This window comes from Streptomyces sp. NPDC018019, assembly GCF_044327805.1.
Taxonomy (GTDB): Bacteria; Actinomycetota; Actinomycetes; order Streptomycetales; family Streptomycetaceae; genus Streptomyces.
Genome location: NZ_JBIRGD010000041.1, coordinates 1 through 57671, shown reverse-complemented (window position 1 = coordinate 57671; position 57671 = coordinate 1). Strand labels below are relative to the sequence as shown.

The window sequence follows — 57671 nt, the reverse complement described above, 5'->3', positions numbered from 1 at the left end:
GAGCAGGCCCGCGTCGGGGTCGTAGCGGCGGACGTCGGGCGTCCGGCCGGGGGCCGCCTGGACGACCCGTACGCCGTGCCGGTCGGCGAGACGGGCGGTGAGCGGGTCGGCGGCGCGGCCGGGGCGCAGACCCAGTTCGGCGGCGGTGTGTTCGGCGGCGGCGTCCAGCGGGGCGACGTGGTTGTGGTGGGCGTGGAAGAAGTCGCGTACCTCGTCGTGGGGTTCGGCGGGCGGCAGGGCCGCGCCGCCGCCGGGGCCGGCGAGGGCGGCGGCCTGTTCGGTGGCGTAGCGGTAGCGGCGGTGCAGGGCGACCAGGGCGCGGGCCGTCTCGGGGTGGTCGCGGGCCACCTCGGCGATCTCCTCGGCGGGCGGCGGCGGGCCGCACGCCTCGTCGCCGAGGGCGGCGCGCAGCTCGGTGGTGAGGCGTTCCTCGTCGGCCTCGGAGAAGTACTCGGCGTCGACGCCGAGCACCTCGGCGATGCGCAGCAGGACGGGGGCGGTCAGCGGACGCTGACTCTGTTCGATCTGGTTCAGATAGCTGGTGGAGATGCCCAGGGCGCGGGCGAGCTGCACCTGGTTGAGGCCGTGTTCGCGGCGGAGCCGGCGCAGTTTGGCGTGTGCGTAGATCTTGCGGACCGGTGGTCGCGCCATCCCGTTGCTCCCTTCCCCGCGAGCGCCCGTGCCGGGCCCCTCCCTTGCGAAAGTAGCATCCGCAGATTTCGCACCTTTCGCCGATCGGCGGCCCGGCACGGGAGGAATTCCGCACGCCGGAGCGGTCGCGGCCGGGCGGATGGCGGGGCAGGCTCGACAGCACAGGACACCGCACCACGCACCATCCGAGGAGCCCCGTGATCGACCATCAGGTACGTGTCCACCCCAGCGCCGCCCGGCTGCCGCGCGAGGAACAGCTCGCCTGGAAGCTGGCCGCGGTGGCCACCGGTACGCAGGACGCCCCGGACCTCGACCCGGACGCGGCGGCGATGGCCGCCAACCGGGTCGTCGACAACGCGGCGGTGGCCGTGGCCGCGCTGCGCCGCCGCCCGGTCGCCGTCGCCCGCGCCCAGGCCAGGCCGCACCCGGGCGCGCCCGGCGCCTCGGTCTTCGGGGCCGGCGGGATGCGGGTCTCCCCCGAGTGGGCGGCCTGGGCCAACGGCACCGCCGTACGGGAACTGGACTTCCACGACACGTTCCTGGCCGCCGACTACGCCCACCCGGGCGACGGCATCCCTCCGCTGCTGGCCGTCGCCCAGCACACCGGGCGCGGCGGCGCCGACCTGCTGCGCGGCATCATCGCCGCGTACGAGGTGCACGTGGCGCTGGTGAAGGGCATCTGTCTGCACCGGCACCGCATCGACCACGTCGCGCACCTCAGTGCCGCGCAGGCGTGCGGCCTCGGCGCGCTGCTGCGGCTGCCGACGGAGACCGTTTACCAGGCCGTGCAGCAGGCGGTGCACACCACGACCGCGACGCGGCAGTCCCGCAAGGGCGAGATCTCCAGCTGGAAGGCGTTCGCGCCGGCCTTCGCCGGGAAGGCCGCGATCGAGGCGGTGGACCGAGCGATGCGCGGCGAGGGCTCGCCGTCCCCGGTCTACGAGGGCGAGGACGGCTTCCTGGCGTGGCTGCTGGCCGGCCCGGAGGCCACGTACACGGTCAGCCTGCCGGAGCCCGGTGAGCCCCGGCGCGCCAACCTCGACACGTACACCAAGGAGCACTCCGCCGAGTACCAGGCGCAGGCCGTCATCGACCTGGCGCGGCGGCTGCGGCGGCGGACCGGACCGCTGGAGAAGGTGCGCTCGGTCGTGCTGCACACCAGCCACCACACGCACCACGTCATCGGTTCCGGCTCCGGCGATCCGCAGAAGTACGACCCGCACGCGAGCCGCGAGACGCTGGACCACTCGGTGCCGTACATCTTCGCGGTGGCCCTGGAGGACGGCGGCTGGCACCACGAGCGCTCGTACGCGCCGGAGCGCGCGCGGCGGCCGGAGACGGTGGAGCTGTGGCGGAAGATCAGCACCGTCGAGGACCCGGAGTGGACGCGCCGCTACCACGACCCGGACCCGGCGCGGCGGGCCTTCGGCGGCCGGGCCGTGGTGACCCTGGCGGACGGCACGGTGATCGAGGACGAGCTGGCGGTGGCCGACGCGCACCCCGCCGGGGCGCGGCCCTTCGGCCGGGACGGCTACACGGGCAAGTTCCGGACGCTGGCCGAGGGCGTCGTGCCGGGTGCGGCGCAGGACCGGTTCCTGGAGGCGGCCGGCCGGCTGCCGGAGCTGGACGGGCCCGGTCTGGACGCGCTGTTCCCCGCCGTCGACGCCGACGCCCTCGCCGCGTACGACGCCACGCTGCCGAAAGGGCTGTTCTGATGCTGCACACCCGTACCACCGCCGCCCAGCGCCGCCGTGCCCTGCGCGAGAAGCTCGCCTCCGGGCGGCTGCTGCGCGTCCCCGGCGCCATCAGCCCGCTGACGGCGAAGCTCATCGAGGACACCGGCTTCGACGCCTGCTACCTGTCCGGCGCGGTGCTCGCCGCCGACCTGGGCCTGCCCGACATCGGACTGACCATGTCCACCGAACTCGCCGCCCGGGCGCAGCAGTTCACGCGCGTCACCGGCCTGCCCGTCCTCATCGACGCGGACACCGGCTTCGGCGAGCCGATGAACGCCGCGCGGACCGTGCAGCTGATGGAGGACGCCGGGCTCGCCGGACTGCACCTGGAGGACCAGGTCAACCCGAAGCGGTGCGGCCACCTGGACGGCAAGGCGGTGGTGCCGCGTGAGGAGATGGTGCGGCGGCTGCGGGCCGCCGCCGACGCGCGCCGCGACCCGGACTTCCTGCTCATGGCCCGTACGGACGCCCGGGCCGTGGAGGGCCTGGAGGCTGCGGTCGACCGGGCGCGGGCGTACGTGGACGCGGGCGCCGACGCGGTCTTCCCCGAAGCGCTGCGCGACGAGGCGGAGTTCGCCGCCTTCCGGGCCGCCGTGGACGTCCCCCTGCTGGCCAACATGACCGAGTTCGGAAAGAGCCCACTACTGGACACCGCCACTCTCGAACGGCTCGGCTACAACCTTGCCCTCTACCCCGTCACCCTGCTGCGTCTGGCGATGGGCGCCGTCGAGGACGGCCTGCGCACCCTCGCCGCCGAGGGCACGCAGCGGCCGCTGCTGCCGCGTATGCAGACCCGCTCCCGCCTGTACGAACTCCTCGGCTACGAGGAGTACGCGGCCTTCGACTCGGCCGTCTTCGACTTCACGCTCCCGCCCGGCGACTGATCCGCACCGGAGGCCACCATGACCACCACCCCGCCGGAGATCCACCGCGGCCTGGCCGGTGTCGTCGTCGACACCACCGCCGTGTCCACGGTGATATCCGAGACCAACTCCCTGACCTACCGCGGCTACCCGGTGCAGGAGCTGGCCGCCCGCCGCTCGTTCGAGGAGGTCGCGTATCTGCTGTGGTACGGCGAGCTGCCCGGCGCCGGGGCGCTCGGCGAGTTCCGGGCCCGCGAACGGGCCCTGCGCCCGCTGGACCGCACCACCGCCGACCTGCTCGCCCGGCTGCCGGAGAGCTGCCACCCGATGGACGTGCTGCGCACCGCCGTCAGCTTCTTCGGCGCCGAGGACCCGGCCGAGGACGACGGCAGCACGGCGGCCAACCGCGCCAAGTCCCTGGCACTGCTGGCGAAGCTGCCGGTGGTGGTCGCCGCCGAACACCGCCGGCGGCGCGGCCTGGCCCCGATCCAGCCCGACCCCGGCCTCGGCTTCGCGGAGAACTTCTTCCACATGTGCTTCGGCCGCGTCCCGGAGCCCGAAGTGGTGCGCTGCTTCGAGACCTCCCTCATCCTGTACGCGGAACACAGCTTCAACGCCTCGACGTTCACCGCCCGCGTCGTCACCTCCACCCTCTCCGACCTCTACAGCGCGGTGACCGCCGCCATCGGCGCGCTCAAGGGTCCGCTGCACGGCGGCGCGAACGAGGCCGTGATGCACATGCTGGAGGAGATCGGCACCCCGGACCGCGCCGACGCGTGGCTGGCGGACGCCCTGGCGGCGAAGCGCCGGATCATGGGCTTCGGGCACCGCGTCTACCGGCACGGCGACTCCCGCGTCCCGGTGCTGCAAGAGGCCACCGACCGCCTGGTGTCCCGTACGGACGATCCGGCGGCGGCCCGGCTGGCCGCACTGCACACCGCGCTGCGCGAGGCGGTGCTGCGCCGCAAGGGCATCCACCCGAACCTGGACTATCCGGCGGGCCTGGCCTATCACCTGATGGGCTTCGACACCCCGGCGTTCACCCCCATCTTCGTCATGAGCCGCATCACCGGCTGGACCGCCCACATCACCGAACAGCTCGCGCACAACGCGCTGATCCGGCCGCTGGGCGCGTACAACGGGCCGGGGCAGCGGGCGGTGCCGGAGGCCGTCTGACGTCAGTCCCCGCCGGTCCCCGGCCGCGGGGCGCGCCACGCCAGGAGCGCCCCGGCGGCGCCGTACCCCAGGAGGAGGACGCCGTCCCTCGCGTCCTGACGCCGCTCCATGGACTGCACCTGCCGCTGCTGTTCGTAGGTGCGGGTCGCCACCGCGACCGAACCGTCCAGCACCGAGCAGGCGGTGTCGCCGGGGCGCATCGGGCCCGGGTGCTCTTCCCCGTCGCGCACGTTCTCGCCGGGGCACACGACGTCGCCCGGTGCCGCCAGGGCACTCCCGAGGTTCCCCGCTCCCCATGCCAGTGGCACGGCGAACAGGGCCACGAGGACAGCTCGGTACTTCATGAAACCCTCCCGTCAGGTACGGGTCGCTCGACGGCACCTCACCGCTCCCGGTACAGCTCCTTGGCGATGATCGACCGCTGGACCTCCGACGCGCCCTCGTAGATGCGGGGCGCGCGGACCTCACGGTAGAGGTGTTCCAGGAGGTGGCCGCGGCGCAGGGCGCGGGCGCCGTGGATCTGGACGGCGGCGTCCACGGCCTTCTGGGCGGTCTCGGTCGCCAGGAGTTTGGCCATCGCGGAGCGTTTGGCGATGTCGGGGGCGCCGCTGTCGTACGCGGTCGCCGCGGCGTAGACCAGGAGGCGGGCGGCCTCGATACGGGTGGCCGTCTCGGCGAGCCGGTGGGACACCGCCTGGAGGTCCCTGAGCGGGCCGCCGAACGCGGTGCGGCCGGCGGCGTGGGCGAGGGCGGCGTCCAGCGCGGCCTGGGCCATGCCGACGGCGAACGCGCCGACGCTCGGCCGGAAGAGGTTCAGCGTGCGCATCGCGACGCCGAAGCCGCGGTCCACCTCGCCCACCACGTCCTCGCGGGTCACCGGTACGCCGTCGAAGACCAGGGTGCCGATGGGGTGCGGGCTGAGCATGTCCAGGGGCTCGCCGGTCAGGCCGGGCCGGTCGGCGGGGACCAGGAAGGCGGTGATGCCGCGGGCCCCGGCGCCCCCGCCGGTGCGGGCGAAGACGGTGGCGAAGTCGGCCTCCGGCGCGTTGGAGATCCAGCACTTCTCGCCGGACAGCCGCCAGCGGCCGGCGTCCGGCGGGCCGTCCGGCTCGGCGGCCAGGGCGAGCGCCCCGGCGTCCGAGCCCGCGTCCGGCTCGCTGAGCGCGAAGGCCGCCACCGCGCGCCCCGCGACCACCTCCGGGAGCCAGCGCGCCCGCTGCCGCTCCGTACCGGACTGGACGACCGGGTACGTGCCCAGGCCCTGGAGGGCGAGCGCGGTCTCGGCCTCCGTCGATTCCCGGGCCAGCGACTCCCGCAGCAGGCACAGGTCGAGGGCGCGCACCGGCCCTTCGGCGGGGAACAGGCGCCGCAGCAGGCCGAGTTCGCCGAGGGCCGCGACCAGCGGGCGGTTCACCCGGCCGGGTGCGCCGCGGTCCGCCAGCGGGCGCAGCCGTTCGGCGGTGAGGGTGCGCAGGTCGGCACACCACGCCTGCTCCTGCGGTCCCAGCGCGAAAGCGGTCACGGGCGGCTCCCTCGTCTCGGGCCCGGGGCGGCCGGGCGGTTCGCTCGGGTCCGTGCGGCCGGCCGCCTCGCCGAACCGGCCGCGTCTTCGGACCGTATCGCGCTCTGTTGACTGCCGTCACGAACACGTTACGCTGACGGCGGACCGGCACGGCAGCCCCCGGACGGTTTCCCCGCACGTCCCGGCCGCCCCACCGGCGGCCTTCCCCGGCTCTCCGGCCGCTTCCCGCGCGGGTCCGCAGCGGTTCCGATCGTCCCCACCGTCGTCCGCAAGGGGGCACACCGGCATGGAACTGACGCCGTCGGCACACACCGACACCTTCGCCCGCGACCACCTTCCGCCGGCCGGCCAGTGGCCGCACCTCACGGACCTCGGCTATCCCGACCGGCTCAACTGCGGCGCCGAACTCCTCGACGCCACCGCCCAGCGGCTGGGCGACCGCCGGCCGGCCTTCCGGGACGCGGCCGGCACCGTCTGGACCTACGGGGAACTGCGCGAACGGGTGAACCGCATCGCACACGTCCTCACCGGCGACCTGGGGGTGCGCCCCGGCCACCGGGTCCTGCTGCGCGGCCCCACCACTCCCCTGCTCGCCGCCTGCTGGCTGGCGGTCATGAAGGCGGGCGCGGTTGCCGTGACCGTGCCGGCCGCGCAGCGCCCGCACGAACTGGCCACCATCTGCGGCCTGGCCCGGGTGGGGCACGCGCTGTGCGACGCGAGCGTGGTGGCCGGCCTGGCCGCCGCGGACGTACCGGGGCTGCGGATCACCCCGTACGGCGGCGACGGGCCCGGCGACCTGCTGCGGCTCGCCGCGCACCGGCCGTCCGCGTACGAGGCGGTGGAGACCGCGGCCGACGACGTGGCGCTGATCGCCTTCACCTCGGGCACCACCGGGCGGCCCAAGGGCTGTATGCACTTCCACCGGGACGTGCTCGCCATCGCCGACACCTTCTCCGCGCAGGTGCTGCGCCCCACGCCGGACGACGTGTTCGCCGGGAGCCCGCCGCTCGGCTTCACCTTCGGGCTCGGCGGGCTGGTCGTCTTCCCGCTGCGGGCCGGCGCCTCGGCGTACCTGGCCGACTGGGGCGGGCCCGGGCAGCTGCTGCGCGACATCGCGCGGCACCGCGTCTCCGTGCTGTTCACCGCGCCGACCGCCTACCGGGTGATGCTGCCGAAGCTGGGCGGGCACGACCTCTCCTCGCTGCGCCGCTGCGTGTCGGCGGGCGAGCACCTGCCCGCCGCGACCTGGCGGGCCTGGGAGCAGGCGACCGGGCTGCGGATCATCAACGGCATCGGCGCGACGGAGCTGCTGCACATCTTCATCTCGGCCGCCGACGACGCGATCCGGCCGGGCACGACCGGCGTGCCGGTGCCCGGCTTCGAGGCGCGGGTGGTCGACGCGGCCGGCCGGCCGGTGCCGGACGGCACGCCGGGGCTGCTCGCGGTGCGCGGCCCGACGGGCTGCCGCTACCTGGCGGACGAGCGGCAGCGCGAGTACGTGCGGGACGGCTGGAACCTGACCGGCGACACCTACGTACGGGACGCGGACGGCTACTTCAGCTACGTGGCCCGCGCGGACGACATGATCATCTCGGCCGGGTACAACATCGCCGGGCCCGAGGTCGAGGACGCGCTGCTGCGCCATCCCGACGTCGCCGAGGCGGCGGTGGTCGGCCGGCCCGACCCGGAGCGCGGCCAGGTCGTGGTGGCGCACCTGGTGCTGCGGACGGGCGTGCCGCGCGACGCGGAAACCGTGGCGGCGCTGCGGGAGTTCACCAAGTCGGTGATAGCGCCGTACAAGTGCCCGCGCGAGATCGTCTTCCACGACGCGCTGCCCCGGACGCCGACGGGCAAGCTCCAGCGCTTCCGGCTGCGCGGCGACGGCACGGAAAGCGCGCGGTGACCGCCGGTCCCGGTCCGCGGTACCGCCGTGCCGCGCCCCGGCGGCTGCGGCTACGATCGCGCCCGGAGCGGCCACGGCCCGGCAGCCGTCCGTGCGCGCCCCCGCGCCCCGGGGCCGCGGACCGGAGCACGACAAGGCGGGAAACGACCACGTGAGCGACCAGTACGCGCAGCGCACGCCGCGGTCCCTGATCGTCACCTTCTACGGTGCGTACGGGCGCGGCCCCCTGGGCGGCCCCGGCGGTCCGCCGGGACCGGTGCCGGTCGCCGCGCTGATCCGGCTGCTCGGGGCGGTCGGCGTCGATCCGCCGTCGGTGCGTTCGGCGGTCTCCCGGCTCAAGCGCCGCGGTCTGCTCGTCGCCGCCCGTACGGAGTCGGGGGCCGCCGCGTACGGGCTCTCGGAGGCGGCGCACCAGCTCCTGGACGACGGCGACCGGCGGATCTACGGCCGGCCGTCCCCCGGCCCATCGGACGGCTGGGTCCTGGCCGTCTTCTCGGTGCCCGAACAGGAGCGCCACAAGCGGCACCTGCTGCGCTCCCGGCTGGCCCGGCTCGGCTTCGGCACCGCCGCGCCGGGCGTGTGGATCGCCCCGGCCCACCTGTACGACGAGACCCGGCACACCCTGGACCGGCTGCACCTCTCCCCGTACGTGGACCTGTTCACCGGCGCGCACGCGGGCTTCACGCCGACCGCCGACGCGGTGGCCCGGTGGTGGGACCTGGACGCCCTCGCCGAGCGGCACCGCGCCTTCCTCCACGTCCACGAACCGGTGCTGCGCCGCTGGACGGGCCGCCGCCCCGGGCCGCCCGAGGCGGCGTACCGCGACTACCTGCTGGCGCTGGACGCCTGGCGCCGGCTGCCCTACGCGGACCCCGGTCTGCCCCCTCCCCTCCTGCCCGAGGGCTGGCCGGGCGGCCGCGCGGCGGACGTCTTCGGCCGGCTGCACACCGAACTGCGGGCGGTGGGCGCGCAGTTCGTGCGGGCGGTGGCGGGCGGGGCGGGCCGGACGGCGGCCAGTGCCTGACGCCGCCGCGGGCGGTCAGCGCTTCCTCGGGTGGCCCGCCGCGGCGGCCATCGGCCGGGGCCGGGCGGCGGCTATGGTGGAGACGACGTCCTTGAAAGAGCCGCACATCCGGGTGCCGGCCACTGCCGCCAACTCACCGAAGCTACCCATCCCGTAGGTGACCGCGACGGGCTCCATCCGGGCGGTGACCGCCATCCGCATGTCGCTGACTGTGTCACCGACGTACGCGCTCTCCCAGGGCGCCACGCCCAGGTCGGCGGTGGCCCGCAGCACCAGCTCCGGATGCGGCTTGCCGCGCCGCACCATGTCCTGGGTGATGACCGGGCCGAGCAGGTCGCGGATGCCGAGCACGTCGAGCAGGGCCTCGGCGCTGCGGGTGCCCTTCGAGGTGGCCACGGCCAGCTCGATGCCGTGCGCGCGCAGCGCGGACAGTCCGGCGGCCACCCCCGGGAAGAGCAGGCGCGGGCCCTCGCGCAGCACTTCGTAGGCGAACAGCTCGCGGTAGCGGCCGATCGCGGCCACCACGGCGTCGTGGTCCTCCGGCATGCCGAGCAGCTTGCCGAAGGCCGGGCCGGGCGGCTTGCCGATGGCGGCGGCGGCCTGCCGGGAGGTGACCGGACGGCCCTGTTCGGAGGCGACCTTGACCAGCAGCCGGCTGATGGCGGGGAGCGTGTTGGCGAGGGTCCCGTCGAGGTCGAAGACGGCGGCCTTGATGGTCTCGCCGACCGCGGCCCGCGCGGCGCCCCCGGGACGTGGCACGGCTCCCGCTGAATCACGCATTGCTCGACACCTTCCGATTTCCTGTGGGCCTTGTGCATCTGTGGGTCCGGTCGGTGTCCGTGACGCCGCCGGACGCGGGAAGACGTGCCGGCCGCGCCGCGCGGACGGTGGTGGACGGCCGTCGGCACACCGGTGTCCAGAAGTGGCGTGCCCGCTCCGGAGTGGCACCTCCGGAAGAAGCACGTCCCATGGTTCGCCTTCGCAGATTTAAAAACCGCCTGCGCTGTTTGTCAATGAGTCCCACAGCGCCGCACCCGCCGCGGACCAACGATCCACGTCGTCGCGGTGGAGCCCGAACTGACGGGGCGTGGTGAAAGCTTGGCACTCCCTCACCTCTTCTGCACCACTGGAACACGCGAGTAACACACGTCACCCATCGGCTCAATTTTCGAACCGCGCGGTTGGTTTTATATGTAGACTGCGGTGCGCTCACAGCCGGACTAGAGACAGGACGGACACTGTGCCGACGCAGCATCGAGCGATACAAAGCCGCCAAGCTCTCATCCGATCGGCCGCCCACGCGTTCCTCGAAAAGGGCGTGCCCGCCTCGGGCATGGTCGACATCAGCCGCCGCGCCCGGCTCAGCAAGGGAGCCCTCTACTTCCACTTCGCGTCCAAGGACGACCTCACCCTCGCGGTACGGGACGAGGCCCTGGAGGCGGTACGCGACCTGGAGAACGAACTGGCCCGCGCCCCGCACCCGGCGCCCGCCGCGGTACGGGACTTCGCGATCGGACTGCTCGGCCGGGTGGACACCGACGTCGTCGTACGGGCCGGGCTCCAGCTGCGCCCGCAGACCGCGCCGGGGATCGCCGAACCCGAACTCCAGCAGCGGTGGTACGAGCTGTTCCTGGCGAAGACCACGGCCGACCGGACGGCCGGGAAGCTGCCGCCCGGCGACGACCCCCGGCGCTCCGCACAACTGCTGGCCGCCCTGGTCGTCGGCCTGCTGCACCTCGGCGAGGAGGACCGGGCGTGGTGGGACAAGGATGTCGTCACGGACATCTGGGCACAGCTGCTGCCCGGCGACGCGGGGGCGGCGGCGGACGACGGGCGCGGCGCGCCGGCTCCGACCCCACGACCGGCTCCGGCTCCGGTCTCGGCCTCGGCTTCCGCTTCGGCCCCGCCCCCGTCCCCCTCCTCGGCTTCGGCTCCGGCCGGCTGAAGGCACCGGGACCGGCCCGGCGCCGGTTCACAACTCCACGAGTACGGCCCCGATGTGCCGCCCTTCGACCAGTTCACACAGCGCCCGCGGGGCCTGGTCCAGCCCCCGCAGCCGGGTGTACGCGAAGACCAGGGAGCCGTCCCGCAGCCCGCGTGCGAATTCGCCGGTCCACTCCTGCGGCAGGTCCGCATGGTCGTACAGCGAGAAGCCCCGCAGCGTCACCCTGCGGGTCACCACGAGCGAGGAGTCCAGCTCGACCGGCGCCGCCACGCCCGCACTGTCGCCCAGCTGCCCGGAGAGCGCGCCCACCAGCGCGAACCGGGCGCCGGTGCGGGCCACGGCGAGCGCCGCGCGCAGCTGTTCGCCGCCCACCGTGTCCAGCAGGACGTCGATGCCGTCCGGCGCGGCCCGGCGCAGCTGTTCCTCGGCCGGGCCCGCGCCGCGGAGCACCACCTCGTCGTAGCCGAGCACCTCCCGGAGGTGGGGGACCTTGTGGGCGGACCCGGTGCTGCCGATGACCCGGCCGGCGCCCAGCCGCTTGGCGAGCCGGCCCGCCAGGCTGCCGACGCCGCCCGCCGCCCCGGTGACGAACACGGTGTCGCCGGGCCGGACCTGTGCCGCCCGGGTCAAGGCGCCCCAGGCCGTGGCGCCTTGCGACAGGTACGCGGCGGGGTCGGGCAGCGCCGCCGGATCGACGCGCCGGGCCCGCGGTTCCTCGACGACGGCGAACTCCCGCCAGCCGTACGGATGCACCACCAGGTCGCCGGGCGCGTATCCGCCGGCGGCCCCGACGACCTCGCCGACGGCCGAACCCCACAGCGCCCGGCCCGGCACGAAGGACGGCACGGGCAGTTCGGCGCCGGTCATCATCGAGCGCATGGCCGCCGTCACCGCCATGAACCGGTTGCGGACGAGCAGCTCCCCGGCGCCGGGGACGGGCACCGGGGCCTCGGCGAGCGTGAAGTGCTCCGGTCCGAGGGCGCCCCGGACGCGGGCGGCGAGGCGTACCTCCCGGTGGGTGGCGGGGAGCGGCGGGGCGGGCGAGACGGAGGGGGCGGACGGGACGGGGACGGCACGCGCGTCGGCCAAGGCACAGCTCCTGACAGGTCGGCGGATTCCGGCAGCCCCCGGTGGCGCGCTGCCGTCAACCGGTTTTCAATACCGCATGGTTGGCTTTTTTAGGGTTTCGAAAATAGACTGACAGACCGGACTCGTAAGGTTGCCCCAGGCACAGCAACTCCCCGAAGAGCATACGGAGGACGATCGGTGGTCAAGCAGGAACGCGCAGTGCGCACTCGACGTGCCGTCCTCGAAGCGGCGGCCCAGGTCATCGGCACACGCGGGTACGAAGCGGCCACGATGGCGGAGATCATCCAGCGGGCCGGCGTGACGAAGGGCGCCCTGTACTTTCACTTCGCCTCCAAGGACGCCCTCGCCCGGGCCGTCATCACGGAACAGACCGATCCGTTCATTCCGCAGGTAAGCGACTCCCGGTTGCAGGACGCCATCGACTTCACACACCAGGTGGCGGTGGCGCTGCGGGACGATCCGCTGCTCCAGGCCGGCACCCGGATCGCCGTCGAGACGACGTTCAGCGACGACCCGCTGGTCCCGTACCAGGCGTGGATCGACATCATCGCGAAGATGTTCACCGACGCCCGGGAGAACGGCGAACTGCTCCCGGCGGTCGCGCCGGACCGGGCCGCGGAGTTCTTCGTCTCCGCCTATATGGGCGTCCAGCTCTTCTCGCACGCCGCCAGCAACCGGCACGACCTGCCCGAACGCGTCACGGCCCTGTGGAAGCACATCCTCCCCGGGCTGGCCTCGCCGGGCGCGATGAGCCACCTCGATCCGCACGGCCGCGCGGTGAAGACCGCCGCCTGACCCAACTCGCCGCGCCCGGCCGCACGTTGACGTGCGTCCGGTGCGCCGTCATGCTTGCCGCGCCCCTCGTTCCCGGGCGGCCGGCACCAACCGGGGACCGCCGCGCACCCGGCGTTCCCCTCTTCGAGACCTTCCCGGAAGAAATCCCGTGGAAGCCCTAGAAAACAAACCATCCGGTTTGTATCTTAGTCCGCGTTGGTCCGCCGCCGAGGTTCACGCCGTCCGAGCGGAGTGAGCCGCCATCTGGGAGGGAACAAGCATGGCCAGCGCCACGCTCACCGCGCCGTCCACCGCAGCAGCCCAACGTCCGTTCGCCGGGCGGGAGCACACCAGCCTCTCCGATCTGCCGCCGCTGACGACGACCGTGCCCCGGCAGTATGTGCACCGGACCGCGGTGTCCGAGGTTTTCCTGACCGACTGGCGCCGTACGGAGAGCGATGTCTGGGTGGTGAGCGCCCAGTGGCCGCGGGCGCACAGTTTCTACGGTCCGGTGGACGGTCTGCACGACCCGATGCTGCTGGTCGAGACGATGCGACAGGCCAGCATCCTGCTCAGCCACGTGGCGCACGGCGTACCGCTGGACCACCCGATCATCTGGCAGGACCTCCACTATTCCCTGGTTCCCGAGGCACTGCGCGTCACCGGCACGCCCGCCGAGATAGAACTGCACATCACCGGCCACGACCTGATGTACCGCGGCAAGCGGCTGGCCAGCGCCCGGCAGTCCTACCGCGTACTGTGCGACGGCGCCGAACTCGCCACCGCCGAGCTGGCCTTTTCCTGCCACAGCCCTGCCGTCTACCGCCGGCTGCGCGGTGAATACAGCGATGTGAAGCGTGCCAACGACCGCAAGCTGGAGCCGGCCGAGCCGGTCGCGCCGCGCCTGGTGGCGCGCGACCGCACCGGTGATGTGGTCCTCTCCCCCACCGACCGCGCCGGCCGCTGGCAGCTGCGGGTGGACACCGCCCACCCGGTGCTCTTCGACCACCCCGTGGACCACGCCCCGGGCATGCTGATGGTGGAGGCCGCCCGGCAGGCCGCGCACGCCGCGGCGGGCACCGGTTTCTCGCTGCCCGCCGAACTGGAGTGCTCCTTCCACCGGTACGGCGAACTGGACGCGCCGTGCTGGGTCGAGGTGACCGCGGCCGGACGGGACGCCCGGGACCGCCTCCTGCACGACATCGACATCCGCCAGAACGGCCGTTCCGTCTTCACCGCCCGCACCGCGAGCCAGTCCATCCGCTGAACCGACGCCCGGGGCGGGACCGCGCACGCCGCCCCGGGCCCCGCCGCTTCCCCCCCGGGCCCCGCCCGGCGCCGTGACGCGGACCGCGAGGTCCCGTCATCCCAGCGTCAGGCGGGGCTTCGGCGCGTCCGTGCGGCCGGTGGGCGGCGTGCGGCTGCCGGCCCGGTACGGCAGCGGCCAGGGCGCACCCGGTCCCGCGTAGCCCTGTTCGGCCGCCGCGTGCAGGGTCCAGTGCGGGTCGTACAGATGCGGCCGGGCCAGCGCGCACAGGTCGGCCCGGCCCGCCAGGACCAGGGAGTTGACGTCGTCCCAGGAGGAGACGGCGCCCACCGCGATGACCGGGACGCCCAGCCGGTTGCGGATCCGGTCGGCGAACGGGACCTGGTACGAACGGCCGTACTCGGGCTGCTCGTCGGGGACGACCTGGCCGGTCGACACGTCGATGGCGGCGGCGCCGTGCGCGGCGAAGGCGCGGGCGATCTCCACCGAGTCCTCGGCGGTGGTGCCGCCCTCGGCCCAGTCGGTGGCGGAGATCCGTACCGTCATGGGCCGGTCGTCCGGCCAGACGGCGCGCACCGCGTCGAAGACCTCCAGCGGGAAGCGCAGCCGGGCGGCGAGGTCGCCGCCGTACGCGTCGGTGCGCCGGTTGGTGAGCGGGGAGAGGAAGCCGGAGAGCAGGTAGCCGTGCGCGCAGTGCAGTTCGAGGAGGTCGAAGCCGGCGCGGGCGGCCGACCGGGCGGAGCGCGCGAACTGCTCGCGTACGGCGCCCAGTTCGCCCTCGGTCAGGGCGTGCGGCACCTGGTTGACGCCGGGGCGGTACGGCAGCGCGGAGGGCGCCACGACCGGCCAGTTGCCGTGCGGCAGGGGCTGGTCGATGCCCTCCCACATGAGGCGGGTGGAGCCCTTGCGGCCGGAGTGGCCGAGCTGGACACCGATGGCGGTGCCGGGTGCCTGCGCGTGCACGAAGTCGGTGACACGGCGCCAGGCCGCCTCGTGCTCCGGCGCGTACAGGCCGGTGCAGCCGGGGGTGATGCGGCCCTCGGGGCTGACGCAGACCATCTCGGTCATCACCAGCCCGGCGCCGCCGAGGGCGCGGGCGCCGAGGTGGACGAGGTGGAAGTCGCCCGGTGTGCCGTCGCCGTCGGCGCTGTACATGTCCATCGGGGAGACCACGACCCGGTTGCGCAGGGTCAGGCCGCCGAGCCGGAAGGGCGTGAACATGGGCGGGGTGCCGGCCGGGACGCCCGCCTCCTCCTCGACCGCCGCGACGAAGCCGGGGTCGCGCAGCCGCAGATTGTCGTGGGTGACCCGGCGGCTGCGGGTGAGCAGATTGAAGGCGAAGCGGCGGGGCGGCTGGCCGACGTACTCCGCCAGGTCCTCGAACCAGGCGAGGCTGGCGCGGGCGGCCCGCTGGGTGGAGGCCACGACGGGCCGCCGCTCGGCCTCGTACGCGGCCAGCGCGTCCGGCAGGGCGGGGTTCTCCTCCAGGCACGCGGCCAGCGCGAGGGCGTCCTCGACGGCCAGCTTGGTGCCGGAGCCGATGGAGAAGTGGGCGGTGTGCGCGGCGTCGCCGAGCAGCACCGTGTTGCCGTGCGACCAGCGGTCGTTGACGACGGTGCGGAACGCGATCCAGGCGGAGTTGTTGGAGCGCAGCGGTCGGCCGCGCAGCGCGTCGCCGAAGACCTTGGCGCACCAGTCGGCCGACTCGCGCTCGTCGCAGCGGTCCAGGCCGGCCCGGCGCCAGACCTCCTCGCGCATCTCGACGATGACGGTGGCGGCACCGTCCGGGTGCTCAGGACCGGACCCGGCGCGGGCGTACGGGTAGCCGTGCAGCTGGACGACGCCGTACTCGGTCTCGGCGATCTCGAAGCGGAACGCGTCGAAGGCGAAGTCGGCGGCGAGCCATATGTAGCGGCAGCGGTGGGTGGTGACGCGCGGGCCGAAGACGTCGGCGTGTGCGCTGCGGGTGAGGCTGTGCACCCCGTCGGCGGCGATCACCAGGTCGTGGCCGGCCGCGAGTTCGGCGGCGGACGGGGCCTCGGTACGGAAGTTCAGCCGTACGCCGAGCGAGCGGCAGCGCTCGTGCAGGATGCGCAGCAGCGTACGGCGGCCGAGCGCGGCGAAGCCGTGACCGCCGGAGGACAGGGTGCGCCCGCGGTGCACGATGTCGATGTCGTCCCAGCGCACGAACTCGCGCTGGAGCGCACGGTGCACCTGGGGGTCGGCGTGCTCGATGCCGCCGAGCGTCTCGTCGGAGAGGACGACGCCGAAACCGAAGGTGTCGTCGGGGGCGTTGCGCTCCCAGACGGTGATGTCGCGGCGCGGGTCCAGGCGCTTGAGGAGCACGGCCGCGTACAGGCCGCCGGGGCCGCCCCCGATGACGGCCACCTTCCGGGCGCCCACCCTCACTTCCCCTGCCACTTCGGGGGCCGCTTCTCGGTGAAGGCGGCGTGGAACTCCGCGTAGTCGGCGCTGTTCATCAGCAGGGCCTGGGTGGCGGCGTCCATCTCGACGGCGGCGCCCAGCGGCATGTCCAGCTCGGCGGTGAGCAGCGCCTTGGTCTGCGCGTGGGCGAGCGCGGGCCCGGCGGCGAGCCGCTGCGCGAGGGCGTGGGCCACGGTGTCCGCACGGCCCTCCTCGGTCAGTTCGCTCAGCAGGCCGATGCGCTCGGCCTCGGGAGCGCGGACCGGTTCGCCGAGCATCAGCAGCCGGGTGGCGTGGCCGAGGCCGACGACACGCGGCAGCAGGTAGGCCGCGCCCATGTCGCCGCCGGAGAGGCCGACCTTGGTGAAGAGGAAGGCGAAGCGGGCGGAGGGGTCGGCGACGCGGAAGTCGGCGGCCAGGGCGAGCACCGCGCCGGCGCCCGCCGCGACGCCGTGGACGGCGGCGACCACCGGGAACGGACACTCCCGCAGGGCCCGTACGACCTGGCCGGTCATCCGGTTGAAGTCCAGGAGCTGCCCGGTGTCCATGGCGAGCGTGGCGCCGATGATCTCCTCGACGTCGCCGCCGGAGCAGAAGCCGCGGCCTTCGCCGCCGAGGACGAGGGCGCGCACGGACCGCTCCCTGGAGAGTTCGGCGAGCAGGTCGCGCAGGTCGGCGTACGCCTCGAAGGTGAGCGCGTTGAGCCGGTCGGGGCGCGCGAGGGTGACGGTGGCGATGCCGTCTTCCCTGGTCACGCGGAGGTGCTGCCATGCGTCGGTGGTACGGGCGGAACCTGTGAACGGGCTCATCGGGCCACTGCCCCCTTCAGCCGGACGGCTGGTGCAAAGCGCGAGCGCGCTTCGAAGTTATCACCGCCTCGTGACTGTCGTCACGAGTACGCGATAACGCGCCGGTGGCGTCGGGCCGGTTCCGGTCGAACGTCACCCACGCGACGGACGAAGGTCCCGGGCCCACACCTCCGGCCGCGCTCCCCTCGCCCTCGTCGTGGAGCTGCGCCCGGCCGGCTGCCGCGTGGAGGTCCACGACCCGGACCCCGCACTGATGGCGGGGCCGGCCGCGCACGCCCCCGCCACGCCCGTCGATCCCCTGGCCGAGCACGGCCGCGGTCTGCTGCCGGTACGGACGCTCAGCTCGGCGGCCGGCTGCCGGCCCACCACGCACGGCAAGGCCGTGTGGTTCACCCTTCCGCGGACGCCCCGGCACGCTTGACGGCGCCGCCGTCGCCGGGCGCGCCGGCCGCGGGCACGTCGCCGTCCGGTTCCGCGCCGCCCTGCCCCAGCCGCGAGTGCCGCCGCCCGTACAGCGCGTAGACGACCGCGCCGGCCGCCAGGAACACGGCGAACTGAAGCCAGGTGGACGGCCCCGTCCCGTAGATCAGGTAGCCGCAGAAGGCGATGCCGAGCAGCGGGCTCAGCGGGAAGAGCGGCACCCGGAAGCGGCGCGGCAGGTCGGGGCGGGTCCGCCGCAGCACCATGACGCTGACGTTGACCACCGCCATCACGGCCAGCGTTCCGATGGTCGTCAGGTTCATCACGACGTCCAGCGGGACCACCGCGGCCGGGACCGCGAAGACCACCGCGACGATCCAGGTGCCCGCCACCGGTGTGGCGGTCCGCGGCGAGATCCGCTCGAAGACCCGCGGGACGAGCCCGTCGCGGGACATCGACATCAGGATGCGGGTCTGTCCGTACATGACCGCCAGGACGACGGAGGCGATGGCGACGACCGCGCCGAAGGCGATGACGCCGCCGCCGACCGCGGAGTGGGTGACCTGGTTGACGACGAGGGAGAGCGCGGCGGGCCGGTGGCCCACCTCGTCGGCGGAGAGCGCGCCGATGGCGGACAGCGCGACCACGCAGTACAGAACGGTGACCACACCGATACAGATCATGATCGCGACGGGGACGTTCCGGCGCGGGTTCTTCACCTCTTCGCCCGCCGTGGTGATCGCGTCGAATCCGATGTAGGAGAAGAAGGCGACCGAGGCGCCGGAGGTGATGCCGGCGATGCCCTCCGGGGCGAACGGCGTGAGGTTGCCGTCCTCGAAGGCGGTGAAGGCGATGGCGCAGAACAGGACGAGGACCGCCAGCTTCAGCACGGCCATCGCCGCGGTCGCGCGGGCGCTCTCGCGGATGCCGCGCACCAGCAGCACCGCGGCGAGCAGCATCACGACGACGGCCGGGACGTTGACGACGCCGCCGTCGCCGGGCGGACTGGACAGCGCGGCGGGCAGCTGCCAGCCGACCAGGCTGTTCAGCAGCTCGTTCAGGTACTGCCCCCAGCCGACCGCGACCGCCGAGACCGAGACGCCGTACTCCAGCAGCAGGCACCAGCCCACGAGGAAGGCGGCGCGCTCGCCGAGGGTGGCGTACGCGTAGGAGTACGAGCTGCCGGACACCGGGACGGCGCCGCCCAGCTCCGCGAAGGAGAAGGCGGTGAAGACGCAGGTGACGGCGGCCAGCACGAAGGAGACGAGGACGGCGGGGCCGGACTGGGCGACGGTGTCGGACAGGCCGACGAAGATGCCGGTGCCGACGATGGCGCCGATGCCGAAGCACACGAGCTGGAAGAGCCCCATGGTGCGCTTGAGGCCGTGGCCGGCGAGGTCCGCGCCGGATTCGGCGACGAGGAGGTCGGGGGACTTGATGCGCAGTCCAGAACCTGACGGACGCATGGGGTGGTTCTCATCTCTGGTGGTGCGGTGGTGCGGCGCGCACGGCGGGGTGGGGCCGGGCACGCAGCGGGGTCCGGACCGGTGGGTCCGGACCCCGGGAGTCGTTCGATGGTAACCGCTCCGCCTGCATGATCGCCCATAGGGTCGTATAGCCATGCAATTCGGGCGTACGGGCCCGTACGGCGTGCGGGTGCGGCGCGGCGCCTACCCGGCCAGAGTGGCGACCAGGACCGCCTTGATCGTGTGCAGCCGGTTCTCGGCCTCGTCGAAGACCACCGAGTGCGCCGACTCGAAGACCTCGTCGGTGACCTCCAGGGAGGTCAGGCCGTGCCGCTCGTGGATCTCCCGGCCGACGGTGGTGCCCAGGTCGTGGAAGGCCGGCAGGCAGTGCAGGAACTTCACGTCCGGGTTGCCGGTGGCGCGCAGCACGTCCATCGTGACGGCGTACCCGCCGAGCAGCGCGATCCGCTCGTCCCAGACCTCCTTGGGCTCGCCCATCGAGACCCACACGTCGGTCGCGACGAAGTCCGCGCCGCGCACCCCTTCGGCCACGTCCGCGGTGAGCGTGATCCGGGCGCCGCTGTGCGCGGCCAGCTCTTTGGCCCGGGCGACGATCTCCGCGTCCGGCCAGAGGTCCTCGGGAGCGACGATCCGGATGTCCATGCCGAGCAGCGCGCCGGTGATCAGGTAGGAGTTGCCCATGTTGTAGCGGGCGTCGCCGAGGTAGGCGAAGGCGATCTCCGTCAGCGGGCGGCCGGGCGCATGTTCCCGCACGGTGAGCACGTCGGCGAGCATCTGGGTCGGGTGCCACCGGTCGGTCAGGCCGTTGAAGACCGGCACGCCGGCGTGGCGCGCCAGCTCCTCGACGGCGTCCTGGGAGCTGCCCCGGTACTGGATGCCGTCGTACATCCGGCCGAGGACCCGGGCGGTGTCCTTCACCGACTCCTTGTGCCCGATCTGGGAGGCGGCCGGGTCCAGGTAGGTGGTCGAGGCACCCTGGTCCGCGGCGGCGACCTCGAAGGCGCAGCGGGTGCGGGTGGAGGTCTTCTCGAAGATCAGGGCGATGTTGCGGCCCCGCAGGCGCGCGACCTCCTCGCCCGCGCGCTTGGCGGCCTTCAGCTCGGCCGCCAGGTCGACGAGCCGGCCGAATTCCGCCGCGGTGAAATCCAGCTCCTTGAGGAAGTGGCGGCCCTTGAGGTCCGTCGCCATGGGTGGCTCCTAGGTCGCGGCAATCGGTACGAATGGAAGTGTATACGACCGACCGCATCTCTATACACCCTCGTGTCCGCCCCCACCCCCGCTCCCTCACCCTCGCAGGCCCGCTCCCCGCAGCCCCCTCCCCCGGGAACCGCGCCCTCACACCGGATCGCGCTCCACCGGGCAGCTCATGCAACGCGGGCCGCCCCGGCCCCGGCCCAGCTCGCTGCCCGGAATGGTAATGACCTCGATGCCGCGCTTGCGCAGGAAGGTGTTGGTGGTGACGTTGCGCTCATAGGCGACCACCACGCCCGGCTCGACGGCCAGCACGTTGCACCCGTCGTCCCACTGCTCGCGCTCGGCCGAGTGCACGTCCTGCGTCGCGGTCAGCACCCGGATGTCGTCCAGGCCGAGCGCCGCCGCCATGGCGCGGTGCATGTGCTCCGGCGGGTGGTCGGTGACCTTCAGCTCCTGGTCGCCGGCGCCCGGCTCGATCGTGTACGAGCGCAGCATGCCCAGCCCCTCGTACTGGGTGAAGGTGCCGCCGTCGACCATCGTCATCACCGTGTCCAGGTGCATGAACGCCCGCCGCTTGGGCATGTCCAGCGCCACGATGGTGCGCGCCGACCCGGCCGCGAACAGCCCGCGCGCCAGCATCTCGACGGCCTGCGGGGTGGTCCGCTCGCTCATCCCGATCAGTACGGCACCGTTGCCGAGCACCAGGACGTCGCCGCCCTCGATGGTCGACGGGTAGGCCGCCTGCCCCTCCGACCAGACGTTGAAGCCGCCGCCCCGGAACAGCTTGTGGTGCCGGTAGATCGCCTCGTAGTGCACGGTCTCGCGCTGCCGCGCCGGCCAGCGCATGGCGTTGATCGACACCCCGTCGTACACCCACGCCGAGGTGTCGCGGGTGAACAGGTGGTTGGGCAGCGGGCGCAGTACGAAGTCGTCGAGGTCCATCACGTGGAAGCGGACCGAGGTCGGCTCCGGGTGCGCCGCCAGGTACTCCCGCTTGGTCATCCCGCCGACCAGCGCCTCCACCAGCTCCGGAACGGCCATCGAGTCGAAGACGGCCCGCAGGTGGTCGGTGGCCAGCGGCCCGTACTCCTTCTCGTGGAAGACCCGGTCCAGCACGAGCCGGCGCGCCTCGGGGACCTGGAGGGTCTCCGCCAGCAGGTCCCCGAACAGGTGCACCTCGACCCCCCGGTCCCGGAGGATGTCCGCGAAGGCATCGTGCTCGGCACGCGCCCGGCGCACCCACAGCACGTCGTCGAAGAGCAGCGCGTCCTTGTTGGTCGGGGTGAGTCGCTTCAGCTCCAGATCGGGGCGGTGCAGAATGACGCGGCGCAGCCGCCCGGCCTCGGAGTCGACGTGAAATCCCATGGGCCCATCTTCGCGGGTCGGGGAGCGCGGCGGAGGACCGCGGACCGGCCGCGCCACGGCGTTTCCCCTTCTGCCGGACGCTCGTGCCGGAGGGCGGGCCGCTAGGAACCCGCCACAAGGATGACCGCGATCAGGATCACCGCGACGGCTATCAGCATGAGCAGTGCGGCGACCCAGAGCTTGCCGGCCTGGTCCTCCGGCGTGTTGTCGGCGGTGTCCGGGGGGCGGCTGTGGCGGGATCGGCGGTCGGTGCGCCGGAAGGCCCGGACGGTGCTCCGGGGGGTTCGCGGCGTCTCCTGCGGCTGCCGGGTCGCGGTGTCGAACAGCGCCTTCCAGCCCTTGTCGCCGAAGCCGGTGGGGCGGCCGTCTTCGAGCAGGTGCCGCAGCACCGCGCGGCCCCGTCCGTCGTGGCCGTCCCACAGGTCCGGCAGGACGCGCTGCAACAGGCCGGGGACGCTGCCCTGTTCGCCGTACGGGCGCACCAGCTCGTCGTAGAGGAGCACGGCGGTCCGTACCCGCATCCGGCCGTCCGGCCCGGTGACCGGGTCCTCGTCGCGGTGGCCGCTCCACGGGCCGAGGAACAGCCGGGCCAGCAGGAGGCGTTCGCAGACCGCGTGGGCGTCCGGGGCGGTCCGGCGCGGGGCGCGGTCGATGAGGGCGTGGGCCACGCGGTCGGCCTGTGCCGCGGGGAGGCCGCCTTCGAGCACCTCCAGGAGCACGTCGTCGCTGCTGCTGTGCAGGTAACGCGCGGCGTCCTCACCGTCCCGGTGGAGCGCGGTGAGCAGGACCTCCGCGGTCGCGTCGCGGGCCAGGCCGGTGCCGGCCCGGACGGCCTGCCGCGGGTCGCGGGGCCGCCCGCCGCGCTCCTCGTACGGCGGATCGCAGGACGTGTCGTACGACTGCCCGCGGTCCTCGCGGGGCCGGTCGTGCGGCTGCCGGTCGCGGCCGTCGTACGCCCGCCGGTACGGCGGCTGTTCCTGGTCCTCCCGCATGTGGTCGAACACCCGGTCGTCGTACGGCGTCTCCCGTGCCCGGTCGTACGGCTCCTCGCGCGACGGTTCGCGGGTGACGTCCGCCCGCTCCGTACGGGAGCGGCGGTGGCCCACGGCGTGGCTGAGCCACTTCAGCGCCTCGTGCACCAGGCGCACCCGTTCGTCGAGGCGTTCCTGCTCGAAGACGTGGCGCTCGGCGAGCGCGCGGCGCGTCGCGCGCAGCGCCTCGGGGTCGTAGCGGTGCTCCAGGTAGTGCTCGACCAGTTGCAGGGCGGCGTTTCCGGCCGGATCGCCGTGGTCCGGCAGGCCGTCGCCGGACGTACCGAGCCCGGGCCGGGCCGGGTCCAGGCGCGTCAACTGCTGATCCTGCGTGGCCGATACGGGCCAGCGCGGCACGAAGACGTAGCGGAACGGCCCGCCGTCCCGGGTGTCGTGGGTGGCGAAGGACCAGGAGCCGGGCAGCGCGGGCCCCAGCAGCTGCCGCAGCCCCCACAGGACGGGCACCGGCCCTTCGCCGCCCGTGCGGTCCAGGACGGAGAGCCGGCTGCGCGGGCGGCGCAGGCGCTCGGCGAGCACCGCCGTCAGTTCCTCGGGGAACCGCCCGGCCCGCTCGGTGAGCGCCGGTGCCGCGCGGTCGGCCGCCGCCCACAGCGCCGGGGCCGGGACGCACTCCAGAGTCCGGCCCTCGACCTCCCGCAGGTTGATGCCGCTGCCCTCCCAGCGCCAGTCGTGCAGGCCCAGGCAGCGGCCGGGCGTCAGCACGGAGGCACTGCCCAGCAGCGCGTGCGAACAGGTGCTGGGGCGGCCCCCGCGGTCCTGGTCGGGAATCCGCCGGATCAGCAGCACCGACCGCTCGTGCCCCGCCTCCCCGGGCAGCTCCACCCGGGCCAGGCTCTCGCGCGCCGCGTCGCCGGGGACGCGCAGCAGCGGGGCGACCTTGCGGTAGATCGGCTCCAGCCCCTCCCGGTTGCCCGACCAGGCCACCGGGCCCACCCCCGCGCCGCCGACCGCGTGGTCCGCGTCCCAGCGGAAGACGATCTGGTGCACCGCCTCGGTCGCGTTCACAGCCCCACCTCCTGAGGGTCGGCTCCCGGCAGGAGCCCGCACATCGCGAAGACCGACAGCAGCGGGGTGAGCACCCGCCGCGGCCGGACGCCCTGCGGGAAGCCGCCCGCGTCCTCCTGGCCGCCGGTGGCCGACGCGAAGTGCAGGGTGCACCGCGCGCAGTCGCCGAACGGCTTGAGCCAGGCGGGCCCGCCGTGGTGCCGCAGGAAGGCGTAGACGTCCCGGCTCTCCGCGCGCAGCGCCCGTGCCGTCGGCCGGGCGCTCTCCGGGGCGGTCAGCCAGCGCGCCACCGCCGGTTCGAAGCGGATCAGGTCGCTCTTGCCCACCACGACCGCGGCCGCCGCGTCGACGTACGGCCCTTCGCGCGGCACCCGGTCCAGCACGGTGCCGAACGAGCGGTCGCCGAGGTCGTCGGTGCGCTGCTTGGTGCGTTCGCGCACCGCGTCCAGGTACGGCAGCGGCAGCGCGCGCAGCGGATCGACGACGAAGATGAACGCGCTGACGGCAGCCAGGAACCGGGTCACCCGGCCGGTGCGCTCCAGGTCCTCGCCCGAGAGGTCGAAGAAGACCACCGGCCGCGCCGTGCCGCCCCGGCTCACCAGCAGCCCGTCGGCGAACTCGGCGAACTCGGTCTGCTCGGTGTGCGCCAGCGTCTCGCCGGCCCGCAGCTTGAGCACCCGGTCGTTGAGGTAGGCGCGGTGCGCGTCGGTGTGCAGCGGCGCGGCCTTGAGGCCGTGGGCGTCCAGCGCGCCGCGCTCCACCTCGCCGATCATCGAGGCGAGCAGGTGGGTCTTGCCCGCGCGGGAACTGCCGACCAGGGCCACCGTCAGCGGTTCGCCGTTGGTGAGGTAGGGCGCGGGCAGGTAGTGCTCGGGCATGCCGGCCGTGTTGCCGCAGACCTGGAACGCCTCGCGCAGCGCGTCCCGGCGGCGCAGCGGGTTGTGCTCGCCCGTCAGGTCCAGCCGGACGAAGGTGCTGGTCTCGTCGCGTACGTACAGCCGGTCCTCGTCGAAGGCGATCGGATCGAGGCAGTACGGGCACACCACCGGCCGGGGGCCGGGGCCCATCGGGTACATGCTCACCGGCGTCCTCCTGTGCCCGTGCGGCCGGCCCCGAACAGGGCGCGCAGCCCGCGGCCCGGTGCCCGGCCGGGCCCGTCCTCCGCCGCGTGGTCACCGTCCAGGCCCAACCGGGAGCGTTTGCGCGCGAGTTCCTCTTCAAAGGCGCGGCGCCCCGGCTCCAGGGGGTCGGCCGGGAGGGGACGGCTCTGGAGCGGGTCCTGCCGGTTGAGCATCCGCAGCACCTCGACGGGGTGGCCGCGCTCCTGTGCCGTCGGCGCGAACGCGGTGGACAGCACGCCGAGCGCGGGCAGCCGCGGCAGGTCGCGCGGCGGCCCGTCCGGGTCCCCTTCGCGTCCGGTGACCAGGTGGTACATCACCTGGGCCACACTCCACAGGTCGTCGCGCGGGTCGGCGGTGCCGCGCCCGGCGCGCTGTTCCGGCGCGGCCCAGGGCGCCTCGCCGAGGGCCTCGCGGGGGTGCCCGGCGCGGGTGGCGAGGCACGGTTCGGGCAGCCGGACATGGCGGCCGTCCCACCGTACGGTGTGCGGGGTCAGCCCGCGGTGCACCACGTCGACCGCCTCCAACAGCCGCACCGCCAGGACCAGTTCACTGCGGATGCGCTCCTGTTCCTTGACCGTGGCCCGGCCCGCGAGCGCGGCCAGCGGGCGCCCGCGGGCGGGTTCGTAGAAGACGAACGGCTCCCGTACGTCCAGGTGGTAGCCGCCGAGCCGGGCGAACAGCTGGTGATACGGGGCGTCGCCGAACGCCCGGCGTACGGCGAGACCGACGCCCACCTCCGCCTCCAGCCGGTCGCGGGCCCGGTGGTCGCCGCGCGCGGTGTGCGCGAGGCGGTACTGCATCACCCGCCAGTCCTCGCCGAGCGTCAGGGGCCTGGCGCGCAGCGGGTGCCGCTGCGGTCCGGCGGGCACCTCGCCCCAGCAGGCCGCCGACAGCCGGGCCGGAGTGCCCTCGTCGGTGAAGAAGGCCAGCTCCACGCGTTCGCGCGGAGGGCGGTCGGCGCTCCGCGGGCCGGCGGGCCCGGGCGCGCCGGCCCCGGGCGCGGCACGGCCGTCCGGCGCGGCGTCAGGTGTCCGTACCGGGTCCTGCCGGTCCGCCCACTCGTTCATGACGTCCCCTCATTCGTTGGCGGTCGCGGGCAGTTCCGGCCCGGTGGTGTCGCCGTCACCGCGCAGCCGGACCGTGCGCACCGACCCGGTACGCAGCGGCAGCAGCCGGAAGACCCCCGCGTACCGGCCGGCCGGGGTCCACACCATGTCGTCGGCGCCCGGCCCTTCGGCCGGCTGCGGGCCGTCGCCGTGCCGGGTGACGTCCGGGGCGAAGCGCACCCCGCGGCCGGCGTGCCGGTCGCGGGAGAGCAGCCGGCGGTGCTCGGCCGCGCAGAGCGGGACCGTGCCGGTGCCGTCGCCGTGCTCCTGGAGGACGCGGGTGACCCGGTCGGGGGCCAGGCCGAGCAGGACGGCCGGGTCCGGCCGGGAGCCGGGGTCCCGGGCGAAGGCGGGGGCCGCGGCGACGCCGTCCCGGGCCAGCCGGGCGCTCTCGCCGTCGATCAGGGCGCGTACCTCCCGGTCGACGGGGAGCGCGGCGGCCGCGCCGGGGTCGCGCTCGATGGCGCCCCAGTACGGGTCGAGGAGCCCGGCGATGCCGTCGGCGAGGTCGCCCACGAGGGTGGCGACCAGCTCCGGTCCGCCGTCGCCCGCCTCCCGCTCCAGCCAGGGGACGGGCACGTCGTCGGGCGGGGCGGCGGCCGGTGCGGGCGCGGCCCCGGCCGCGGCCCGCGGGACCGTGTCGGCGAGCGGGTCCTGCCAGGTGGCGCCGCGTGCGGTGGCCGGCCCGCCGGCGCCGTCCGGTCCGCCGGGTTCCGGTTCGCGGTCCCAGTCGTCCCAGTCGTCCCAGCCCTGTGCGGTGTCGTCGTACCGGGGGCCGGCGGTCTCGAAGGAGTCGTACGAGGCGTGCGGCGCATCCTGCCGGCCGGGCGCCGGCGGACCGAACCAGTCGTCGTCCAGCAGATCGCCGGCCGGCGGACCGGTGTCCCGGGCGCCGCCGTCGGCCCCCGCGGCGGGCACCGGCTCGCGGCCCTCGGCGGCGGTCGCCGCACGGCGGATCATCCCGGCCACCGCCCGCGCCCCGTCGGCGCAGTACAGCCGGGCGTCCGCCAGCAGCCAGTCGTGTACGACGGCGTCCGCCAGCAGTCCGTCGAGGGCGTGCAGCGCGTCCCGCCCCTCGGGGCCGCCGCCCACCGCCCACCAGGTGTCCAGGGCCTCGGTCCACCGGCGTACCGCCAGCAGCGGCAGCGCGACCAGCGCCACCAGCAGGGTGCTCAGCCCGAGCCAGGCGGGGACCGCGAGGGCCTGGCCCAGGGCGATACCGACGGCCGCTCCGGCCAGTCCGGCACACAACTGCGCCAGGGCGCCCGAGCGTCCGCCGCCGTCCAGACGCCCGTCCCCGCCGCGCCCGGGACGGCGGGCCAGGGCGAGTGCGGTCAGCCCGGCGGCGGCCAGCGCCGTCAGCGGGCCCAGCGCCCAGCCGGGTCCCGGCCACAGCCCCGCCGCCGCGGCGACGGCCGCGCCGCCGGCCAGCTCCGCGGAGGCCGCGCCGCGCACCTCGAACGGCCGCGGCCCGGCCAACTGCCGCGGCAGATCGGCCGGGCACAGCTCGTCCAGCCGGCCGAGGCGGGCCGCGCTGCCGGTGGGCGTGGCCAGGTCGGACAGCGCGCTGAGCCGGGCCGCCGTGGAACGCAGCGGCAGCCGGCGCGCCAGCAGGTTCTGGGCGAAGCCGCGCAGACCGGGGCCGATCCGGTCGCGGGCGGCCTCCGGCACCCGGGGCAGGTCGATGCCGTGCTCGTACAGCCGCCGGCGCTGTTCCGGGGGCAGGCCGACGCCGTCGCCGTCGCGGAGGGTCTCGGCGACGGTCTCGCGGTAGGCGGCCAGTTCGGCGGCGGCGGCCTCCAGGCTCCCGGCCAGGTCGGTGTCCCCGGCCGCGCCGCGCAGCAGCCCGCCCGCGCCGCGCTGCCGCTCGTAGGCGTCCTCCGCCTCGTCCAGCGCCGCTTCGCAGGCCCGGAACCGCTCGTCGGCCTCGCCGCCCGCCCGCCGCCACTCCGCGCGCTCCACGCTCCGCGGCATCCCCGCGCCGACCAGCGGCGCCAGCGCGGCGGGCACCCCGCCCGCCTCCGGGTCGGCGACCGAGATCCGGCCGCCGGGGTCGTCCTGGCCGACCAGGTCGGCCAGCGCCTGCCGCCAGACGCGGGCGCGGGCGGTGGGCGACAGGTCGTGTTCCAGTACGCGCAGGGCGGGCACGGCCACACCGTCGGGGATCTCCGAGACCGCGTGCAGGACGGCGTCGAACACGGCCGGTGCCGCGAGGAGTTCGAGGAGCGGGCGCAGCGCGCCCGCGTCCTCCTGCGGCGCCGGGTCGGCGGCCGTGCCGGCGTGCGGGTCGAGGACCCACAGGACGCCGACGGTGGGCGGGCGCAGCGGCGAGGGCCGGTTCAGGGCCCACGGGGTCGGCGCGGGCGGCACCGCGATGCCGTCGCCCGGTTCCGCGGGCGGGGCGCCGACCGCGACGCACAGCGCGTGCCCGGAGCCGTAGGCCAGGACCTGTTCGTAGGTGCGCTGGTGGCGGGCGAGGCCGTCGGCGGTGTCCACGAGCAGGAAGCGCTCGGCCGGCCGGTCGGCGGCGCCGTCCAGCGCGGCGCGGACGGCGCGGTGCAGCCCGTCCGCGCCGGCGAACGCGGCGTCGCCGTCCCGCAGGTCGAGGGTGACGACCGGAGCAGTGGTGCGGGCGCTCACAGCAGATCCTCCTCCCTCGGCCCGTCGTCCCACGGATCGGCCCACAGGGCGTCCTCGGCCGGGCTCGCGGGGCGGCCCGGCCCCTCGGGCTCCGGCCGCGGCTCGTGCGGTCCGGGCGCCTGCCGGGGCGTCGGCTCATGCGGAGCGGTGGCGTGCGGGCCGGTCCCGCGTACACCGGACTCGTACGGGCCGGATTCGTACGGGCCGGTCTCCTGCGGGCCGGTCCCGTGCGCCCCGGGCTCGTACGCGCCGGTCCGCGCACCGGACTCGTACGGCCGCGCCTCCCGTGCCCGGTCCTCCCCGGCCGGTTGGTGCCCGTTGGCCTTGCGGAGCCGGGACGGGGAGCCGCCCCCTTGCCGCAGCTGTGCCTGGGCCTGTGCCAGGGCGCGCAGCGAGGGCCGGTTGGCGCGCAGGCTGCGCGGGAAGCGCAGGTCCAGCGCGCCGTCCAGGGTCGTGGTCCAGAAGTGGCGCAGCGGCTCGATCCAGTCCTGGTCGTCCGCGTCCAGGTCCCGGGCGCGCTGCCGCAGCCGGGCGGCCTGTTCCGGGGCCACCGCGCGCAGGAAGGTCCAGAACAGCGGGTCGGGCTCCCTCGGTGTGGTGCTCAGCCCCTCCGGCAGGGCCTCCATCAGCACCGAGCAGAAGTCCTTGACCGCCGACCCGGCGTCCAGCAGCGCCCAGCGCTCGTAGGCCCGCAGCAGGTCGGACCAGCTGGAGACGTCCCGGTCGTACGGTTGCAGGGCCAGCGTCATGGTGGCCGAGTCGCCGCCGCGCAGCCGGAAGCAGACGCTCTCCGGGGAGAGCGGGTCGCCGGTGACCTCGACGCGCCCGTTCCACATCGCGCACAGCATGCGCTGGAGCACCCGCTGCCGGTCGCTCTCCGTACTGGCCAGCCACGCGTCGCGGTAGCCGGTGCGCTGGCGCCACTGGAGGTGGTCCTCGCGGCCCTCCCGCTCCCTGGCCCGGCCCCACAGGCGCAGCACCTGGCGCACCTCGGAGATGTCGGTCAGGCTCATCTCGCTGCGGAACAGCACGACGGTGATGGATTCGGTGGGTACGGCGCGGAATTCGGCCGGCATCCGGTTCTCGTCGCGCGGCAGCAGCAGCGACTGCTCCAGGAAGCGGTCCACACTGCCCTTGGCCTTGGTCTGCGGGCGCACGATGAGCGTCTTCAGCCTTCCGGTCCCGTCCGGCGTGAAACCGGCCGGCAGCAGGCCCGCGAGCTGGGAGCGGAACTGGTCGAGCCACTTCTCGTCCACCGACTCGGCGGACTCCTCGTCCCCGGACGCCGCCGCGAGCAGATCGCCGAGGGACGGCAGCAGGGGCCGCTCCTGGTGGACGCCGGCCTCCCCGAACAGCTTCTTGATCCGGGCCTCCAGGACCTGCTTGACCTCCTTGACGGCGGCGCGCGGCGAACGCTGGACGGCCTCCAGGGCGTGTTCCCAGTGCTGCGGTTCGACGATGCGCACGAGCAGCGCGGCCTCGTCCTGGCTGTCCGGGATGCCCTCGCGCTGGAGGAGGCGGGTCAGGACGTCGTCGTAGAAGGCGTCGAGGGTGTTCTGCGGCGGGAGCAGGTACGACACGCCCGTGCGGTCCTCGCGGTACAGCTCGCGGCGCCGCTCGCGGAACAGGCCGTTCTCCTCCTCCTCGTGGTCGCGGAAGGCCCGTACGAGCGCGGTCAGTTCCTTCATGGACCGGTCGGCGAGCGGGCGCCAGCGCGGCTCCTGCTCCTTCCACCGCGCGTGCCAGACCCGGCAGGCCGCCCAGCGGTACCAGGCGTCCTGCTCCTGCTGGGCGGCCTCCACCTCGGGGTCGCCCCAGCGCGCGGGCACCACGCCGCCCATCCGGCGGCCGATGCGCGGCACCGGCGGCGGGCTGGTGTCCACGCCCTCGGGGCGCTGCGGGCGGTTGCGCCGGTTGTCGAGCATGCCGGAGAAGCCGGCCTGCGCGACCCGGTCGCGGTCGCCCGGATTGCCGGTGAACACCCGCTCCAGGCGGAACGGGTCGTGCTGTTTGAGCAGGGCGAGCAGGCCGCGGCGCGGGTTGAAGCGCTCCGCCAGCTCCACCGAGCGGCGGTCCAGCTGCCGGTCGAGCTGGGCGAGCTGGTCCTCCATGTCGCCGATCCGGTCGCGCAGCGCCTGGCCGATCGCCTTGGCGCCCTTGGGCACCGGGTCGGGATCCGCCACCTCCAGCGCGTCCCGGGCCCACACGTCCTCGATGCCGGACTCCTTGAACGCCTCGGCGACCAGGGCCCGGTGGCCGGCGCCGCCCTGGCGGGCCCGGTCCACCAGGCCGCGTACGGCGCAGGCCAGCATCCGGGCGGCGACGATCTCGGCGAGTTCGTCGACCGGCACGGTCATCGAGGCGGCCAGCGCGGTGGACATGCCCTGGAGGCCGATGCCGGTGGCGGCGGCGGCCGAGCGGCTGGTGCCGCGGTTGACGAAGCTGGCGGCGAAGGACTGGTAGGCGTCGTCGGCCCGGCCGCGGGTGTTCTCCTCGCCCAGGTCCGTGCCGATCAGCGAGGTGACCATGGCGGTGATGGAACGGCGCAGGTCGTCGGGGCGCATCCCGGCGGTACGGCTGAAGAGGAACGCCGTCTGGACGGTGGAGGTGCGCAGGCTGACCGGCACCATCTCCGGGTACTTCACGCTCAGCGAGCCGCGCTGTTCCACGTCGCCGAGGTCGGGGGTGGCGTCCGCGGCGTTCTGGTCGTCGACCAGGTGGGAGAGGTCCACCAGGGCGCGGGCGGCGTTCAGTTCGGCCTCCCGGCCGCCGCCGGACTCCGGCGGGAACGCGGACGGCATCACGACCAGCGGGTAGATCTTGGCGCCGGGCAGGTTCACCGAGTGGAAGGCGTGCCCGATCAGGTGCAGGAAGTCGTAGAAGATGCCCGCCCCGGTGCCGCCCGCGACGGAGAACGCCACGAAGACGTCGTAGCCGCGGATCTGCCCGCCGCCCAGCTCCTGGAGGTCGCCCGCCGACTTGCTGAGCGCGTCGATCGCCGCGCGGAGCGGGCCGAGCACCTGGTCCGGGCCGTTGCGCATGGTGGCGAACAGCGCGGCCCGGCCGACGGTGGGCAGCTGCCCGGCGCCGGTGTGCAGCGGGGAGACCCGGGGCTCGTCCACCCGCGGCGGCAGCCAGCCGACGGTCTCGTCGTGCTGCGCGATGCGCAGCATGCGGGTCATCTCGGGCGAGTTGTCGTAGGTGGGCAGCAGGTTGTGCACGGCCCGGGAGGTGCGGGCGAACGCCGCCGCCTCGGGGCCGCGGGCGCTCAGGTGCGGCAGCCGGTCCAGCTCGGACTCGCTGAAGTCCGCGTACACGAACTGCAGGCAGTCCGGCAGCTGGAAGGGGACCCGCTGCTTGCCGCGGCCGACCAGGTCGGTGCCGTCCGGCCCGCACAGCTCGCGGCGCAGGTTCCGCTCCAGCTCGGCGCCGATCCGGGCGCCGGTGCCGCCCAGCCCCACGAACAGCATGGGCTGGTAGATCTTCATGGTGTCGCTCCCCTCGTCCGCCCGTCGGGGGCGGCCTGTGCTGCGAGATGTGGTGCTGCCGGCGGTCCGGGCGGCGCTGCGCGCAAGCCGCCGCCCGGTGGCACGGACGCCTCAGAACGCGGAGTCATATCCGGCCGAGCCGCCTGCCCCGCCCGAGCCGCCCGGTCCGGCCGGACCGGACCGCCTGCCGCCGCCGTCGCCGGCCGGCCCTTGTCCGCCACGGCCGTCGGGTGTGCCGGTGCCGCCCCGGCCGAACCGTCCGGTGAAGCGGCCGGGCGTGTTCCGGGGGCCGGGCGCCGTGCCCGGCCGCCGCTGCCGTCCCGTACGCTCCCGGCCCGGTCCGCGCCCGCCGCGCACGAACAGTTCCAGGTCGTGGTCGAGCGATACGGGCGCGCCGCGCGGCACCGGCTGCTCGCCACCCCGGGGTACGCGCAGCCGCAGCCCGTCGCCCTTGCGCTGGAGCCGGTACGACTGTGCCGCGCGCACGTCCCGGCGGCGCAGGCCGGGGCGCGGCGAGGACGGGTTGTCCACCGCGAAGCAGAACGTCTTCGTGCGGGCGCCGCGTACCTTCAGCTCGCCCAAGGTGCTGCCCTCCCGGCGCAGTTCGAGGACGAGCCCTTGCAGCGACCCCTGCACACCGCCGTACCAGATGCGGATGGCGATGACCGCGGTGGCCGCGAGCAGCAGTCCGGCACCGCCGACGGCCGCCCACCACCAGCGGTCCCACCAGGTGGGGGCGGGGGTGACGGTGACGGTCAGGAAGGCGGAGCCGACCTCCCGGCCGCCGTCGGTCCGGTCGGTGACGGTGATCCGGCCGCCGGCGTCGCCCGGCGGTGCCCCGTCGCCGAAGGACACCGTGAACGGCACCGGCTGCTGGGCGCCGGGCGCGACGGTGACGGTGGCCGGGGCGATGCGCAGGGCCGCCGCCGTGGACTGGTCGGCCAGGCCCAGCCGCAGGGTGTGCGGGCGGCTGTCGTTGTTGCGGGCGACCAGCTTGCCGCCGACCGAGCCGCCGGGGTGCACGTCGTGGCCCTCCAGCGTCACACCGGCCGCCACGGGCGCCGGGCCCGAGGAGACCCGCGTGTCGTAGGGCCGCCGGTCGCCGGTGACGCCGGGCGCCGCGATGGCACCGGCCAGCCGCAGGGCGCCGGTGGCCGTCTTCGGCACCGTGACCGTGGCCCCGTACAGCACGTCACCGGCCCGTTCGTCGGGGCCTTCGCCGTCGTCCCGCAGCGGGACGTCCACCGGCTCGAAGCCGTCGCCGGACAGCTGGGCGGCGGCCCGCACCCCGGCGAGCTGGCCGGGATCGGTGATCACCACACCGCGCCGGGTCTGGAGGCGCATCCGTACGACGACGTCCTCGCCGGGCCGGGGCGCGGACGGCTCCAGGGTGACCGACGAGCGCAGCACGCCCTGCCAGATGGCCCGTACGGTCGCGGGCTGGTCCCGGTGCCCCTCGGGCGCGGACAGCTTCACCCGCCACTTCCCCGGCAGCGGGTCCTTGACCCGCAGTGCCTCGACCGGCCCGTCCTGGCCGCTGACCTCGAAGCGGGAGCCGTCGGACTCCCCTTGCAAGGGCACTTTGCGGCCCTTGGGGTCGTAATAGGCGGCGGTCACCCGCGGGTCGCGCTTGGTGACGGTGATCGATCCGTCGGTCGCGATCGGCGGGATGGTCACCTCCAGCTCGCCCGGCGGTTTGCCGCTGGTGCCCTGCTCGACGCGGGCGCAGCGGGCGGCGGCGAACGCGCCCTGGAGCGCCCGGTCCACGTCCGCCGCGCCGTCGACGACCTCCGGCCGCGGCCGGGCGCCGGGCAGCTCGGCGCAGCCGTTGCGGTAGCCGCCGTCGGCCATCTGCTGGAGGGCCTTCTTGTCGATGCCCTTGCCGAAGCCCAGCGGCCAGATCTGCACGTGCTCGCGGCGCGCGCGGTCGAGCACCTCGCGCAGCCGCTTCTCGCCCTCCTGCCGCCGGGCGGCGGGATCGGCCCCGTAGGCGGGGCTGTCCTCGACGTTCAGCTTGCCGTCGGTGAGCAGGAAGATGACCTTGGCCGCGCCTTCGGTGCCGTTCTCGCGCAGGCGGGTCAGGGCCTGGGTGAGGGCGGCGGGGAAGTCGGTGCCGGGGCCGAGGCCGGCGCTCGCGCGGTCGGTCAGGCGGCGGGCGCAGTCGCTGATGCGCTGGCGGCCCGCGGCGTCGACGACGGTGGGCGGGCAGACTTCCCGTACGGGCTGCTGGCCCTCCTTCTCCGCGCTGCCGAACCCGATCACGCCGGCCCGGGACCGGTCGGAGATCTCGCCCTGGCCTATCAGCGCGGCGGCTTCGGCCTCGCGGGCCAGCGCGTCCTTGCCGATGCTGGCGGAGGCGTCCACGACGACGGAGAAGTCGACGGGTGTCGGGCCCACGGCCGGGGCGGTGGGCGAGGGCGCGGCCCACGCGGGCGGCGGGCCGAGCGGCACGGTCGCGCAGAGCGCGGTGAGCGCCGCCACGGCGGCGCGGCGTGCCCCGCGGCGGGTGCGGGCGGCGGCCGGTCCGGTCCGGTGCGTCGTGTTCACCACAGTCCTCCGGCCAGGGCGCAGGAGCCGCCGGCGGCCAGGCAGCCGACGCCCCAGCGCAGCCAGCGGTACTTGGCGCCGAGGATGCGGCCGAGGGTGCACGCCTGCTCGACGGCCCACTGCGCGGTGTCGCGGCCCGCCAGGGCCACCCGCGGCAGCAGGACGTCGGCCGACGTGCCCCGGGTGAGCTGCGGCAGGAAGGTCAGGCAGCCGTCCACGGCGGTACGGGTGCGGGGCAGCACCGCCGCCACGAACATCGCGATGCCCAGCGTCCAGAGCACGGTGCCGGTGAGCAGCAGGGCGGCGCGGGCGGCGGGCATCGCCAGGAGCTGCCCGTCCCGGCCGCAGAGCAGGACCAGCGCCGCCGTGGCGCCGGTCATCATGACGGACGCCTTGGTGTCGGCGCGGCTGATCTCTTCGCGTACGGCCTTCAGCAGGCGCTCGGCCACGAAGTCGGGGCCGAGCCCCGCGGCGGGGCCGGACGCGGGGCAGGGGCAGGCCCCGCGGGCGGGCGCCGGTGCGGGGGCGGGTGCGGGGGCGGGTGCGGGCGGAGCTCCGGTGGTCATGCGTCCCCCCAGTCCAGGCCCCGGCCGCGGCGCGGTGCGGGCGCGTCCCGGTGATCGTCCCGGTGGTCGCCGCGGCGGTCGTCCCGCGCGCCGTGCCGGAAGTCGTCCGGGCGGCCGTCGTACCGGGGGCCGTCGAACCGGTCGTCGTACCGGTCGTCGCGGAAGTCCGTACGCCGGGCGGCGCGGTAGTCGTCGCGCTCGGCGGCGGGCTGGACCCGGTCGGGCTCGTAGACCCGGCCCCGGTCGTCCGTGTCATGCGGCTCGTCCGTGCGGTACGGGGCATCCGCGCGATACGGCTCGTCCGTGCGGTACGGGGCGTCGCGGTGGCCGTCGGTGCCGTACCGGTCCTCGCGGTGCCCCTCGGCGCCGTACCGGTCGTCGCCGTACCCGTCATCGCCGCCGGTACGGCCGTTCCCGGACCTCGGCCCGGGCCCGTCGTCGTACGCCGGGTCCTCGCCCGGCCCGTCCTCGGGCCCCGGATCGGGTTCGTGCGCCCAGTCCATCCGCTGCCGTTCGCGGACCCGTTCGCGCTCGGCGCGGTGTCCGCCGTCCTCCAGGGCGCGCCGCCGCGGCGGCTCCAGGAAGGAATCGGCCGCCCGCCCGACCACTCCGCTGGTCGTGGAGCGCAGGAAGTCGATGGCGGCCAGGGTCTGGTCGTTGAGGTCGTGCCGCTCGATCAGCCCGCCGTCGACGAAGCGGAACACCGTCTCGATGGACAGGGCCCGCTCCTCGCGGCGCTCCTGGAGGATCGCCTGGTGGATGTCCCAGGCCCGGGCCTTGTCCCGGGCCATGAACCACGCGATCCGGCTGTCGTCGCTGCCGCTGAGCATCTCCTGGAGCTCGGCGGCCCGCATCCGGGTCAATTCCTGTTCCCGCCGTTCCTTCTTCAGTTCCTCCGCGTGCTGCCGGCGCGCCAGATCGCCCTCGTGGTCGATGTCGGTGCGCTGCCGCTCCGCGCTGATCCCGCGTTCGCTCAGGTCGATCCGGACGAACACGTCGGTCTCCAGGCCCAGTTCGTCGCCCAGGCGCAGGTCGGCCAGTTCGTTCTCCACCGCCCGGTCCGCCCGTTCCGCCTCGCTGATGCGGTAGCGCCGGGTCACCCCGCGCAGCGCCTTGAGCAGCACGGGCGAGAAGTGCTCGGCGAGGTCCCAGACGTTGGCGCAGACCGCCGCGTAGGCGTCCACGACGCGCCAGCGCACCTCCACGGAGGCGCGGAAGGACTCCGCGTCGCCCGCCGCGGGCAGTTCGGTGCGGAACTCGGTCACATGCCAGCCCATCCGCACCTCCATCACCCTGAACGGGCCCCTGAAGAGCGGCTTGTTGACATCCTCACGGCGGTCCGGCCACACCACGCTGTAGCCGCCGTTGTCGTACCGGAGCACCGCGGCCACCTGCATGCTGGGCCGCCGGAACCGGCCCGCCGACTCGTACTCCTGGACCAGCGGCCCCCGCACCGCAGCTCCGGGCCCCGGTCCCTGACCCGCCGGCGCGCCCGGCCCGTAGCCGTGCGGCGCGCCGTTCCGGCCGTCTTGCGTCATCGTCGTCCCTCTCCTTCCAGCACCGCCCGCATCCGCGCGGCCGCCCGGGGGGCGAGCGGTTCGTCACTGTCCCGCTCCAGCCGGGCGACCAGCAGCAGCAACCGGTCCCGGTCCCGCCGCTCCTCCACCAGCCGTGGCAGGAAGCCGCACAGCACGTCGAGCTGCCGCTGGTCCTTGGCCGCCCGCCGCATCCAGCGGCCCGTCTCCTCCTGCGCGGCGGCGCCCGCCCGCGCCGTGTTGAGCGTGCTGTGCACCAGGTCCGCCAGCCAGGGCGCCCGCTCGGGGTGGGCCGCCAGCAGTGCCGCCGCCAGCGGCCAGGAGCCGTACGGCTCCAGGGCCGGGCTGTCCTTGAGCCCCCACAGGTGGGAGGTGCGGGTGGACAGCGCGCGCAGCACCACCATCAGGGCGAGGTTCTGCCGGGCCTGCCGCCGGTCGCCGAGCCAGCGGGCCAGCCGCCTGAGCACGACGTCGGGTTCGGGTCCCGCCAGCAGCCGTACGACGCTGTACGAGGCGGCGTCGGCGGGCTTGCCGCCGTCCTCGCGGGACCCGATCCGGGCCAGTTCGTCCAGGGACCCGGCGACCGAGCCGGCGGCCAGGCCGTATCCGTGGGCGAAGGCGGCCGTCTCGCGGGCCGACCGGTCGTCGCCACGTGCCCAGTCGCGCAGCAGACCGCGCACGGCGGGCTGCACCTGCGGGTCGCGGGACGCCTCGGCCAGCGCGGTGGCCGCGGCCATCTGCTGCACCGGACTGTCGGCGCGGGCCAGCGGCAGCAGCAGTTCGGAGAAGCCGTACAGGTAGTCCCGGGCGCACAGGGCGCCCGCGACCATCGCGGCGCGCACCCACATCTGGGGGCGCTGGTCGTCGCACAGGGACCGCAGCCAGCGGGTCAGCGGGCCGCGCACGTTGTGGTAGCCGTCCCACACCTCGCACAGCACGGCGGTGGCCAGCCGGCGGCCCTGGAAGCGCACCACCCGTACGGGGATGACCGCGTCGCCCAGATCCTCGACACCGCGGCCCGGTACGGCGCGGGCGGCGGCCAGCCGGGCCGCGGTCTGCGCGGTGAACAGCGGCCGGCCCGGCGCGTACTGGGGGTCGAGGGTGACCGCCAGCTCCCAGGCGAGCAGTTCGCCCGCCTCGGTCACCAGGCTCTCCGCGGAGCCGTTGAAGACCGCGAGGGAGAGCCGCAGCGCAGCGGCGCGCAGGGCGGGCAGCGCTTCGGGCAGGGTGCCGGGCCGGTCGGCGCCGGCGAACCACTCCTGCGCCTGGCGGGGCGCGAACCACGCGCACTCGCGGAGCAGTCGGGCGTCGTCGGTGTCGCCCCTGGCGTGTGCGGCGAGGTGGGTGGCGAGCCGGGCCGCCTCGCCCGGCCGCAGTTCGTCGAGGCCGAGCGCCTGCCGTACGTCGGCGCGCCGGGCGTTGGCGTGGGCCAGGTGCCGCAATTCCGCCGGCGCGTCGGCGAGCAGGTCGGCCACGTGGCGTTCGAGGACGTCGTCGGCGGGCGGGGGCACGCACAGCACGCCGTAGCGGCCGCGCAGCAGCCGGTCGGCGAAGTCGCCGCTGCCCACGACCAGGACGCCGTAGGCGCCGCGCCCGGCGAGCAGGGCGCTGAGCCGGTCCAGGTGCAGTTCGGAGAGCCGGTGGCCGGCGCCGTTCCCGTTCTCCGTGTCGCGGGCGGTGCCGGGGACCGCGCCGGCGTCCTCGGCGGGCAGTTCGAGCAGATAGCCGCGGCCGGCCTCGAACTTGTCCTGGTCGACGCTGTCGAGCGCGGTGGACGGGTCCAGCCGGGACACCCCGTCGGCGACGTCCTTCAGGAGGGCGAGGCCGGTGGAGGTACGGCCGGTGCCGTGCTCGCCGCAGAGCGCCAGCAGGTGCGTGCGCTCCAGCCGGGTCCGCATCGCGATGTGGCCGGGGGCCGGGCAGTGGACCCGGGCCAGGCGCTCCAGTTCCTCGTCCGGCACCGGCCCGTCGACGAAGACGGTGTCCGCGCCGACGCCGACCCGGATCTGGGGCTGGTAGAAGGTGTTCCCGTCGTAGATCTGCGTCTGGTAGAAGGCGTTGCCGTCGTAGATCTGGTTGTCGCCCTCGACGTGCAGGTTGGTGCGGGCCTCGCGGGCCGTACGGGCGCCGCCCGCCTCGCCGGCGCCGCCCAGCGGACTGCCCTTGGGGGCGTCCAGCCGCGGCTTCTCCTCGGGAGGTTCGGCGGCGTCGGCCCGGCCGTCCCGGGCCGCCTTCGCGGCGTCGTCGTCCCGGCCGGGCCGGCCGTCGGGCAGTGCCGGGGGCTGCTCACCGGCCGGCGCGGCCCCGTCGTCCACCTCGCTCACCGGTCACCGCCTTCCGGCCCGGTGCCGCCGCCGGAGCGGTCCGCGGCGGGCGGTCCGGGCCGGTCCGGGGCCTGTTCCGGTACGGCGTCGGCCTGCCGGACGCCGGTGAAGTCCCCGGTGAAGGTGTTGCCGTCGAAGATCTGGTTGCTGCCGCCGATGTGGCCGAAGTGGTACTTGGTGGCGTACGCGGCGGGCTCCGCTGCGGTACCGGCGGCCGGTCCGGGCCCGGAAGCGGGCGGCGGGGCCGTACCCCCATGCCCCGCCCCGCCGCCCTGCTCCGGCGCCGGGCCCTGGGCCGCGCGCACCCCCGTCGCGCACGGCCGCTCCCGCGCCCGCACCGCCGCGTCCGGCGGTGCCTCCGGTGACGCCACGTCCGGCAGCGGCGGAACCGGCAGCCGGGGGACGTGGAACCACGCCTCCTCGTCCGTCTCCTTCTCCGACACCCGCGCCCTGCGGTAGTGCTCGGGCTCGATGCAGGTGCCGCCTTCCGCCACCACGTCGCGGTACAGCGAGCCGGACACCACGAACAGCAGCGGTGCCCGGTCCGCCAGCCGCATGACGCTCCTGGCCGTGTCGCTGTCGCACAGCCGGCAGGCGAGGTCCACCGCGCGCCCGGCCAGCCCCCGGACGTCCTGGGCGACCGGCCCGGCGTGCATGGCGACGCGCAGCCGCAGCGGCTCCGCGCGCCCTTCGTTGACCTGCCGGAGCCGCTGGTAGACCGCTTCGAGCCAGGGGCCGACCAGCTGGGCGGACGGTACGTCGGGGGCGAGCGCGACGAGGACGCCGTCCCCGCGGTCCTCCAGGTGGAAGGACTCCTCGGTGACCCCCACGGCGGTGAACCCCGCCTCGAAGACGTCGTACATCGCCTCGCGCATCCGCAGCTTGGCACGCAGCCCCAGCCGTCCGGATCCGCAGACGTCTCCGGTGACGACGAGTCGGTGCAAGGCTTCCGTGCTCACTGGACCTCCTGGTTCGTGCCGACGTGCAGCAGCATGGCCGGGGCGGGAGAGGGTGGCTGTAGCCGTTTACACAGCGGGCGGGGATTCCCCGGGACGTACGGGAGCGGGCCCGCCGGGTGTCCGGCCGCCGACCGCGCGCCCCTCGGCGAGCAGCCGCAGCAGCGCGAGGTCGAGCACGGCCAGCCGCCGGGGGCCGGTCCGTACGACGCCCTGCTCGCGCAGCAGCCGCAGCGCCTTGGCCACCGCTTCGCGGGTGGAGCCGACGGCGGCCGCCAAGTCATGCTGGGGCAACGGGAGATCGACGTCCACGCCGCGCGCTCCGGGGTGGCCGGCGCGTTCGGCCAGTTCCACCAGGCGCGCGGCGAGCCGTTGCAGTACCTTCTCCGAGGCCAGGGACCGCCGTTCGCCGTCCGAGCTGCGCAGCCGGGAGCTGAACTGCCGCATGATCAGTACGGTGGCGACGGGCCGGGCCGCGAGGTAGCCGCGGAACCGGTCGCCGGGCACCACCACGCCGTCCACCGGGCCGAGCGCGGTGACGGTGGCGCTGCGCGGGCGGTGGTCCACGGCGGCCTGGTCACCGACGACCTCACCGCTGCCGCGCAGCGCCAGGATCAGCCGTACGCCGCGCTCCGTCTCCAGCGAGACGGAGGCCCAGCCGCTGACGATCGCCACGACGAAGGTGGTGGTGTCGTGCTCCCTGAGGACGACCTCGCCCGGCGCGTACCCGCGGGCCCGGCCGAGTGCGAGCAGCGCCCGCCGGTCCTCCGCGGGCAGCGCCCGCAAGAAGGGCCTGCCGTCCTCGAAGAGGCTCATCCGCCCCCTCCCCCCGCTGTGTCGCTCACCTCGTCCCCGGACGCCCGGGGCCAACTGGACGCTCTTGTGCATCTGGTCGCCCTGGGGCCCCGGCCCGGTTCCTCAGCGTGGCGGAGAAAGGGGCACGTCTCTGATTTCTTTCGTTACAGGCGAGGTTCTTGCGTGAATTGATCGAGCTGCGCTCGGCTGAGGCACAGAACATTAGGGTCGCGATCAGGCCCCGTCAACGTTTTCTCAAGACCCAACTCAGCTCTCACCCAAGCCAGTTGACCTCACCGAACACGTGTGCATCGATCCGCCGGGATACGGGCGGGCGGCGCGCCCGACACGCCACCGCGGAAAGCCGCTTCGCACGGCAAGGACGCCATCGCGCACCGTCGTCACGGTGTGCGATGGCCCGGCGCAGCTGCTGCGCCGACGCCCTACAACCGCGGGTCCACCGGCTCCGACTCCAGCGCCAGGACGGCGAAGACCGCCTCGTGCACCCGCCACAGGGGCTCGCCGTCGGCCAGGCGGTCCAACGCCTCCAGGCCGAGGGCGTACTCGCGCAGGGCGAGGGAACGCTTGTGGCCCAGGTGCCGTACGCGCAGCCGCTCCAGGTTCTCCGGGCGGGTGTACTCAGGGCCGTAGATGATCCGCAGGTACTCCCGGCCGCGGCACTTGACGCCCGGCTGTACGAGCCGGCCGTCGCCCTTGCGCACCAGCGCGCCCAGCGGCTTGACCACCATGCCCTCGCCACCGGCGGCGGTCAGGTCGAGCCACCACCGCACGCCGGCCGCGACCGACGCCTCGTCCTCCGTGTCGACGACCAGGCGGCCGGTACGTCGCAGCAGGCCCGTACCGTCGTGCTCGACGAGCCGGTCCAGCCAGGCCAGTTGCCCGTCGTGCGGGACGGCGGCCAGGCTGCGGCCCGGCGCGGCCAGGATCTGGAACGGTGCCAGCCGCACGCCCTCCAGGCCGTCCACCGGCCAGCAGTAGCGCCGGTACGCCTCGGTGAACGCGGCGGCGTCCGCGGCCCGTTCCCGCTGCCTCGCCAGCAGTTCCGGCACCTCGACGCCACGGGCCGCGGCGGCCTCCAGCGCGTCCAGCGCCCCGGGGAAGGCGGCACCCGCCGCCGCGCCGACGGCCGCGTACTGCCCGCGCAGCAGCCCGGACGCCTTCAGCGACCACGGCAGCAGCTCCGCGTCCAGCAGCAGCCAGTGCCCGTCACCGGCCGCGGCGGGGTCGGCCAGTTCCTCCCACAGGCCCGCGCCGTCCACGGCTTCCCGTACGGACTTCAGCACCTGTTCGGTGACGGCCGGGTCGGCGAAGAACGGCCGGCCGGTCCGGGTGTAGACGGCGCCGCTCACCCCCGCCGCCGCGCCGAACCGCTCCCGCGCCACCGTCTCGTCGCGGCACACCAGGACCACGGCCCGCGAGCCCATGTGCTTCTCCTCGCACACGACCTCCCGTACGCCGTCCGCCCGGTACGCCGCGAACGCCTCGGCCGGGTGCTCCAGGTAACCGTCCTCCTTGGACGTCGCGCAGGGCGCCATCGTCGGCGGCAGGTACGGCAGCAGGCGCGGATCGGCCGCGAACCGGCTCATCACCTCCAGCGCCGCCGCCGCGTTCTCCTCCTTGACGGCGACCCGGCCCATGTGACGCGTCTCCACGGTCCGCCGCCCGGCGACGTCGCCCAGATCCAGCGGACGCCCGTCGGCACCGCCCGGCGCCTCGCTGGCCAGGGGCTTGGCCGGCGCGTACCAGACCTGCTCGGCCGGTACGTCGACCAGTTCCCGCTCCGGCCAGCGCAGCGCCGTCATCCGGCCGCCGAAGACACAGCCGGTGTCCAGGCAGATGGTGTTGTTCAGCCAGCTGGCGCGCGGGGCCGGGGTGTGCCCGTAGACGACGGCGGCCCGGCCCCGGTACTCCTCGGCCCACGGGTAACGCACCGGCAGCCCGAACTCGTCGGTCTCGCCGGTCGTGTCGCCGTACAGCGCGAAGGACCGCACCCGGCCGGACGTACGCCCGTGGTACTTCTCCGGCAGCCCCGCGTGGCAGACCACCAGCGCCCCGCCGTCGAGCACGTAGTGGCTGACCAGGCCGTCGATGAAGGCGGCGACCTCGCCGCGGAACGCCTCGTCCTCGGCCTCCAGCTGCGCGACGGTCTCGGCGAGCCCGTGGCTGTGCCGCACCTTGCGGCCCTTGAGGTAGCGGCCGAGCTTGTTCTCGTGGTTGCCCGGGACGCACAGCGCGTGCCCGGCCGCGACCATGCCCATCACCAGGCGCAGCACACCGGGGCTGTCCGGCCCGCGGTCGACCAGGTCGCCGACGAAGACGGCGGTACGGCCCTGCGGGTGCCGGGCGTCCACGGGGCGGCCGAGCGCGTCCCGCTCGATCTCGTAGCCCAGCCGCCCGAGCAGCGTCTCCAGCTCGGCGCGGCATCCGTGGATGTCGCCGACGATGTCGAACGGGCCGGTCAGGTGCCGCAGGTCGTTGAAGCGCCGCTCGGTGACCAGCTCCGCCGCCTCGACCTGTTCGACGCCCCTGAGCACGTGCACCTTGCGGAAGCCCTCGCGCTCCAAGTGCCGCAGGGAGCGGCGCAGTTCGCGCTGGTGGCGCTGGATGACGCGGCGCGGCAGCCCGGCCCGGCCGGGGCGGGCCGCGTTGCGCTCGGCGCACACCTCCTCGGGCAGGTCCAGGACGATGGCCACCGGCAGCACATCGTGCTCGCGGGCCAGCTTCACCAGCTGGGCGCGCGCCTCGGACTGCACGTTCGTGGCGTCCACGACGGTCCGCCGGCCGGCCGCGAGCCGCTTGCCCGCGATGTAGTGCAGCACGTCGAAGGCGTCACCGCTGGCGCTCTGGTCGTTCTCGTCGTCGCTGACCAGCCCGCGGCAGAAGTCCGAGGACAGCACCTCGGTCGGCTTGAAGTGCCTGGCGGCGAACGTGGACTTGCCGGAGCCGGTGGCGCCGACGAGCGCCACCAGGCACAGGTCGGGGACGCCCAGCGGGCGGCGGTCCGTACGGCCGCCGCCGTCCTCGCCGCCGGGGCGGGTGGCGGGGGTGGTGCCGGTCATGCCTGGGCCTCCTTCGCGGGTGCCGGGACGGTCGGGGCGGGAGCGGCGGCGGGTGCTGCGGTGCCGGCGGAAGCGGTCGGGGTGTCCGCCGGTGCGGAGGTGCGCGCGGCGGGCCGCGCGGCGCCGGGCTCCACCGCCCGGAAGCACGCCAGCTGGGTCGGCGGCCCCACCTCCGGGTCGTCCGGGCCCACGGGCCGGAACTCCACCTCGTACCCGTGCCGCTCCGCCACCTCCCGGGCCCACGCGCCGAACTCCGTCCGCGTCCACTCGAAGCGGTGGTCGCGGTGGCGTACGTGCCCGGCGGGCAGCGACTCCCAGCGCACGTTGTACTCGGCGTTCGGCGTCGTCACCACGACCGTGCGGGGCCGGGCCGCGCCGAAGACCGCGTACTCCAGCGCGGACAGCCGCGGCGGATCGACGTGTTCGACGACCTCGCTCAGCACGGCCGCGTCGTACCCCTTCAGCCGGGCGTCGGTGTACGCCAGCGAGCCCTGCACCAGGCGCAGCCGCTCGGACTGCCGCTCGGGCATCCGGTCCAGCCGCAGCCGGCGCCGCGCCTCCTGGAGGGCGCGCACCGACACGTCCAGGCCGACGATGTCGGTGAACTGCCCGTCCTTGAGCAGCTCGGCCAACAACTGGCCCTGCCCGCAGCCCAGATCGAGCACCCGCGCCGCCCCAGTCTCCCGCAGGACGCCGAGGATCGCGGCCCGCCGCCGCACGGCCAGCGGCACCGGCCGCTCCTCGGTGTCGGCCGTCTCCTCCACCGCGTTGTCGATCTCCTCGACGGCCGTGTCGTCCGCCTCGGCGAGCCGGGCCAGTTCCAGCCGCTCCAGCGCGTCGCGCGTCAGCGACCGGCGGCGGGCGAGGTAGCGGCCGGTGATGAGCTGCTGCTCGGGGTGGTCCGCCAGCCAGCCCTCGCCGGCCCGCAGCAGCTTGTCGACCTCGTCGGGCGCGACCCAGTAGTGCTTGGCGTCGTCCAGCACCGGCAGCAGCACGTACAGGTGCCGCAGCGCCTCGGCGACCGTGCGCTCGCCCTCCAGGCCGAGCCGTACGTACCGCGAGTCGCCCCACTCCGGAAACGCCGCGTCCAGCGGCAGCGGCTCGGCCCGTACCGTCCACCCCAGCGGCTCGAACAGCCGGCGCACCAGGCCGGCGCCGCCGCGCGCGGGCACGGCGGGCAGGTCGAGGCGCAGCGGCAGCGGCTGCGCGGGCAGCTCGGGGCGCGCCTTGCACTGCCCCTTCATCGCGCTCGCGAAGACCGTGCTCAGCGCCACGGACAGCAGCGAAGAGGCCGCGTACGGGCGGTCGTTGACGTACTGGGCGAGCGCCGAGTCCGGGGCGCCGCCGCGGCCCTTGCCCCGGCCGCGCCGCACCAGCGCGACCGGATCCACCTCCAGGAGCAGCGCGGCCGTGCACCGGTCGTCGCCGGCTTCCGGGTAGAACACATGGGCCGTGCCGTACGCCGTCGAGAACGCCTGCGCCCTGCCGGGGTGCTTGTGCAGCAGGAACCCCAGGTCGGTCGCGGGCCGCCCGTTGCTTCCGGTGGTGGTCATCGTCAGGAACACGCGTACGAGTATGGCCCGACGAGGACGATCCCGACAAAACCTTTTCGCAGGTGAGGGCAGGGATGGAGCGGGAGCCGGGCGGGGCGCCGCGGACGCCTGCGGACCGCACCGCCGCCGCCCCCGATGCCGTGCCTGTTCCCGGCTCCCGGCACGTGCAGGGCAAGATGGGCGGCATGGAACTCCGGATCTTCACCGAGCCCCAGCAAGGGGCCACCTACGACACCCTTCTCCGCGTCGCCCGGGCCGCCGAGGACCTGCGGTACGGCGCATTCTTCCGCTCCGACCACTATCTGCACATGGGCAGCACCGACGGGCTGCCCGGCCCGACGGACGCCTGGATCACCCTGGCCGGCCTGGCCCGGGAGACCACCGGCATCCGGCTCGGCACCCTGATGACGGCCGGCACCTTCCGCCTTCCCGGCGTGCTCGCCATCCAGGTCGCGCAGGTCGACCGGATGTCCGGCGGCCGGATCGACTTCGGCCTCGGCTCCGGCTGGTACGAGGACGAGCACAAGGCGTACGGCATCCCCTTCCCCAAGGAGAAGTTCGGCCGCCTGGAGGAACAGCTGGCGATCATCACCGGGCTGTGGGAGACACCGGTCGGCGAACGTTTCAGCTTCGACGGCACGTTCTACCAGCTGGCCGACTCGCCCGCGCTGCCGAAGCCGGCCCAGCCGAAGGTGCCGGTGCTCATCGGCGGGCACGGCGTCAAGCGCACCCCGGCGCTCGCCGCCGAGTACGCGGACGAATTCAACATCCCCTTCGCCTCGTTGGACGCCACCGAGCAGCAGTTCAAGCGGGTCCGGGCGGCCGCCGAACAGCGCGGCCGGGACGCCGACGAACTCGTCTACTCCAACGCCCTGGTCGCCTGCGTCGGCAAGAACGACGCGGAGGTCAAGCGGCGCGCGGACGCCATCGGCCGCGAGGTCGAGGAACTGAAGGCGAACGGGCTGGCCGGCTCCCCCGCCGAGGTCGTCGAACGCCTCGGCCGCTTCCAGGCCGTCGGCTCCCAGCGGGTCTACCTCCAGATGCTCGACCTGACCGACCTCGACCAGCTGGAACTGATCGCCTCCGAGGTCATGCCGCAGGTCGCCTGACCTGCCGGGGCGGCTCGGAGGAGGGGCCCGCGGGCACGCCGGCGTCAACCCCGCGGCGTCACCCGGCGGGCACGTCCCCGCCCGGCCCCCAGGGCCCCGGGCACCACTCCACGAGCAGCATGGTGGCATCGTCGCGCAGCTCGTTGCCCTCGTCGCCGACGATGTAGTGGATCAGCCGGCGCAGCGTCTCGAAGGCCAGCTCGCCGCCCGCCGTCGCCCGGATGATGGTGTCCGTGAACCGGTCCAGGCCGAAGAGCCTGCCGTGGGAGTCCCGGGCCTCGGTCACCCCATCGGTGTAGAGCAGCACCCGGTCGCCCGGCTCCAGATCCGCCACATGGACGGTACGGGGCTCCTCGGCCAGCGCCGCGGGCAGGCCGAGCGGCAGCTGGCCGGGCCGCTCCAACGCGTGGTCGAGGACGGCGTGCCGGCGGATGAGCAGCGGCGGCGGGTGGCCGCAGTTGATCCAGCGCAGCCGGCCGTCGGTCAGGTCCAGCTGGAGGAAGACACCGGTGGCGAACCGGTCCGGCAGCCACTGGGACAGCGCCTGGTCGACGGTGTCCACCGTCTCCCGCAGGTCCGCCCCGGCCCGCCGTCCGCTGCGGCAGCCCGCCAGGGCGACCGAGGTGGCCAGACCGGCGGCCAGGTCGTGGCCCATCGAGTCGAGGATGGCGGCGTGCAGCGTGCTCTGTGTCATGGAGTGGTCGAACGCGTCGCCGCCCAGCTCGTACGCGGGCTCCAGCACCGCGGTGGACACCGCCTGCTCGTTGCCGATCGTGCGCGGCGGCAGGAACGCCCGTACCATCTCCGCGGCCAGTTGCATCGGCTGCGTACGCGCCTGGCGTACGAACGTGTCGCTGTAGGCCCGCTTCGAGGTGACGATGGGCGCCAGCAGCGCCGCCAGCGTACGGCAGCGGCGCATCCGCTCACTGTCCAGCAGGTCAGTGCGCACCTCCAGCACACCCAGCCGCTCCACCCCGTCCACCAGGGGCAACCAGACCCGGATTCCGCCCTCGGGGCCCTCCATGTCCTCCACCCGCATGGCCAGGGTGCGGTACGTCCATCCGGCGTTGGAGGAGTCCACGGACAGTGCCGACTGTCCGCTGCTCATCGGACACAGCTGCCGCTGCTGGATGTCGACCAGATAGAGGCTGACGTGCCGCAGGCCGAGCGCCGCGGCATGCCGGTTCACCAGGTCGGGCATGTCCGTCGGCGCCGCGCGCTGGGCGTGCTCCAGCAGCGTTTCGAGCATTCCGTAGCCCTCGACACCCGGGTACGCGTCCGCAAAGGCTTCCCCGGCCATGGTGCTCACCTCCTACGGCAGTCTCGCACCGCGCCCGCGGCCCCGCTGTCCGGGGAATTCTTGGGCGGTAGCGGTGCGGCCGGGTGGGGGCGGGCGTCCGGTTCCCTGACAACAACGGTGTCAGGGAGTCCGCCGTGTGGACCCCTCAAAAGCAACCCACCCGCTCTCCACCGCCCCGTTCCGGCAACCACCCGGCACCGGCAGATGGGCCCCTCTGGGACCCGCCCCCGCACCCATAAACGCACTTCCGGACCCTGCCGCCCCAACACCGCATCTCACTCTTTCGGCTCAACCGGCCCACATCGCGCACCCTTCTCAAACGCCATCACGTTGATCGGTAAGTCGGAGTTACGACTTACTGAAAGAGGTATGACGTGCCTCGTCCCGTCACCCACGCGACCGCGATCTCCATCACGGCACTGACCCTGGCCAGCGCCCTCACCGTCACCGCGGCCTCCGCCCTGGACCACCGGGAGCAGCGCCCCGCCCCCAAGCGTCTGCACGCGACGGCCGAATCCGGCTCATTCGACGTTCTGGCCCGGCGGACCAGCGGCCTGAAAGCGAAGTTCAGCGAAGTCGACGGCACCCCGGTAGCTGGCCTGCCGGTGAAGTTCACCGTGTCCGGAGAAAAGGCCCTCCTGTGCAAGGCCACCACGGACCCCGACGGCTACGCCGAATGCAAGAACCCCGGCCTGCCCCCACTCCCCGTATCCGCCGTCAAACTCCTCACCGCCGGCTACGACGCCACCTTCGCGGGCAATTCCCGTTACGCCCCCGCCACCGCACACAACACCGTCAGCATCGACATGCGCTGACCCCGCAACGGCCTGCCGCCAAAAAGGCATGCCCTGTCACAACTCCGTCCCCCTCCCACACCCGCAACCCAACCCCGGCCAGATGACATCACCCATTCAATTCCGGGGCCGGCCAGGACTACGAGCCATTGTCGAACTGACCTTGATGTCGTTTTCGCCGTGCCGGGTGACCTCGCGCAGCCCCAGCCGCCGATAGAGAGCCCGGGCTCTTCGATTGACGGCAAAAACGTCCAGCGTAAGATCACGGCCCTCCCGGCGAGCCTGGCGCAGGAGACCGCGAAAGAGCCGACTGCCGATGCCGCGTCCCTGGTGATCGGGGTGGAGTTCGATCCGCGCCAGGCTGGAAGCAGTACTCGCTGTCCACGGAAGTGGCCGGCCACAAGCCGATGACCGTCATGCCGCTCACTCCCCCGTGAGCCGTTCGGTCAGCCGACCGCCTTCATGCCCGTCAGAGCCGGCATCCGCCGCCACCCACGGCGAGTTCGACGCCGTGGGTATAGGCGGCGTCGAACGCGAGGAAGACGACTGCCTTCACGACCTCGACAGACGTGCCCATGCGCGGCGTGGGGCTGTCCGCGGGGCATCGGCGGCCTCAGCTTGCGCTGCCGCCCTCGCGCCGTCCGGCAGTGTCTTGGACAGGTGACCAGAGCCGGCCGGCGTCACCGGCAGCCAGGCTGCCCCGGTAGATGGCGATCTTGCGCTCGATGAGTTTCAGGTTCTGCTGCGTCTCCGCCTGCTTGGCCGGCACATCGGCGCGGTGGGCCTCCATGAGGGCGAGCCGTTCCGCCTCGTTGCCCGGTCCGGCCGCGACCAGCTCGGCGTAGCGGCGGATACCTCTGATGGGCATGCCGGTGGCGCGCAGCTTCGTGCAGATGACGACCCACTTGAGGTCGAGTTCCCCGTACCGGCGGCGACCGCCGCTCGTGCGGTCGATGGGACTGACGACCAGGCCGGCGCGCTCGTAGTACCGGAGCGTGTGCACGCTCACCCCGGTGCGGCGGGCCGCCTCGGCGGTGGTCACGCCTTCTGCGGGTACGGCGCTGGGTCGCGCCTTCGGCTCGGCGGCGCCGGGTGCCAAGTTCGGCTTGATTTCGAGCACGCTCTGAATCCTGGCGTCGTGGTCATGAGTTCATCAGCGCCCTCGCCCACCGCGGTTTCCGAACCGAGCCCGCGCCGCAAGTTCCTGGTGCTCGCGATCTGCTGCGCCAGCATCATCGTCGTGGTGATGGACATTTCCATCGTCAACGTCGCCCTTCCCACGATGGGCCGCGACCTGCATGCCTCGGAGACCGGCCTGCAGTGGACGGCCGATGCCTACACCCTCGTGCTGGCAGCGTTCCTCGTACTGGCAGCATTCCTCGTACTGGCCGGGTCCGCCGCCGACCGGCTCGGGCGGCGGCGGATCTTCCAGACCGGTCTCGCGGCCTTCGGCCTCGGGTCGCTGCTGTACGGACTGGCGCCCGGCATCGGCTGGCTGATCGCGGCGCGTGTGCTGCAAGCCGTCGGCGGGACCATGCTCAACCCGGTGGCCATGGCGATCGTCGCGAACACGTTCACAGGTGCCGCCGAGCGGGCACGGGCCATCGGGATCTTCGCCTCGATGGCCGGGCTGGCGCTGGCGCTCGGCCCGACCCTCGGTGGTGGACTGGTCGACGCCTTCGGCTGGCGGTCGGTCTTCTGGATCAACGTCCCGATCGTGGCCGCGGCGATCGTGTGCGCCGCGCTGTTGGCCTAAACCGCGCGGCAGATGGCCCCACATGTATCAGGCCGAAACCGAGCGGCAGATGGCCCCACACGTACCAGGCCGAAGCCGCGTGGAAGGTGGTTCGACGTGCAGCCCGGGGTGGTCGCGAAGACGATCGTGCCAGCACCTTCTCGTCCGCCCCCAGCCCCGCAGTCACCAGAACCCGCAATCGCTCCCTGGACCCTCCGGGGGCCCTCCCCCCGCCCCCGCCCCTCCCCCCACCGAGCCAGGCGCAGCCGAGCATGGCCACGGCCAGGTCGGACATACCCGGGCATGACCAAGCGAGGCAGCGCCGCGGACGACCAAGCCATACGTCACCGCGGATAACCAGGCCGGACATCGCCCACCCGCCCCCACCCCACTCACAACCACCCCACCAGACCCACCCCGCCCCCGAGCGGCGCACAAGGGTGGTGTCAGGGAGCCTGCGCCGGCGTGCGCTCCCTTCAGGCCGTGTCGCGTTCCCGTACGGCGAGGTACTTCAAGATCCCGGCCACCCGGTCCCGGGACTCATCGGCGACGTCCATGGCTTCCACGCAGGTCCAGTACATTCCTTCCTCGTCCGCGGCGCAGACCACCCCCACCAACGCCTCGCACACCTCGCCGAGCAGCCAGGACAGTCCCCGCAGCGCCGCCCGGGTGTCCCGCACCTCGGACAGCTGGGCCGCCCGCGGCCCGCCCGTCCGTGGCGCCGGGACCAGCAACGCCGCGCTCGTCCTCCCTCCCGCATCGCCCAATCCCCGGGCCCGGGCCCGCACTTCGTGCGGCCCTGCTATCGCGAGATGGCTGCCCACCGCCTCGGCCAGAGCCTGTGCCTGCCACGCCTCGACGACGATCTCCTCGACCGTCCGTGCCTGTGCCAGACCGCGCCGACTGGCCGCGATGATGCGCACCGCGTCCATCCGCGACCCCCTCCCTCAGACCACCGTCAGCTTCGCCGCACCTACCTGCCACTACCCAGCGTGAACGCGAAAGGCCAAAAAGGCCAGAGGAATTCGCAAATCTGTGGACAACCAAGACGATGCAGGAAGATCCTTCACTCCATAGAGTGACGATTGGCTCGTTCGGCCCCCTTCACCGGGAATCGCGTCTCGTTGCGTTCGATCTTCGCGGCCAGCGCCTGCAGCACATCGATGCCCAGCACGTCGCAGAACTGCAACAGGTACGCCAGCACGTCGGCGACCTCGTCCTCGACCCGGCCGGCCGCCGCCGCGTCGGTCATGACCTTCGCCGACTCCTCCGGCGTCAACCACTGGAAGATCTCGACGAGTTCGGAGGCTTCGACGCTGAGCGCCGCCGCCAAGTTCTTCGGGGTGTGGTACTGACCCCAGTCCCGGGCGGCCGCGAAGTCCGCCAGCCGCCGCTGCAATGCATGAAGATCTTCACTCATACTCCTAGGTGTAGCACCTGCACCCCGGGCAGCCCGTCGGCGACCGCCCCGTCCCGTACCGTCCCGAGCAGCCGGACGTGTCCGCGCCCCACCATCCGCACCGCCAGTTCCAGCAACGCACGTACCTGCCGGTCGTCGAGGCTCCGGTCCATCCCGTCCGCCAGCAGCCCCAGCACCTGGCGGGCGGACAGCACCTCGCCCACCGGGTCCATCGCCAGCACCTCCGGCCCCGTCAGGAGCACCAGCGCCAGCGCGACGTAGCGCAGCTCCCCGTCGCCGAGCTGTTCCAGCGGCATCGCCGGCAGCGTGCCGCGCTCGACCAGAGCCCGTATGCCGACCGTCCCCGCGCGCTCCACCGGCTCGGCCCGCAGCCCCGCGACCGGCCCGACGCACCCGTCGCGCACCGCTTCGACCAGCACGGCATGCCGTCGCGCACACTCCCGGCTCGTCCGCCCCAGTACGGCGGGCAGGTTGTCGCAGGCGGTACGCAGTCGCCCGTCACCGGCGGACCACCCCCAGCTCCCCTGCAAGGCGCTCCCGTCATCCGCCGTCCCATCGCCACCGGCCGCGACTGCAAACCCTCCTGTCAGAAGCCCCTCTCCCCACGCACCAGTGCCCGCGTTCCCCCCAGCCGCACCAGTCCCACCCGGCCCTCCAGGGCCACCGCCCCCACCACCTCCCGTACGACCACCAGCACCACGCCCACCGGTCACACGAGAGCCCCCCGTACGAGCGCCGCTCCCAGCCGCACCGCCGCTCCCGCCTCCGGAGCATGCCCCACCTCCGCTACCGCCCAAGTGATCACCCGGTTCCGCACCCAGCCCCGCACCCCCACCACCCCCGCCCCCCGGCCCCGCCCCGCGCATCACCTCCGGCCGCGGATCACACGCGAACACCGACCGGAGCGCCACCACCATCTGCTCCGCCGCCGCCAGCACCAGCCGCTGCCCCGCCGTCTTGCCCGCCACACGCAGCGGCAGCAGCGCTGTACCCAGCCGGTCGTCGGGCAGCGGCGCGCGCGTCACGGGTGTCGATCCGGCCGTGTACCAGGCCGCCTGGACCGCGCGCCGAGCCGGATCCGTCAGCGCCGTGGACAACAGCGTCTCGCCGCCGCCGGTCAGCCGCTCCCCGACGATCCGCAGCTCAGGTTCGGCCTGTACGGCGACGTCGAGCCGGACCGGACCGACCGGCCCGTCCACCGTGCAACCGATACGGAACCCGCGTCTTCCCTGTTCGTCGGGGCGCGCCCACGCCGGTACACAGCCGACCGCGCCGCCCGGCGCAGCCGCCACGGCCCAGTTGAGCCGGGCGCCGCTGCCGAGCCGGGCGAGGATCTCGTACGCCTGCAGGACGCTGGACTTTCCGCTGCCGCTCCCGCCCGTCAGAAGCGTCAACGGGCCCAGCGGGAGGGTCGCGCCGCGATGCGACTTGAAGGCGGACAGACGTAACTCGGTGACCGCCGGGCGCACACTTTCTGTGTCCATACGAGGACGCTAGGCAACCGGCGAACGCAAAACCGTTACAGCTGCAACGCCTTCCTACGATCGGGGTACGGCACCGGCCGGCGGCTCGGCGACCTCGGTACCGACGGGCGCGAGCAGGAAGACGTTGGTGTCGACCCGGTGCATGCCGCTGGCGAGCCCGAAGACGACGCCGCTGGAGAAGTCCAGGATGCGCTTGGCCACGTCGGCATCGGCGCTGCTGAGGTCCAGCAGGACCGGGATCTGCGCCATCAGGTACTCGGCGACCTCCCGCGCGTCGGCGAAGGTCTGCACCCGGATGACGACGAACCGCCGCATCTCCTCGCCCGGTTCCTCGTCGGGCAGGGCACGGTGGTCGGGCCATGAAGGCCATTCACTACCGCTGCGAAGGGGAACGACCTCGGCGAGCCCTTCCCACTGTTCGTCGGTGGCGTCGGGCCTGTTCACCGAATCACCTCTCCCGGAGGGGCACTGAACAACCTTGGTATCTGCATCGCGCAATTGTAGGGATACCCGCATATACGCCTTCGTGTGCGACACACGGATGGCGTCACTTGCTTCCTCCATCCTGCACCATGGGCACTGAGCAGTGCCGACACCCTAGGCATATATCCTGCGTCGAGTTCTCGTGTTCCTGTTCACCCCATCTGTCCACGGAGGTCGGTTCCGCCATGAGCACTGATCCTCCCGGCCGCGGGCTGCGCGCCCTGCGCGGGCTCCGCAAGCCCGCCAAGAAGCGGCCCGCGTCCGCCGCTCCGCCCGCCGACGCCGCACCCGGTCCGCAGACTCCGGATAGCGGCCCGGCGCCCGCCGGCAGTGTCATCAACGCCACTCTTTACCGCGACGGCTATCGCCTCAGTACCCACGAAACTCTCGCCGACACCTTCCGTAACCTGCGCACCACTGCCGGTTCCATGGCCTGGATCGGTCTGCACCGGCCGTCGTCCTCCGAATTGGTCACCCTGGCCTCGGAATTCGACCTTCACCCGCTGGCGGTCGAAGACGCGCTGGAGGCCCATCAGCGGCCGAAACTGGAACGTTACGGCGACACCCTCTTCGTCGTCCTGCGCGCCGCCCGCTACCTCGACGACCCCGAAGAGGTCGAGTTCGGTGAGCTGCACGTCTTCGTCGGCCCCGATTTCGTCATCACCGTCCGCCACGGCGGCGCCCCCGACCTGCCTTCCGTACGCCGCCGCATGGAAGCCGCCCCGGAACTGCTCAAGCGCGGTCCCGAGGCGGTCCTCTACGCGATCCTGGACGCCGTCGTGGACGATTACGCACCGGTGATCTCCGGCGTCCAGAACGACATCGACGAGATCGAGACGGAGGTCTTCGGCGGCGACCCCCGGGTCTCCCGCCGGATCTACGAACTCTCCCGCGAGGTGGTGGAATTCCAGCGTGCCACCCGCCCCCTGAACGGCATGCTGGAGAGCCTGACCGCCGGCTTCGAGAAATACGGAATCGACGAGGAACTCCGCCGCTACCTCCGCGACGTCGCCGACCACGCCACCCACACCACCGAGCGCGTGGACGGCTTCCGGCAGGCCCTCCAGGACATCCTCACCGTCAACGCCACCCTCGTGAACCAGCAGCAGAACGCCGAAATGCGCGCCCTGGCGGAGGCCGGCTTCGAGCAGAACGAGGAGATCAAGAAAATCTCCTCCTGGGCCGCCATCCTCTTCGCCCCCACCCTGGTCGGCACCATCTACGGCATGAACTTCGAGCACATGCCGGAGTTGCACTGGGTGTTCGGCTACCCGTTCGCCATCGTGCTGATGGCACTTGTGTGTACCGGTTTGTACGCCATCTTCAAGCGGCGGGACTGGCTCTGAGTAATCGGTGTTGGCGCAGGCGAGCTGCCAGCCGGAGGTTGCGGAAGCGCCAGCAGCACATCCGCTTCGGGCCGCTGGGGAGAATCTGGGGAGAATGAGCTCAACCGACCTCTGCCGAGGTACCGATGCACCGCTTGCTCGCCCCGGCGCACCCGGCCCGACGACCAGCGCTCTGCGTCACTAAGAGTGATGACTGGGACCATCGGAAGGGCAGCATGGGCAAGGGTGGGCGCAGCGAGTGCTGCACCCACCCTTGTCGGGTACCACCGGGGCAAAGCCGCCTGGACGGTTAAGCCGCTGCGGGCACCTGGTTGAGCCACGTATCAACGGCCTTGCGCCCCTTGCCGCCAGCCTCGGGCATGAAGTGGGCGTAATGATCCAGCGTGATGGTAGGGCTGGAATGACCGAGCCAGCGCGCCAACGTGACCACGGACTCGCCTGCTTCGAGGATGATTGAGGCGTAGTGCCGGAGGACGTGAAAGCCGTCCTTGCGGGAAACCTGCCACCGTCAGCCCTTTTCCCGCATGAGGATGACACCGGCCGCGGCCAGAGCTGGCTTCCAGACCTCGACGTTGAAGATATTTGCGCGTACGGCGTTGCTGTAGGTCGTGGTCAACACGAGGGGGAACTTTCTCGTTTTTTGTTTGGGCTCGGGTCCTCACCAGGGCAACTCGACTTCGACGGCGGGGTACTCTGCGAAGTGCTCGGCCAGCTCTGAAGCGACCGACTGAGGCATGTCCGCAATCCGGGTCTTGCCGCCCTTGGGCAAGGTGAAGTACAGGCGTCCGTGCAGCAGCTGCACCTGTCGGCGGACGCGGATGATTCCACGGGCGAAGTCGACGCCATCCGGGGACAGGCCGAAGACCTCACCTTGCCGCAGTCCACAGCCCAGCGCAACCACGACAGCTATCCGGTAGCGCTCGCGAATCGCATCGCGCACCTGCAGTGCGGTTTGAAGCGGCGAGGCTTCACGCAAATCGTCCGGTACTTTCGGCCAGCGCACCGATTTGGCCCGCATCGGGTTGCGCACCAGCCGTTTGTCGTCGATGGAAGTCTCGAGGATGGCAGACAGAGATGTGAAATCTGCCGATCGTAACGAGGTGAGCACTCGCTTTCGAGGCTGGCGATGTAAGCGCGCAGCGTCGACGGGACGATATCCCGCAGAGGCACCGTACCAAGGTGAGGAAGGATGTGCATCCACACGCGTTCATCAACGCGCTTGACTGTTCCCGGGGCTCCCCGGACACCCGACTGCCAGTGCCGAGTTGCGTAGTCGGCCAAGGTGATGGGGCCGTCCCGAGGGTCCACGAATTCGCCAAGTTCGCTGTCAGTACCTGACCTGCGCAGCCACGCTTTGGCGTCTTCAAGCGTGTCGAATAACTTGTCCCTGACGCCGGGTATACCAGCAACCCTGCACCTGGACCCTTTACCGTATCGGACGGTGCGCTCCCGGTTCCCGGTTGCTGGATCCTTCTTCTTTACCCAGCGGTCTTCTATGTAGCCAGCCAAACGTTCCTCAAGAGTTCAGAGCGGGCGAACCGATTAAGCCGAGCCATCAGCAGTATGGGGGGGGCAGAACGGAATTGCGGAGCCGCATTCAGCGGGCCTCAAGTCCGTGTTGGTGCGCGAGTCGTCCTCTTCTTGTTCTCTCATCCATGCGTCAAGCGCTTCCTGTCAATACATGACGCGTCCCCGCTGTCCCATGCGGAAGCTCGGTGGACCGTGCCGCCGGTGCCGCCAAACGTAGAGAGGACGAGGTGAGAGTCCGAGGTAGAGCGCGGCGTCCTTCACATCCAAGAACGCACTGCGTACCGCTTCCTGCGATCCTGACGGCGGCACGAAGTCCGACGACGAGTGTGACGACATGGGCAGCCTTTGTGGTTGAAGGTGGCCGCAGGTGAAGATGCAGTACGCATCTAGATCTTTTGGCCTATGACGAAGTGACCTGCGCGATTTGAGCGAGGGTGGCGTGATATACCGATATACCCCGTTGCAGGCGCCACATAGCAGCCGAGAGAAACCTTTGCCTACCTCCTGTGCCGCTCCGTTTAGTTGCTACTGCGCTCACATAGCCCACCGCCAAGCGCAGCCGAATGTGAACAGCATCCATACTCCACACGATCGCCGGTTTGGCTAACCGGCGATCGTCGGCTATGTTGCGCACCGGCACCACAACTTGCGTGCGCCTTCTTCGCCATTTGGTACACGTTCAAGCACCGAGGCGGGCCGGGGCGGCTACCCGAACAAATCGGAGAGCGTGAGTCGACAGAACAAACCTCTCACGTGTCGCCCGGCGAGCTGTCGGTGAGCCCGGTAATTCCGGGGACGTTGTACGTTCGCTTAAAGGCTGTCCCGTAACGGCTGGTCACGACTGGGATGATCTTGGCGTGGCTGGTGTGATCACGGCGTCGGTGCCGTCCTGGATAGGTCCGTTCACGGGACTGAGCCCGCGCTGCTTCGGCAAGTTGGTGACCGCTGTACGTCGCCTTGTCCGTAAGCCTCGTCCGCGGTGACCCAGGCGGCGGGCAGGCCCGCGGCCAGGCATCGGCGGACGATGCTCCGGGCCAGCTCGCCCTTGGTGGC

General features: G+C 73.6%; 43 protein-coding genes and 2 pseudogenes (1 of these 45 running past the window's edge). 14 read left to right on the top strand and 31 right to left on the bottom strand.

Annotated features, from left to right (window positions below; all coding sequences use genetic code 11):
* On the bottom strand, positions 1-651 hold the start of the coding sequence (locus ACH4FX_RS39575) for a short-chain fatty acyl-CoA regulator family protein (RefSeq protein ID WP_398486359.1). 810 nt of this gene lie to the left of the window's left edge; the window shows 651 of its 1461 coding nt (coding positions 1-651); the start codon lies at positions 649-651; its stop codon lies beyond the left edge, outside the window.
* A gap of 197 nt (positions 652-848) precedes the next feature.
* Here ACH4FX_RS39575 and ACH4FX_RS39570 point away from each other — a divergent pair, with 197 nt between their 5' ends.
* The 3 genes from ACH4FX_RS39570 to ACH4FX_RS39560 are packed head-to-tail and all read left to right on the top strand — an operon-like array spanning position 849 to position 4426.
* Positions 849-2366 carry an MmgE/PrpD family protein gene (locus ACH4FX_RS39570; RefSeq protein ID WP_398486358.1) on the top strand — a complete coding sequence of 506 codons (1518 nt, stop codon included), beginning with the start codon at positions 849-851 and terminating at the stop codon, positions 2364-2366.
* The gene (gene prpB, locus ACH4FX_RS39565; protein ID WP_398486357.1) at positions 2366-3271 is read left to right on the top strand and encodes a methylisocitrate lyase; all 906 of its coding nucleotides are present in this window, start codon (positions 2366-2368) and stop codon (positions 3269-3271) included. The genes ACH4FX_RS39570 and prpB overlap by 1 nt, the downstream gene beginning before the upstream one ends.
* Positions 3272-3289: 18 nt before the next feature.
* The gene (locus ACH4FX_RS39560) at positions 3290-4426 is read left to right on the top strand and encodes a bifunctional 2-methylcitrate synthase/citrate synthase (protein WP_398486356.1); all 1137 of its coding nucleotides are present in this window, start codon (positions 3290-3292) and stop codon (positions 4424-4426) included.
* A 2-nt stretch (positions 4427-4428) separates the two neighbouring features.
* Here ACH4FX_RS39560 and ACH4FX_RS39555 read toward each other — a convergent pair whose 3' ends face one another.
* Both ACH4FX_RS39555 and ACH4FX_RS39550 read right to left on the bottom strand, forming a co-directional pair.
* On the bottom strand, positions 4429-4770 hold the full coding sequence (locus tag ACH4FX_RS39555; RefSeq protein WP_398486355.1) for a hypothetical protein: 342 nt from the start codon (positions 4768-4770) through the stop codon (positions 4429-4431).
* 38 nt (positions 4771-4808) lie between these two features.
* Entirely contained in the window at positions 4809-5948 is a 1140-nt protein-coding gene (locus ACH4FX_RS39550) for an acyl-CoA dehydrogenase family protein (protein WP_398486354.1), read from the bottom strand.
* A gap of 286 nt (positions 5949-6234) precedes the next feature.
* On the opposite strand from ACH4FX_RS39550, the gene ACH4FX_RS39545 reads away from it, so the two are divergent.
* Positions 6235-7851 (top strand): AMP-binding protein, encoded by a 1617-nt coding sequence (locus ACH4FX_RS39545; RefSeq protein ID WP_398486353.1) that lies wholly within the window; start codon positions 6235-6237, stop codon positions 7849-7851.
* Positions 7852-8002: 151 nt separating this feature from the next.
* On the top strand, positions 8003-8875 hold the full coding sequence (locus tag ACH4FX_RS39540) for a PaaX family transcriptional regulator C-terminal domain-containing protein (protein ID WP_398486352.1): 873 nt from the start codon (positions 8003-8005) through the stop codon (positions 8873-8875).
* A 15-nt stretch (positions 8876-8890) separates the two neighbouring features.
* Here the strand turns inward: ACH4FX_RS39540 and ACH4FX_RS39535 are convergent, their stop codons facing one another.
* Positions 8891-9655: an HAD family hydrolase gene (locus ACH4FX_RS39535; RefSeq protein WP_398486351.1), complete on the bottom strand. Its 765-nt coding sequence runs from the start codon at positions 9653-9655 to the stop codon at positions 8891-8893.
* 460 nt (positions 9656-10115) lie between these two features.
* Between ACH4FX_RS39535 and ACH4FX_RS39530 the strand changes: the two genes are divergently transcribed.
* Positions 10116-10820, top strand: coding sequence for a TetR family transcriptional regulator (locus tag ACH4FX_RS39530; RefSeq protein ID WP_398486350.1), 705 nt, complete (start codon positions 10116-10118; stop codon positions 10818-10820).
* Between the two features lie 27 nt (positions 10821-10847).
* On the opposite strand, the gene ACH4FX_RS39525 is transcribed toward ACH4FX_RS39530, so the two are convergent.
* Positions 10848-11909: an MDR family NADP-dependent oxidoreductase gene (locus ACH4FX_RS39525; protein ID WP_398486349.1), complete on the bottom strand. Its 1062-nt coding sequence runs from the start codon at positions 11907-11909 to the stop codon at positions 10848-10850.
* Positions 11910-12107: 198 nt separating this feature from the next.
* On the opposite strand from ACH4FX_RS39525, the gene ACH4FX_RS39520 reads away from it, so the two are divergent.
* Both ACH4FX_RS39520 and ACH4FX_RS39515 read left to right on the top strand, forming a co-directional pair.
* Complete coding sequence (locus ACH4FX_RS39520; RefSeq protein ID WP_398486348.1) at positions 12108-12704, top strand: ScbR family autoregulator-binding transcription factor; 597 nt, start codon at positions 12108-12110, stop codon at positions 12702-12704.
* 259 nt (positions 12705-12963) lie between these two features.
* Positions 12964-13950 carry a ScbA/BarX family gamma-butyrolactone biosynthesis protein gene (locus ACH4FX_RS39515; RefSeq protein WP_398486347.1) on the top strand — a complete coding sequence of 329 codons (987 nt, stop codon included), beginning with the start codon at positions 12964-12966 and terminating at the stop codon, positions 13948-13950.
* A 96-nt stretch (positions 13951-14046) separates the two neighbouring features.
* Here the strand turns inward: ACH4FX_RS39515 and ACH4FX_RS39510 are convergent, their stop codons facing one another.
* Both ACH4FX_RS39510 and ACH4FX_RS39505 read right to left on the bottom strand, forming a co-directional pair.
* Positions 14047-16353, bottom strand: a complete 2307-nt coding sequence (locus ACH4FX_RS39510) for a bifunctional salicylyl-CoA 5-hydroxylase/oxidoreductase (protein ID WP_398486346.1) — start codon at positions 16351-16353, stop codon at positions 14047-14049.
* Positions 16354-16355: 2 nt separating this feature from the next.
* Complete coding sequence (locus ACH4FX_RS39505) at positions 16356-17183, bottom strand: enoyl-CoA hydratase family protein (RefSeq protein ID WP_398486345.1); 828 nt, start codon at positions 17181-17183, stop codon at positions 16356-16358.
* Between the two features lie 196 nt (positions 17184-17379).
* On the opposite strand from ACH4FX_RS39505, the gene ACH4FX_RS39500 reads away from it, so the two are divergent.
* Positions 17380-17604 (top strand): ATP-binding protein, encoded by a 225-nt coding sequence (locus ACH4FX_RS39500; RefSeq protein WP_398486344.1) that lies wholly within the window; start codon positions 17380-17382, stop codon positions 17602-17604.
* Here the strand turns inward: ACH4FX_RS39500 and ACH4FX_RS39495 are convergent.
* The 16 genes from ACH4FX_RS39495 to ACH4FX_RS39420 all read right to left on the bottom strand — a co-directional run bounded on the left by ACH4FX_RS39495 (position 17573) and on the right by ACH4FX_RS39420 (position 45429).
* Positions 17573-19069 carry an amino acid permease gene (locus ACH4FX_RS39495; protein WP_398486343.1) on the bottom strand — a complete coding sequence of 499 codons (1497 nt, stop codon included), beginning with the start codon at positions 19067-19069 and terminating at the stop codon, positions 17573-17575. The genes ACH4FX_RS39500 and ACH4FX_RS39495 overlap by 32 nt on opposite strands.
* Before the next feature lie 204 nt (positions 19070-19273).
* The gene (gene argF, locus ACH4FX_RS39490; protein WP_398486342.1) at positions 19274-20278 is read right to left on the bottom strand and encodes an ornithine carbamoyltransferase; all 1005 of its coding nucleotides are present in this window, start codon (positions 20276-20278) and stop codon (positions 19274-19276) included.
* A 147-nt stretch (positions 20279-20425) separates the two neighbouring features.
* The gene (locus ACH4FX_RS39485; RefSeq protein WP_398486341.1) at positions 20426-21649 is read right to left on the bottom strand and encodes an arginine deiminase; all 1224 of its coding nucleotides are present in this window, start codon (positions 21647-21649) and stop codon (positions 20426-20428) included.
* Positions 21650-21750: 101 nt separating this feature from the next.
* Positions 21751-23706, bottom strand: a complete 1956-nt coding sequence (locus tag ACH4FX_RS39480; RefSeq protein ID WP_398486340.1) for a hypothetical protein — start codon at positions 23704-23706, stop codon at positions 21751-21753.
* A complete protein-coding gene (locus ACH4FX_RS39475; RefSeq protein WP_398486361.1) occupies positions 23703-24782 on the bottom strand; it encodes a hypothetical protein in 1080 nt (359 codons plus the stop codon). Before ACH4FX_RS39475 ends, ACH4FX_RS39480 begins: the two co-directional genes overlap by 4 nt.
* A gap of 2 nt (positions 24783-24784) precedes the next feature.
* Positions 24785-25894, bottom strand: coding sequence for a hypothetical protein (locus ACH4FX_RS39470; protein WP_398486339.1), 1110 nt, complete (start codon positions 25892-25894; stop codon positions 24785-24787).
* A gap of 9 nt (positions 25895-25903) precedes the next feature.
* Positions 25904-28573, bottom strand: coding sequence for a hypothetical protein (locus ACH4FX_RS39465; protein ID WP_398486338.1), 2670 nt, complete (start codon positions 28571-28573; stop codon positions 25904-25906).
* Complete coding sequence (locus ACH4FX_RS39460) at positions 28570-32061, bottom strand: tubulin-like doman-containing protein (RefSeq protein WP_398486337.1); 3492 nt, start codon at positions 32059-32061, stop codon at positions 28570-28572. Before ACH4FX_RS39460 ends, ACH4FX_RS39465 begins: the two co-directional genes overlap by 4 nt.
* 111 nt (positions 32062-32172) lie before the next feature.
* Positions 32173-34608, bottom strand: coding sequence for a VWA domain-containing protein (locus ACH4FX_RS39455; protein WP_398486336.1), 2436 nt, complete (start codon positions 34606-34608; stop codon positions 32173-32175).
* Entirely contained in the window at positions 34605-35174 is a 570-nt protein-coding gene (locus tag ACH4FX_RS39450) for a Pycsar system effector family protein (RefSeq protein ID WP_398486335.1), read from the bottom strand. Before ACH4FX_RS39450 ends, ACH4FX_RS39455 begins: the two co-directional genes overlap by 4 nt.
* Positions 35171-36712 (bottom strand): hypothetical protein, encoded by a 1542-nt coding sequence (locus ACH4FX_RS39445; protein WP_398486334.1) that lies wholly within the window; start codon positions 36710-36712, stop codon positions 35171-35173. The genes ACH4FX_RS39450 and ACH4FX_RS39445 overlap by 4 nt, the downstream gene beginning before the upstream one ends.
* On the bottom strand, positions 36709-39033 hold the full coding sequence (locus tag ACH4FX_RS39440; RefSeq protein WP_398486333.1) for a hypothetical protein: 2325 nt from the start codon (positions 39031-39033) through the stop codon (positions 36709-36711). Before ACH4FX_RS39440 ends, ACH4FX_RS39445 begins: the two co-directional genes overlap by 4 nt.
* A complete protein-coding gene (locus ACH4FX_RS39435; RefSeq protein WP_398486332.1) occupies positions 39030-39992 on the bottom strand; it encodes a hypothetical protein in 963 nt (320 codons plus the stop codon). Before ACH4FX_RS39435 ends, ACH4FX_RS39440 begins: the two co-directional genes overlap by 4 nt.
* 66 nt (positions 39993-40058) lie before the next feature.
* Positions 40059-40805 carry a Crp/Fnr family transcriptional regulator gene (locus tag ACH4FX_RS39430; RefSeq protein ID WP_398486331.1) on the bottom strand — a complete coding sequence of 249 codons (747 nt, stop codon included), beginning with the start codon at positions 40803-40805 and terminating at the stop codon, positions 40059-40061.
* Between the two features lie 422 nt (positions 40806-41227).
* A complete protein-coding gene (locus ACH4FX_RS39425) occupies positions 41228-43864 on the bottom strand; it encodes a polynucleotide kinase-phosphatase (RefSeq protein ID WP_398486330.1) in 2637 nt (878 codons plus the stop codon).
* Positions 43861-45429 carry a 3' terminal RNA ribose 2'-O-methyltransferase Hen1 gene (locus tag ACH4FX_RS39420; RefSeq protein WP_398486329.1) on the bottom strand — a complete coding sequence of 523 codons (1569 nt, stop codon included), beginning with the start codon at positions 45427-45429 and terminating at the stop codon, positions 43861-43863. Before ACH4FX_RS39420 ends, ACH4FX_RS39425 begins: the two co-directional genes overlap by 4 nt.
* A gap of 173 nt (positions 45430-45602) precedes the next feature.
* On the opposite strand from ACH4FX_RS39420, the gene ACH4FX_RS39415 reads away from it, so the two are divergent.
* Positions 45603-46526, top strand: coding sequence for an LLM class F420-dependent oxidoreductase (locus ACH4FX_RS39415; protein ID WP_398486360.1), 924 nt, complete (start codon positions 45603-45605; stop codon positions 46524-46526).
* A 58-nt stretch (positions 46527-46584) separates the two neighbouring features.
* On the opposite strand, the gene ACH4FX_RS39410 is transcribed toward ACH4FX_RS39415, so the two are convergent.
* Complete coding sequence (locus ACH4FX_RS39410) at positions 46585-47826, bottom strand: PP2C family protein-serine/threonine phosphatase (protein WP_398486328.1); 1242 nt, start codon at positions 47824-47826, stop codon at positions 46585-46587.
* 374 nt (positions 47827-48200) lie between these two features.
* Here ACH4FX_RS39410 and ACH4FX_RS39405 point away from each other — a divergent pair, with 374 nt between their 5' ends.
* Positions 48201-48641 (top strand): hypothetical protein, encoded by a 441-nt coding sequence (locus ACH4FX_RS39405; RefSeq protein ID WP_398486327.1) that lies wholly within the window; start codon positions 48201-48203, stop codon positions 48639-48641.
* A 96-nt stretch (positions 48642-48737) separates the two neighbouring features.
* On the opposite strand, the pseudogene ACH4FX_RS39400 reads toward ACH4FX_RS39405, so the two are convergent.
* Both ACH4FX_RS39400 and ACH4FX_RS39395 read right to left on the bottom strand, forming a co-directional pair.
* Positions 48738-49007 (bottom strand): annotated as a pseudogene (locus ACH4FX_RS39400) (GNAT family N-acetyltransferase); the annotation flags it as partial.
* A gap of 226 nt (positions 49008-49233) precedes the next feature.
* Positions 49234-49740, bottom strand: a complete 507-nt coding sequence (locus ACH4FX_RS39395) for a MerR family transcriptional regulator (RefSeq protein WP_398486326.1) — start codon at positions 49738-49740, stop codon at positions 49234-49236.
* Between the two features lie 24 nt (positions 49741-49764).
* Between ACH4FX_RS39395 and ACH4FX_RS39390 the strand changes: the two genes are divergently transcribed.
* Positions 49765-50376, top strand: coding sequence for an MFS transporter (locus tag ACH4FX_RS39390; RefSeq protein ID WP_398486325.1), 612 nt, complete (start codon positions 49765-49767; stop codon positions 50374-50376).
* 455 nt (positions 50377-50831) lie between these two features.
* Here the strand turns inward: ACH4FX_RS39390 and ACH4FX_RS39385 are convergent, their stop codons facing one another.
* The 4 genes from ACH4FX_RS39385 to ACH4FX_RS39370 all read right to left on the bottom strand — a co-directional run bounded on the left by ACH4FX_RS39385 (position 50832) and on the right by ACH4FX_RS39370 (position 53703).
* Positions 50832-51287 (bottom strand): DUF6099 family protein, encoded by a 456-nt coding sequence (locus ACH4FX_RS39385; protein ID WP_398486324.1) that lies wholly within the window; start codon positions 51285-51287, stop codon positions 50832-50834.
* Between the two features lie 134 nt (positions 51288-51421).
* Positions 51422-51775 (bottom strand): nucleotide pyrophosphohydrolase, encoded by a 354-nt coding sequence (locus ACH4FX_RS39380; protein ID WP_398486323.1) that lies wholly within the window; start codon positions 51773-51775, stop codon positions 51422-51424.
* Positions 51772-53259 carry a biotin transporter BioY gene (locus ACH4FX_RS39375; protein ID WP_398486322.1) on the bottom strand — a complete coding sequence of 496 codons (1488 nt, stop codon included), beginning with the start codon at positions 53257-53259 and terminating at the stop codon, positions 51772-51774. The genes ACH4FX_RS39380 and ACH4FX_RS39375 overlap by 4 nt, the downstream gene beginning before the upstream one ends.
* Positions 53260-53313: 54 nt before the next feature.
* Positions 53314-53703 (bottom strand): cell division protein SepF, encoded by a 390-nt coding sequence (locus ACH4FX_RS39370; RefSeq protein WP_398486321.1) that lies wholly within the window; start codon positions 53701-53703, stop codon positions 53314-53316.
* A gap of 224 nt (positions 53704-53927) precedes the next feature.
* Here ACH4FX_RS39370 and ACH4FX_RS39365 point away from each other — a divergent pair, with 224 nt between their 5' ends.
* Positions 53928-55088 (top strand): magnesium and cobalt transport protein CorA, encoded by a 1161-nt coding sequence (locus ACH4FX_RS39365; protein WP_398486320.1) that lies wholly within the window; start codon positions 53928-53930, stop codon positions 55086-55088.
* A gap of 658 nt (positions 55089-55746) precedes the next feature.
* Here the strand turns inward: ACH4FX_RS39365 and ACH4FX_RS39360 are convergent.
* The gene (locus ACH4FX_RS39360; RefSeq protein ID WP_398486319.1) at positions 55747-56196 is read right to left on the bottom strand and encodes a hypothetical protein; all 450 of its coding nucleotides are present in this window, start codon (positions 56194-56196) and stop codon (positions 55747-55749) included.
* A 1279-nt stretch (positions 56197-57475) separates the two neighbouring features.
* On the opposite strand from ACH4FX_RS39360, the pseudogene ACH4FX_RS39355 reads away from it, so the two are divergent.
* Positions 57476-57595: pseudogene (locus tag ACH4FX_RS39355) on the top strand (IS5/IS1182 family transposase); the annotation flags it as partial.
* Positions 57596-57671 lie beyond the last annotated feature (76 nt).

Excerpts from the sequence above, each read along its gene's own strand:
- prpB (WP_398486357.1), top strand. The coding sequence starts at position 2,366 with ATGCTGCACACCCGTACCACCGCCGCCCAGCGCCGCCGTGCCCTGCGC.
- ACH4FX_RS39560 (WP_398486356.1), top strand. The coding sequence starts at position 3,290 with ATGACCACCACCCCGCCGGAGATCCACCGCGGCCTGGCCGGTGTCGTC.
- ACH4FX_RS39555 (WP_398486355.1), bottom strand. The coding sequence starts at position 4,770 with ATGAAGTACCGAGCTGTCCTCGTGGCCCTGTTCGCCGTGCCACTGGCA.
- ACH4FX_RS39545 (WP_398486353.1), top strand. The coding sequence starts at position 6,235 with ATGGAACTGACGCCGTCGGCACACACCGACACCTTCGCCCGCGACCAC.
- ACH4FX_RS39535 (WP_398486351.1), bottom strand. The coding sequence starts at position 9,655 with ATGCGTGATTCAGCGGGAGCCGTGCCACGTCCCGGGGGCGCCGCGCGG.
- ACH4FX_RS39515 (WP_398486347.1), top strand. The coding sequence starts at position 12,964 with ATGGCCAGCGCCACGCTCACCGCGCCGTCCACCGCAGCAGCCCAACGT.
- ACH4FX_RS39505 (WP_398486345.1), bottom strand. The coding sequence starts at position 17,183 with ATGAGCCCGTTCACAGGTTCCGCCCGTACCACCGACGCATGGCAGCAC.
- ACH4FX_RS39495 (WP_398486343.1), bottom strand. The coding sequence starts at position 19,069 with ATGCGTCCGTCAGGTTCTGGACTGCGCATCAAGTCCCCCGACCTCCTC.
- argF (WP_398486342.1), bottom strand. The coding sequence starts at position 20,278 with ATGGCGACGGACCTCAAGGGCCGCCACTTCCTCAAGGAGCTGGATTTC.
- ACH4FX_RS39485 (WP_398486341.1), bottom strand. The coding sequence starts at position 21,649 with ATGGGATTTCACGTCGACTCCGAGGCCGGGCGGCTGCGCCGCGTCATT.
- ACH4FX_RS39475 (WP_398486361.1), bottom strand. The coding sequence starts at position 24,782 with ATGTACCCGATGGGCCCCGGCCCCCGGCCGGTGGTGTGCCCGTACTGC.
- ACH4FX_RS39470 (WP_398486339.1), bottom strand. The coding sequence starts at position 25,894 with ATGAACGAGTGGGCGGACCGGCAGGACCCGGTACGGACACCTGACGCC.
- ACH4FX_RS39460 (WP_398486337.1), bottom strand. The coding sequence starts at position 32,061 with ATGAAGATCTACCAGCCCATGCTGTTCGTGGGGCTGGGCGGCACCGGC.
- ACH4FX_RS39450 (WP_398486335.1), bottom strand. The coding sequence starts at position 35,174 with ATGACCACCGGAGCTCCGCCCGCACCCGCCCCCGCACCCGCCCCCGCA.
- ACH4FX_RS39445 (WP_398486334.1), bottom strand. The coding sequence starts at position 36,712 with ATGACGCAAGACGGCCGGAACGGCGCGCCGCACGGCTACGGGCCGGGC.
- ACH4FX_RS39430 (WP_398486331.1), bottom strand. The coding sequence starts at position 40,805 with ATGAGCCTCTTCGAGGACGGCAGGCCCTTCTTGCGGGCGCTGCCCGCG.
- ACH4FX_RS39425 (WP_398486330.1), bottom strand. The coding sequence starts at position 43,864 with ATGACCGGCACCACCCCCGCCACCCGCCCCGGCGGCGAGGACGGCGGC.
- ACH4FX_RS39415 (WP_398486360.1), top strand. The coding sequence starts at position 45,603 with ATGGAACTCCGGATCTTCACCGAGCCCCAGCAAGGGGCCACCTACGAC.
- ACH4FX_RS39410 (WP_398486328.1), bottom strand. The coding sequence starts at position 47,826 with ATGGCCGGGGAAGCCTTTGCGGACGCGTACCCGGGTGTCGAGGGCTAC.
- ACH4FX_RS39390 (WP_398486325.1), top strand. The coding sequence starts at position 49,765 with ATGAGTTCATCAGCGCCCTCGCCCACCGCGGTTTCCGAACCGAGCCCG.
- ACH4FX_RS39385 (WP_398486324.1), bottom strand. The coding sequence starts at position 51,287 with ATGGACGCGGTGCGCATCATCGCGGCCAGTCGGCGCGGTCTGGCACAG.
- ACH4FX_RS39380 (WP_398486323.1), bottom strand. The coding sequence starts at position 51,775 with ATGAGTGAAGATCTTCATGCATTGCAGCGGCGGCTGGCGGACTTCGCG.
- ACH4FX_RS39375 (WP_398486322.1), bottom strand. The coding sequence starts at position 53,259 with ATGGACACAGAAAGTGTGCGCCCGGCGGTCACCGAGTTACGTCTGTCC.
- ACH4FX_RS39365 (WP_398486320.1), top strand. The coding sequence starts at position 53,928 with ATGAGCACTGATCCTCCCGGCCGCGGGCTGCGCGCCCTGCGCGGGCTC.